At 47.5% G+C, this 57,671-nt stretch carries 44 protein-coding genes, 9 tRNA genes and 2 pseudogenes (1 of these 55 running past the window's edge); 26 read left to right on the top strand and 29 right to left on the bottom strand.

Features of this window, described 5'->3' with window-relative positions; genetic code table 11:
* Positions 1-406, top strand: the final stretch of a protein-coding gene (locus AKG09_RS05620) for a hypothetical protein (protein ID WP_054618485.1). The gene continues 683 nt to the left of window position 1, outside the view; 406 of the gene's 1,089 nt are visible here — the last part of the coding sequence; its start codon lies beyond the left edge, outside the window; the stop codon is at positions 404-406.
* Positions 407-516: 110 nt separating this feature from the next.
* Here AKG09_RS05620 and AKG09_RS05625 read toward each other — a convergent pair.
* From AKG09_RS05625 to cysE, 8 genes are all read right to left on the bottom strand, one after another.
* A tRNA-Asp gene (locus AKG09_RS05625) sits at positions 517-593 on the bottom strand.
* 12 nt (positions 594-605) lie between these two features.
* Positions 606-681: transfer RNA gene (locus AKG09_RS05630), tRNA-Val, on the bottom strand.
* 44 nt (positions 682-725) lie between these two features.
* Positions 726-802 (bottom strand) — tRNA-Asp (locus AKG09_RS05635).
* A gap of 12 nt (positions 803-814) precedes the next feature.
* Positions 815-890: transfer RNA gene (locus tag AKG09_RS05640), tRNA-Val, on the bottom strand.
* Positions 891-931: 41 nt separating this feature from the next.
* Positions 932-1,008 (bottom strand) — tRNA-Asp (locus tag AKG09_RS05645).
* Positions 1,009-1,020: 12 nt separating this feature from the next.
* Positions 1,021-1,096, bottom strand: a tRNA-Val gene (locus AKG09_RS05650).
* A gap of 67 nt (positions 1,097-1,163) precedes the next feature.
* On the bottom strand, positions 1,164-3,146 hold the full coding sequence (locus tag AKG09_RS05655) for a monovalent cation:proton antiporter family protein (RefSeq protein WP_054618486.1): 1,983 nt from the start codon (positions 3,144-3,146) through the stop codon (positions 1,164-1,166).
* Positions 3,147-3,352: 206 nt separating this feature from the next.
* Positions 3,353-4,144, bottom strand: a complete 792-nt coding sequence (gene cysE / locus AKG09_RS05660; RefSeq protein WP_054618487.1) for a serine O-acetyltransferase — start codon at positions 4,142-4,144, stop codon at positions 3,353-3,355.
* A gap of 154 nt (positions 4,145-4,298) precedes the next feature.
* Between cysE and dapE the strand changes: the two genes are divergently transcribed.
* The gene (gene dapE, locus AKG09_RS05665) at positions 4,299-5,432 is read left to right on the top strand and encodes a succinyl-diaminopimelate desuccinylase (RefSeq protein ID WP_054618488.1); all 1,134 of its coding nucleotides are present in this window, start codon (positions 4,299-4,301) and stop codon (positions 5,430-5,432) included.
* Between the two features lie 66 nt (positions 5,433-5,498).
* Here dapE and AKG09_RS05670 read toward each other — a convergent pair whose 3' ends face one another.
* The 3 genes from AKG09_RS05670 to ttcA all read right to left on the bottom strand — a co-directional run bounded on the left by AKG09_RS05670 (position 5,499) and on the right by ttcA (position 7,926).
* Positions 5,499-5,990 carry a DUF456 domain-containing protein gene (locus AKG09_RS05670; RefSeq protein WP_054618489.1) on the bottom strand — a complete coding sequence of 164 codons (492 nt, stop codon included), beginning with the start codon at positions 5,988-5,990 and terminating at the stop codon, positions 5,499-5,501.
* Between the two features lie 194 nt (positions 5,991-6,184).
* Entirely contained in the window at positions 6,185-6,802 is a 618-nt protein-coding gene (locus AKG09_RS05675; RefSeq protein ID WP_169311363.1) for an RDD family protein, read from the bottom strand.
* Between the two features lie 173 nt (positions 6,803-6,975).
* The gene (ttcA, locus tag AKG09_RS05680; RefSeq protein WP_054618490.1) at positions 6,976-7,926 is read right to left on the bottom strand and encodes a tRNA 2-thiocytidine(32) synthetase TtcA; all 951 of its coding nucleotides are present in this window, start codon (positions 7,924-7,926) and stop codon (positions 6,976-6,978) included.
* A 159-nt stretch (positions 7,927-8,085) separates the two neighbouring features.
* Here ttcA and AKG09_RS05685 point away from each other — a divergent pair, with 159 nt between their 5' ends.
* The 5 genes from AKG09_RS05685 to AKG09_RS05705 all read left to right on the top strand — a co-directional run bounded on the left by AKG09_RS05685 (position 8,086) and on the right by AKG09_RS05705 (position 17,082).
* Complete coding sequence (locus tag AKG09_RS05685) at positions 8,086-9,339, top strand: lipoprotein-releasing ABC transporter permease subunit (RefSeq protein WP_054618491.1); 1,254 nt, start codon at positions 8,086-8,088, stop codon at positions 9,337-9,339.
* On the top strand, positions 9,332-10,012 hold the full coding sequence (gene lolD / locus AKG09_RS05690; protein ID WP_054618492.1) for a lipoprotein-releasing ABC transporter ATP-binding protein LolD: 681 nt from the start codon (positions 9,332-9,334) through the stop codon (positions 10,010-10,012). The genes AKG09_RS05685 and lolD overlap by 8 nt, the downstream gene beginning before the upstream one ends.
* A 188-nt stretch (positions 10,013-10,200) precedes the next feature.
* Positions 10,201-13,032, top strand: a complete 2,832-nt coding sequence (gene uvrA, locus AKG09_RS05695; RefSeq protein ID WP_054618493.1) for an excinuclease ABC subunit UvrA — start codon at positions 10,201-10,203, stop codon at positions 13,030-13,032.
* Between the two features lie 61 nt (positions 13,033-13,093).
* On the top strand, positions 13,094-15,700 hold the full coding sequence (locus AKG09_RS05700) for a toll/interleukin-1 receptor domain-containing protein (protein ID WP_054618494.1): 2,607 nt from the start codon (positions 13,094-13,096) through the stop codon (positions 15,698-15,700).
* 530 nt (positions 15,701-16,230) lie between these two features.
* Positions 16,231-17,082 (top strand): hypothetical protein, encoded by an 852-nt coding sequence (locus tag AKG09_RS05705; protein ID WP_054618495.1) that lies wholly within the window; start codon positions 16,231-16,233, stop codon positions 17,080-17,082.
* A gap of 323 nt (positions 17,083-17,405) precedes the next feature.
* On the opposite strand, the gene AKG09_RS05710 is transcribed toward AKG09_RS05705, so the two are convergent.
* From AKG09_RS05710 to rfbD, 4 genes are all read right to left on the bottom strand, one after another.
* Positions 17,406-18,299: an ABC transporter permease subunit gene (locus tag AKG09_RS05710; RefSeq protein WP_054618496.1), complete on the bottom strand. Its 894-nt coding sequence runs from the start codon at positions 18,297-18,299 to the stop codon at positions 17,406-17,408.
* Positions 18,292-19,263 carry an ABC transporter permease subunit gene (locus AKG09_RS05715; protein WP_054618497.1) on the bottom strand — a complete coding sequence of 324 codons (972 nt, stop codon included), beginning with the start codon at positions 19,261-19,263 and terminating at the stop codon, positions 18,292-18,294. The genes AKG09_RS05710 and AKG09_RS05715 overlap by 8 nt, the downstream gene beginning before the upstream one ends.
* Before the next feature lie 10 nt (positions 19,264-19,273).
* The gene (locus AKG09_RS05720; RefSeq protein WP_174263009.1) at positions 19,274-20,398 is read right to left on the bottom strand and encodes an ABC transporter ATP-binding protein; all 1,125 of its coding nucleotides are present in this window, start codon (positions 20,396-20,398) and stop codon (positions 19,274-19,276) included.
* Positions 20,399-20,767: 369 nt separating this feature from the next.
* The gene (gene rfbD / locus AKG09_RS05725) at positions 20,768-21,643 is read right to left on the bottom strand and encodes a dTDP-4-dehydrorhamnose reductase (protein ID WP_054618498.1); all 876 of its coding nucleotides are present in this window, start codon (positions 21,641-21,643) and stop codon (positions 20,768-20,770) included.
* 146 nt (positions 21,644-21,789) lie between these two features.
* On the opposite strand from rfbD, the gene AKG09_RS05730 reads away from it, so the two are divergent.
* Together AKG09_RS05730 and AKG09_RS05740 are read left to right on the top strand one after the other, a co-directional pair.
* The gene (locus AKG09_RS05730) at positions 21,790-22,119 is read left to right on the top strand and encodes a YnfA family protein (protein ID WP_197272119.1); all 330 of its coding nucleotides are present in this window, start codon (positions 21,790-21,792) and stop codon (positions 22,117-22,119) included.
* Between the two features lie 245 nt (positions 22,120-22,364).
* Positions 22,365-23,681 (top strand): DUF445 domain-containing protein, encoded by a 1,317-nt coding sequence (locus AKG09_RS05740; RefSeq protein ID WP_054618500.1) that lies wholly within the window; start codon positions 22,365-22,367, stop codon positions 23,679-23,681.
* A gap of 161 nt (positions 23,682-23,842) precedes the next feature.
* On the opposite strand, the gene AKG09_RS05745 is transcribed toward AKG09_RS05740, so the two are convergent.
* The 4 genes from AKG09_RS05745 to hemA form a co-directional block, all read right to left on the bottom strand.
* Positions 23,843-25,030, bottom strand: a complete 1,188-nt coding sequence (locus AKG09_RS05745; protein ID WP_082391823.1) for an O-antigen polymerase — start codon at positions 25,028-25,030, stop codon at positions 23,843-23,845.
* A gap of 297 nt (positions 25,031-25,327) precedes the next feature.
* The gene (glnD, locus tag AKG09_RS05750; protein WP_054618502.1) at positions 25,328-27,886 is read right to left on the bottom strand and encodes a [protein-PII] uridylyltransferase; all 2,559 of its coding nucleotides are present in this window, start codon (positions 27,884-27,886) and stop codon (positions 25,328-25,330) included.
* A 132-nt stretch (positions 27,887-28,018) separates the two neighbouring features.
* Complete coding sequence (gene metF / locus AKG09_RS05755; protein ID WP_054618503.1) at positions 28,019-28,852, bottom strand: methylenetetrahydrofolate reductase [NAD(P)H]; 834 nt, start codon at positions 28,850-28,852, stop codon at positions 28,019-28,021.
* Positions 28,853-29,074: 222 nt separating this feature from the next.
* Positions 29,075-30,334, bottom strand: a complete 1,260-nt coding sequence (gene hemA / locus AKG09_RS05760) for a glutamyl-tRNA reductase (protein ID WP_054618504.1) — start codon at positions 30,332-30,334, stop codon at positions 29,075-29,077.
* A gap of 362 nt (positions 30,335-30,696) precedes the next feature.
* Between hemA and AKG09_RS05765 the strand changes: the two genes are divergently transcribed.
* The 12 genes from AKG09_RS05765 (at position 30,697) to AKG09_RS05820 (ending at position 40,061) form a co-directional block, all read left to right on the top strand.
* On the top strand, positions 30,697-31,149 hold the full coding sequence (locus tag AKG09_RS05765) for a hypothetical protein (RefSeq protein ID WP_054618505.1): 453 nt from the start codon (positions 30,697-30,699) through the stop codon (positions 31,147-31,149).
* A gap of 27 nt (positions 31,150-31,176) precedes the next feature.
* A complete protein-coding gene (gene pdxH / locus AKG09_RS05770; RefSeq protein WP_054618506.1) occupies positions 31,177-31,809 on the top strand; it encodes a pyridoxamine 5'-phosphate oxidase in 633 nt (210 codons plus the stop codon).
* 158 nt (positions 31,810-31,967) lie between these two features.
* Positions 31,968-32,714 (top strand): DNA repair protein RecO, encoded by a 747-nt coding sequence (gene recO / locus AKG09_RS05775; protein WP_054618541.1) that lies wholly within the window; start codon positions 31,968-31,970, stop codon positions 32,712-32,714.
* Between the two features lie 71 nt (positions 32,715-32,785).
* Positions 32,786-33,517 (top strand): pyridoxine 5'-phosphate synthase, encoded by a 732-nt coding sequence (gene pdxJ / locus AKG09_RS05780; RefSeq protein WP_054618507.1) that lies wholly within the window; start codon positions 32,786-32,788, stop codon positions 33,515-33,517.
* 40 nt (positions 33,518-33,557) lie between these two features.
* Positions 33,558-33,935: a holo-ACP synthase gene (acpS, locus tag AKG09_RS05785; protein WP_054618508.1), complete on the top strand. Its 378-nt coding sequence runs from the start codon at positions 33,558-33,560 to the stop codon at positions 33,933-33,935.
* Positions 33,936-33,956: 21 nt separating this feature from the next.
* On the top strand, positions 33,957-34,778 hold the full coding sequence (locus tag AKG09_RS05790; RefSeq protein WP_054618509.1) for an NUDIX domain-containing protein: 822 nt from the start codon (positions 33,957-33,959) through the stop codon (positions 34,776-34,778).
* Between the two features lie 10 nt (positions 34,779-34,788).
* Positions 34,789-35,220 carry a hypothetical protein gene (locus tag AKG09_RS05795; protein ID WP_054618510.1) on the top strand — a complete coding sequence of 144 codons (432 nt, stop codon included), beginning with the start codon at positions 34,789-34,791 and terminating at the stop codon, positions 35,218-35,220.
* 99 nt (positions 35,221-35,319) lie between these two features.
* Positions 35,320-35,610 carry an accessory factor UbiK family protein gene (locus AKG09_RS05800; RefSeq protein ID WP_054618511.1) on the top strand — a complete coding sequence of 97 codons (291 nt, stop codon included), beginning with the start codon at positions 35,320-35,322 and terminating at the stop codon, positions 35,608-35,610.
* 7 nt (positions 35,611-35,617) lie between these two features.
* A complete protein-coding gene (locus AKG09_RS05805) occupies positions 35,618-37,114 on the top strand; it encodes a YifB family Mg chelatase-like AAA ATPase (protein ID WP_054618512.1) in 1,497 nt (498 codons plus the stop codon).
* A gap of 140 nt (positions 37,115-37,254) precedes the next feature.
* Positions 37,255-38,241 carry an SPOR domain-containing protein gene (locus AKG09_RS05810; protein WP_054618513.1) on the top strand — a complete coding sequence of 329 codons (987 nt, stop codon included), beginning with the start codon at positions 37,255-37,257 and terminating at the stop codon, positions 38,239-38,241.
* Between the two features lie 17 nt (positions 38,242-38,258).
* Positions 38,259-38,957 carry a thiol:disulfide interchange protein DsbA/DsbL gene (locus AKG09_RS05815; RefSeq protein ID WP_054618514.1) on the top strand — a complete coding sequence of 233 codons (699 nt, stop codon included), beginning with the start codon at positions 38,259-38,261 and terminating at the stop codon, positions 38,955-38,957.
* 276 nt (positions 38,958-39,233) lie between these two features.
* On the top strand, positions 39,234-40,061 hold the full coding sequence (locus AKG09_RS05820) for an undecaprenyl-diphosphate phosphatase (protein WP_054618515.1): 828 nt from the start codon (positions 39,234-39,236) through the stop codon (positions 40,059-40,061).
* A gap of 79 nt (positions 40,062-40,140) precedes the next feature.
* Here the strand turns inward: AKG09_RS05820 and AKG09_RS05825 are convergent, their stop codons facing one another.
* The 4 genes from AKG09_RS05825 to lgt form a co-directional block, all read right to left on the bottom strand.
* The gene (locus tag AKG09_RS05825; protein WP_054618516.1) at positions 40,141-41,886 is read right to left on the bottom strand and encodes a potassium/proton antiporter; all 1,746 of its coding nucleotides are present in this window, start codon (positions 41,884-41,886) and stop codon (positions 40,141-40,143) included.
* Between the two features lie 66 nt (positions 41,887-41,952).
* Positions 41,953-43,998 (bottom strand): site-specific recombinase, encoded by a 2,046-nt coding sequence (locus AKG09_RS05830; RefSeq protein ID WP_054618517.1) that lies wholly within the window; start codon positions 43,996-43,998, stop codon positions 41,953-41,955.
* A gap of 134 nt (positions 43,999-44,132) precedes the next feature.
* Entirely contained in the window at positions 44,133-44,885 is a 753-nt protein-coding gene (gene rlmB, locus AKG09_RS05835; RefSeq protein WP_054618518.1) for a 23S rRNA (guanosine(2251)-2'-O)-methyltransferase RlmB, read from the bottom strand.
* Positions 44,886-44,957: 72 nt separating this feature from the next.
* Positions 44,958-45,812 (bottom strand): prolipoprotein diacylglyceryl transferase, encoded by an 855-nt coding sequence (lgt, locus tag AKG09_RS05840; protein WP_054618519.1) that lies wholly within the window; start codon positions 45,810-45,812, stop codon positions 44,958-44,960.
* A gap of 194 nt (positions 45,813-46,006) precedes the next feature.
* Between lgt and ilvD the strand changes: the two genes are divergently transcribed.
* The gene (gene ilvD / locus AKG09_RS05845; RefSeq protein WP_054618520.1) at positions 46,007-47,866 is read left to right on the top strand and encodes a dihydroxy-acid dehydratase; all 1,860 of its coding nucleotides are present in this window, start codon (positions 46,007-46,009) and stop codon (positions 47,864-47,866) included.
* A 293-nt stretch (positions 47,867-48,159) separates the two neighbouring features.
* Here ilvD and AKG09_RS05850 read toward each other — a convergent pair whose 3' ends face one another.
* Entirely contained in the window at positions 48,160-48,825 is a 666-nt protein-coding gene (locus AKG09_RS05850; protein WP_082391826.1) for a helix-turn-helix transcriptional regulator, read from the bottom strand.
* Between the two features lie 187 nt (positions 48,826-49,012).
* On the opposite strand from AKG09_RS05850, the gene AKG09_RS05855 reads away from it, so the two are divergent.
* Positions 49,013-49,882 carry a DMT family transporter gene (locus tag AKG09_RS05855; RefSeq protein ID WP_054618521.1) on the top strand — a complete coding sequence of 290 codons (870 nt, stop codon included), beginning with the start codon at positions 49,013-49,015 and terminating at the stop codon, positions 49,880-49,882.
* A gap of 66 nt (positions 49,883-49,948) precedes the next feature.
* Here the strand turns inward: AKG09_RS05855 and rnr are convergent, their stop codons facing one another.
* Positions 49,949-52,402, bottom strand: a complete 2,454-nt coding sequence (rnr, locus tag AKG09_RS05860; protein ID WP_082391829.1) for a ribonuclease R — start codon at positions 52,400-52,402, stop codon at positions 49,949-49,951.
* A 76-nt stretch (positions 52,403-52,478) separates the two neighbouring features.
* On the opposite strand from rnr, the gene AKG09_RS05865 reads away from it, so the two are divergent.
* The 3 genes from AKG09_RS05865 (at position 52,479) to AKG09_RS05875 (ending at position 52,875) form a co-directional block, all read left to right on the top strand.
* A tRNA-Leu gene (locus tag AKG09_RS05865) sits at positions 52,479-52,565 on the top strand.
* 34 nt (positions 52,566-52,599) lie between these two features.
* A tRNA-Leu gene (locus AKG09_RS05870) sits at positions 52,600-52,686 on the top strand.
* Positions 52,687-52,784: 98 nt separating this feature from the next.
* Positions 52,785-52,875: transfer RNA gene (locus AKG09_RS05875), tRNA-Ser, on the top strand.
* 699 nt (positions 52,876-53,574) lie between these two features.
* On the opposite strand, the gene AKG09_RS05880 is transcribed toward AKG09_RS05875, so the two are convergent.
* The 4 genes and pseudogenes from AKG09_RS05880 to AKG09_RS05895 form a co-directional block, all read right to left on the bottom strand.
* Positions 53,575-54,069 (bottom strand): hypothetical protein, encoded by a 495-nt coding sequence (locus tag AKG09_RS05880; RefSeq protein ID WP_054618523.1) that lies wholly within the window; start codon positions 54,067-54,069, stop codon positions 53,575-53,577.
* A 485-nt stretch (positions 54,070-54,554) separates the two neighbouring features.
* Positions 54,555-55,445: pseudogene (locus AKG09_RS05885) on the bottom strand (RHS repeat-associated core domain-containing protein); the annotation flags it as partial.
* Positions 55,446-55,475: 30 nt separating this feature from the next.
* The gene (locus AKG09_RS05890) at positions 55,476-55,838 is read right to left on the bottom strand and encodes a hypothetical protein (protein WP_054618524.1); all 363 of its coding nucleotides are present in this window, start codon (positions 55,836-55,838) and stop codon (positions 55,476-55,478) included.
* A gap of 26 nt (positions 55,839-55,864) precedes the next feature.
* A pseudogene (locus AKG09_RS05895) lies at positions 55,865-57,565 on the bottom strand (RHS repeat-associated core domain-containing protein); the annotation flags it as partial.
* Positions 57,566-57,671: the final 106 nt, after the last annotated feature.

Below are 57,671 nucleotides of genomic sequence, written 5' to 3' on the forward strand. Positions count from 1 at the left end.
GCTCAGTGATGAAACAGAACATCAGTTGGTTAAAAATATTTGGCCGCAGATTAAAGAAGCTTTGGATGAAGAGCGTCAAAAAGTATTTGTCGATTTAGAAAATGCTAAAGGCAACAACTTATTTGTTGGCGGATTGAATGAAATTTGGCAGGCTGCAGTAGACGGACGTGCCGAAGTGTTGGTTCTGGAAGAGGATTTGAAAATTCCTGCTAAAGTAAGTGGAGATGGTAGAACGCTAACACTTTTGGCGGAAGGTTTTGCTCAAACCGAACATACTTATGAAGATATTGTAGATGAGATTATCGAGAAAGTTTTAGCAAACGGCGGCCGTGTTAAGTTTGTGGATAATGATAGTTTGAAAGCAATCAATCCGATGCGCGGCATAGCGGTAATTACACGTTATTAATATGCTTTTTTCTTAGCAAAACAACCGCTTGTAGATTCTTAAGCGGTTGTTTTTATTTAAATCAAAAGAGCCAACGAAATAATTTGTTGGCTCTTTTGATTAAGATAAGTTGGCGGAGTGGACGGGGCTCGAACCCGCGACCCCCGGCGTGACAGGCCGGTATTCTAACCAACTGAACTACCACTCCGCGCGAAAAGCTTGGTGGGTGATGACGGAGTCGAACCGCCGACATTCTGCTTGTAAGGCAGACGCTCTACCAACTGAGCTAATCACCCTGAATTAATAAAAGCATTGCGTTAAACGCTTTAATGAATTGTATTGGCGGAGTGGACGGGGCTCGAACCCGCGACCCCCGGCGTGACAGGCCGGTATTCTAACCAACTGAACTACCACTCCGCGCGAAAAGCTTGGTGGGTGATGACGGAGTCGAACCGCCGACATTCTGCTTGTAAGGCAGACGCTCTACCAACTGAGCTAATCACCCTAAATAATAAAAGCGTTTGCGTAAACGCTTTGTTGTATTGTTGGCGGAGTGGACGGGGCTCGAACCCGCGACCCCCGGCGTGACAGGCCGGTATTCTAACCAACTGAACTACCACTCCGCGCGAAAAGCTTGGTGGGTGATGACGGAGTCGAACCGCCGACATTCTGCTTGTAAGGCAGACGCTCTACCAACTGAGCTAATCACCCTTGTGTTCGCTGTGAGAACGTGATTAAACCAAATTCTGGCTTTCTGCGCAAGTGCTTTTTGAGGAAATTATTCGCTTCCTTGTAACGACCAGTTTTCAAAAGAAATTATTTTTTCTTTTCTGCCGATGATAATCAGGATGTCGTTAGGTTCAAGTACGAAATCGGGAGTGAAATCACGGATTTGGCTGGTTTGACGGCGGACGGCAGCGAGCTTCACTTGTGTTTCGTTCAGGGGAAGCTCCCGGATGCTTTTACCGACGGCGTAAGCTTCCCGTGGCAGGGCGAAAGCGTATCGGTTTACGCTGTTGATTTCATTGTAAAAACTTTCTTCATCGTCGGAGCCGCTGATTAAGCCTTCTAAAATTTGGTAGCGGCTGCGTCTTACGTCGGAAATGATTTGATGCACGCGCTGGTAGGAGAGGCCGCTGTTGATCATGGCGAAAGAGGCTAGGGCGAGGCTGGCTTCGCGTGTGTCGGAGATAACTTCTTCTGCGCCTAAGTCGGTAAATTTGTCGATATAGTCATCGGTAACGGCGCGTACATGGACCGGCATGGTGGGATGCAGATGCATGATGCTGTCGAGAACGTGCTCCGTTTCGTGCATGTTGTTCAGCGTGATGATTACGGCTTGTGCACGGGAGAGGCCGGCTGCTTCAAGAATCTCTTTGCGTTTGGCATCGCCGAACGCAACGGGCTCGCCGATGCCGCGCGCTATTTGAACCCGCTCTGCGTCTAAATCCAAGGCATAGTAGGGGATATCTTGTGCAGCCAGTATTCTGCCGATGTTTTGGCCGCCGCGTCCGAAACCGATAAGTAGGATATGGTCGGATTTGCTCATGGTGTCAATCAGCATTTTTTGCAGATCGGCTGCTTGCAGATCCCAGCTCGGCTTAATCAGTTTGTTGATGGCCTTATCGCTGCCGTTGAGGATAAATGGTGCGGCGATCATGGAAAGCAGGATGGCGGCGGTGGCGGCCTGCTCCAAATTGTCGGAAATAAGAGCCAGATTGCCGCTTACGGCGAGAATAACGAAGCCGAACTCACCGCCTTGCGCCAGATATAGGGCTGCTTTCAGGCTTTCGGCGCCGGTGTGCTTCATGCGCCAGGCAATCAGGAAAACGATCAGGGCTTTCAGCGGAATAATAATGGCGAGCAAAATCATGACCAAAGGCCAGTTTTCCACCAAAACGTTGAGGTTGAGCTTCATGCCTACCGTGATGAAAAAGAAGCCGAGCAAAATGTCGCGAAACGGTCGGATATCGTCTTCCACTTGGAAGCGGTATTCGGTTTCCGAAAGCAGCATGCCGGCCACGAATGCGCCTAAGGCAAGTGAGAGGCCTTCCAGTTCGGTAAGGTAGGCGATGCCCAGTGTGACCAGTAAAACATTGATCATGAACAGTTCCGACGACTTGGCTTTTGCCACCAAGCGGAACCAGGGTGTCATCACGCGGCTGCCGATGATAAACAATACGCAAAGAGTGAGCACCATTTTGACTGCGGCAAGGGAAAGCTCCCACCAAAGGTTGCCGCTGTTGCCTCCGGCCAGGGCGGGCAGCAGAATCATCAGAGGCACCACGGCGATATCCTGCATCAGCAACACGCCCATCGCCATTTGGCCGTGTTGCTGGCCCAATTCGGTTTTTTCAGAAAGAATGCGGCTGACGATGGCGGTGGACGACATAACCAAAGCGCCGGCAACGGCAAAGGCCTGGGTAAACGGCGTGTTTTGGCTGATAATCAGAATGCCTAATACGGCGGCAAGGGTAATACCGATTTGCAGGCCGCCCAAGCCGAACACCAAGCGGCGCATGGAGTTCAGCTTGGAAAGTGAAAATTCCAAGCCGATGCTGAACATCAGGAATACGATACCGATTTCCCCCAAATAGTCGGTAGCGCTGCTTTGCGGGATGAGGTGCAGCACGCCCGGGCCGGCGATAAAGCCGACCAGCAGATAGCCCAGCATGGAGGGAATGTTGAAACGGCGGCAGGCAATAACCGCGATAACGGCAACAAGTAAGACGAGAACGACGGGTGCGAGTGAGAAATGCACGGAAAGACTCCACAGATAGCGGGTTTTGGAAAGACAGCGGCAAATGTTATTGTGAGTTGTTAGCCGATACCATTATGCCTGTCTGAACTTTTCAGACAGGCATAATTATACTATGGATAAACGGGGCAAACGCAGTTTGCCGGTTGTTTTATATGTGTTTCAGACAGGCATTTGCGTGTTGATAAGATGCCTGTCTGAAAGCGGATTCAAATCGAATAGAAAAACGCAATGTTTTGATCCATGTCGGCGGCCGGCATGTTTTTGGCTTTGCCCACCGCTCTGGCAGGCACGCCGACAACGGTGGTGTTCGGCTCCACGTCCGCCACCACAACGCTGCCCGCACCGATTTTGGCGCACTCTCCGATGAGGATGTTGCCGAGTACGGAAGCGTTGGCGCCTATCATGACACCGTCGCCCACTTTCGGGTGTCGGTCGCCGCTTTCTTTGCCCGAACCGCCGAGGGTTACGCCGTGCAAAATCGAAATATCGTTGCCCAAAACAGCGGTTTCTCCCACCACCACGCCCGTGCCGTGGTCAATCATGATGCCGCTGCCGAAGCGCGCTGCGGGGTGGATGTCGACGCCGAACACTTCCGATGAGCGGTTTTGCAGAAAATAGGCCAAAGTCTGGCGGCCGTTTTGCCACAGCCAGTGGTTGATGCGGTGTGCCTGAATGGCATGGAAGCCTTTGAAATAGAGCAGCGGCAGGCAATATTGGTCGCACGCGGGATCGCGCTCGTAATAGGCTTTTATGTCGTCCTGCATGGCTTTTGAAATGGAAGGGTCGTCTTCCAGGGCGCGCAGATAGATTTCAAACAAAGCGCGCGCGTCCATCGTGGTGCTGGAGAGTTTGCTGGACAAATGAAACGCCAATACGCGGTCGAGGCAGTTGTGCCGCAGCACGGTTAAATGCAGAAAGCTGGCCAGCATGGGCTCTTCGGCGGCGGCTCTTGCGGTTTCTTCTCTGATGGTGTCCCAAATAAATTTTTTGTTTTCCATTTTCAGACAGGCCTTTGTAGAATTTTCGGGTAAGGTGATTGTAACGGAATGAGTTTTTTTGACAAGTTTTGTGATTCGGCGTGAAGCGGCGGTATGCCTGTCTGAAACAAAGCTGATACAATCTCCAACTTCATTTCGACAACCGGAAACTGCGATGACTGAAACCGCTACTTTAGAATTGGCCAAAGCACTGATTGCCCAAGCATCCGTCACACCCGACGACAAAAACTGCCAAGCCATTTTGGCCGGGCGGCTTGAGGCAATGGGCTTTACGGTAGAAGCCATGAATTTTGGCGACACGAAAAATTTCTGGGCGCGCAAAGGCAGCGCAGCGCCGGTTGTGTGTTTTGCCGGGCATACCGATGTGGTGCCCCCGGGCCCTGAAGAAAAATGGGCGTCTCCGCCTTTTGTGCCGACAGAGCGGGAAGGCTGCCTGTATGGCCGGGGGGCTGCGGATATGAAAACCAGCATTGCGGCTTTTGTTACCGCGTGCGAGCGCTTTGTGGCGGCAAATCCGGAACACAAAGGCAGCATTGCTTTTTTGATTACTTCCGATGAAGAAGGCGATGCGTATGACGGCACGGTCAAAGTGGTTGAAGCGCTGCAAAAGCGCGGCGAGGGAATTGATTATTGCATTGTGGGCGAGCCGACAGCGGTAAACCGCGTGGGCGACACCATTAAAAACGGCCGCCGCGGTTCGCTCTCGGGCAACCTCACAGTTAAAGGCAAACAGGGGCACATCGCCTACCCGCATTTGGCGGTAAACCCCGTGCACACAGTGGCGCCCGCTTTGCTGGAGCTGACTGCTGAAGAGTGGGACAAAGGCAACGATTATTTCCCGCCGACCGGTTTTCAGATTTCCAATATCAACGGCGGCACGGGTGCAACCAATGTGATTCCGGGCGTGTTGAACATCAAATTCAATTTCCGCTTTTCCACCGAATCGACGGAGGCAGGCTTAAAAGAACGGGTGCATGCGATTTTGGATAAACACGGCGTGGATTACGATTTGGAATGGTCGTGCTCCGGCCAGCCTTTCCTTACCGAAGCCGGCCGGCTCACGCAGGTGGCTCAGGCCGCGGCAGCCGAAGTGTGCGGCATCCAAACCGAACTTTCCACCAGCGGCGGCACGTCCGACGGCCGTTTCATTAAAGCCGTTGCAAAAGAATTGATTGAATTGGGGCCTTCCAATGCCAGCATCCACCAGATTAACGAGCACGTGCTTTTAGAAGACATTCCCAAACTTTCCGCTGTTTACGAATACATGCTGGCCGAGTTGCTCAAATAAACACAATGCCTGTCTGAAAAAACGGTTTGCTTTCAGACAGGCATTGTTTTATGGGGTTTGAAAAGCTTAATTAAACAGGCTGACAATCCATACAGCAGCCAAAGTGATCACAATAGCGGCGGCACAGCCCACTTTTGCCACCACGCCGAGTATGAAACCGATAAATGTGCCGATGCTCACTTTTCCTGCCGACCACACATCTTTTCTGGCAATGATTTCACCCGTTGCCGCACCGATAATAGGGCCGATTAATAAGCCGGGAATGCTGAAAAATGCGCCGACCACACCGCCGATAAACGAGCCCCAGATGGCTTGTTTGCTGGCACCGGTAAATTTTGCGCCCAGCATACCGGCTACGTAATCGGTGGCGGTGCCGATGGCTGCGAACACACCTAAAGCAATCAAAGTATTGGTGCCGATAATCTGGTAATCGCCTGCATAAGCCAGTAGCCACGCGCCGCCAAACATCAAACCTAAGCCGGGAATGGCCGGATAAATCGTTCCGAGTAGGCCGATAACAAGGCAGATTAAGCCGCAAAGAATAAGGATAGTAGTCATGAGTATTCCGGATTTTAGGTGAACTGATAGTGCCTGTCTGAAACAAACAGGGTGTTAGGCTGTTGCGGATTGGATTATAAAAGGCTTGCTATGATGAGATAAGTCTAATTTTCGTGGTTTTACGAAAGAGTTAAATCAGGTCAGTTACGCGATAAACAATGCCTGTCTGAATGTTTTCAGACAGGCATTGTTGCTTAATCAGGCAATTTCACCACAACCGTATCGGCAACGTAATCCTGTAAAGTGCGGCGGTCGCGTTTTACATTAAAAAGCATAACCAAACAAATTAAATTAGGCAGCCAGCTGATGAGGTTGGAGAGCACTTCAAGTGCAGTTTCGGAAACCAACGCGCTGACAATCATCACAAGCAAAGCCACAATAATGCTCACAGCAATGTTGTAAACCACTTCACGCAGCAATACCGTGCCGAGAAAGCCGGCTTCATCACCGTTAGACTTAATCACTTTGATTTTAAGCAGGCGTTTCCCCAGAGACTGGCCGTGCTTGCTCATGATAACAATCTGCCAAATGCCGTAAACCAAATAAACTAAAATGCTCAACAAAAATACAGGGTGGGCAAATACGCTGCTCAAAGCAGAAAAAACAGCTTCCGGGTTATTCTCATTAATGCCTTTGAACTGTTCTGAGTTTTTGATAATCAGCACAACCATCGTTGCAAACAAAGGAATCAAGGCGATGATGGAAAACAGAATATTCAATGCGCAAGCGCCGATTCGCAAACCGGGCGGCGCGATTTTCACTTCAATTTGATTGTCTTCAGGAAGCGGGAGGCTGTTTAAATTATTCATCATAATCATCCTTATGGAAAACAGAGTGTGTCGGTATAACCGAAAACTGAACAGTCAACAGTAAGGCGGCGCTATGCAGATAATATAGGCAATACAGTGCCGCAGGATATTCAGTTTCGGCTGTTACAGTCGGTTGCTTCAAATTTGCCAACAACCGCAAACATACTTCATCAAACTTAACATTTAGGCTTGCTGGCCAATATATTAATCACTTTTCGGGTTTGCGTCGCCTCAATTTTGATGGCGTTACCGTATTCATCAGAATGCCTGTCTGAAAAGTGCTGCGGCATGGCTTCTTTATCGAAAGCCGTGTCACCACCGTGTTTCAAAACCTGCCCGCGCTCCAAACCGGCAAAATCAAACAAGGCCGTATCGGCCAGATGCGAGGGCACAACATTTTGCAGGGCGGAAAACATGGATTCGATGCGGCCCGGGAAGCGTTTGTCCCAATCTTGCAGCATTTCCTTAATCACCTGGCGTTGCAAATTGGGCTGTGAGCCGCATAGATTGCACGGAATAATCGGAAATTGTTTTAGCTCGGCATAGCGCGCTAAATCTTTTTCTTTCACATAAGCAAGCGGGCGGATAACGATGTGTTCGCCGTTGTCGCTCACCAGCTTGGGCGGCATGGCTTTAAGCTTGCCGCCGTAAAACATATTCAAAAACAGCGTTTCCAGAATATCGTCTCGGTGGTGGCCGAGCGCGATTTTGGTGCAGCCCAGCTCTTTGGCAACGCGGTAAAGCACACCGCGACGCAGGCGGCTGCAAAGCGAGCAGGTGGTTTTGCCTTCTTCAATCACACGCTTCACCACGGAATAAGTGTCTTCTTCGATAATCTTATAAGGTACACCGATGCTTTCGAGATATTGCGGCAACACGTGCTCGGGAAAGTCCGGTTGCTTTTGATCGAGGTTTACGGCAATCAGCTCGAAATCCACCGGCGCGCTGGCTTGAAGCTGGCGCAGAATATCCAGAAGGGCATAGCTGTCTTTCCCGCCAGAAAGGCAGACCATGATTTTGTCGCCGTGCTCAATCATATTGAAATCATTGATGGCATCGCCCACGGCATGGCGCAGGCGTTTGTTTAATTTATTGTTTTCAAGCTCGTGTTTGGGTTTTCTAGACATGGAAGCGTGTTTGAATTTCGTTTGAATCAAGAGCGGAATTATACCTGAATCGGCTTCCGAAGCGCAGATTTACTTCTTTCAGACAGGCTTAAACCGATTTAACCCGATTTACGGTACAATGCGCGTTTATTTTCAGCTGAAGGAAGGCGGCCTTTACAAATGGCTTCTTTAGAAACTTGGATTGGTTTGCGCTATCTGCGTGCGAAAAAACGCAACGGTTTCATGTCTTTTATTACCTTAATTTCCATTTTGGGTATCGCACTGGGTGTGGCGGCGCTGATTATCGTGCTCTCAGTAGTGGCAGGATTCCAAAAGGATATCCGCGGAGCGCTGCTGCATGTGGCGCCGCATGCGGAAATCGGCTATTTCGAAATGGGCGGTGGTGAAAAATGGCAGGATTTGCGCAAATATGTGCAAGGCAAGAAAGAAGTGCTGGCTACCGCGCCTTATATTGCCGATCAGGCTTTGCTGGCAAATTCGGGGGAAGTTCAAGGCGTGCAGCTGCGTGGCATCCTGCCCGATGAAGAAAAAAAAGTGGTCGATTATAGCGACAAAATGAAAGTGGGCCGCTTTGATGATTTACGCCCCGGAGAATTCGACATTATTTTGGGCGAAGGTTTGGCCGAAGCGCTCGGCGCAGAGCAGGGCGGGAAAGTAACCGTGATTACGCCCGAAGGAAATGTTACGCCTGCCGGCGTGGTGCCGCGTTTAAAGCAGTTTAACGTGGTAGGTATTGTCAAAACAGGCGTGTATGAATTGGATCATTCATTGGCGCTTACCCACCTGATTGATGCGCAAACGCTTTACCGTTTGGGTGAGGATAATGTAAACGGCTTGCGGCTGAAACTCGCCGATCCGCACAATGCGCCGGAATTTACCCAGAATCTGATTCCTGTGGCCGAGCAGCATAAAATATGGGTGCGCGACTGGACATTCTCCAACCGCAGCTATTTTGAAGCAGTTAAGTTTGAAAAGCTGATGCTGTTTATTATCTTAACGTTGATTATTGCCGTGGCTGCATTTAATTTGGTGTCGTCTTTGGTAATGGCGGTTACTGAAAAACAGGCCGATATTGCTATTTTGCGTACGCTGGGCTTGTCGCCCGGCAGCGTGATGAAGATTTTTATGGTGCAGGGTGCTTTTGCCGGATTTGTGGGCACTTTGGTCGGCGTTGTGGTTGGGGTGCTGGTTGGCGTGAACATGGGCAGAATCATTGCCGCCGTTGAAAACCTGATAGGTAAAAAATTGGTTAATCCGCAATTTTATTTTATCGACTATGTACCCAGCCACGTTGACATAAACGATGTGGTTATCATCGTTGCGATTTCCCTTTCTTTGTCATTTTTAGCCACACTCTACCCGAGCTGGCGCGCTGCGAAAACCCAACCTGCGGAGGCTTTGCGCTATGAATAATCTGGTTTTAAACTGCCAAAACATCAGCAAAAGCTATAACGACGGAGTGCTGAATGTGCAAGTGTTGAAAGGCTTGAGCTTGCAGGTTCGGGAGGGGCAGAGCGTCAGTATTATCGGCGCTTCGGGCAGCGGCAAATCGACTTTGCTGCATATCCTCGGCGGCCTTGATATGCCAAGCTCGGGAAAAGTTGAGCTGATGGGCAATGATTTGAATGCATTAAACCAAAAACAATTGGGTAATTTGCGCAACCAATATTTAGGCTTTGTTTATCAATTCCATCATCTGCTACCGGAATTTTCCGCACTCGAAAACGTGATGATGCCGCTTTTAATCGGCAAAAAGCCCAAAGCCGAAGCCGAAAGCCAAGCCGCAGCCATGTTGGAACGGGTAGGCTTAAAAGCGCGTATGCAACACCGCCCGAGCGAGCTTTCCGGCGGCGAACGCCAGCGTGCCGCTATCGCCCGCGCACTGGTTACACGCCCGAAATGCCTGCTTGCAGACGAACCTACCGGCAATCTCGACCGCAAAAATGCGCAAAACGTGCTGGATATGATGATTGATTTGAAACGTGAGCTCGGCACCAGTCTGGTGGTGGTTACACATGACGACGAGCTAGCCGGCCGCTTCGACCAAGTAATGATGATGCAGGAAGGCACGTTGATTCATAAATGATGCCTGTCTGAAAAAATGCCTGTCTGAATATTTTCAGACAGGCATTGTGTTTTTTGGCTTGAATTAGGCAACGCTGCAACCTGATAAATTTTTCGGCAAGCATCACTTTTGTTTTGCATATAAGGCTATCTCTTTCATAACGATACACGTTAAAATAAGCGGTTTCCCATATTTTTCAGACAGGCATCATGAGCAAGCAAGACAACGACACCATCCGCATCCGCGGCGCACGCACCCATAATCTGAAAAACGTCGATCTCGACATCCCCCGCCACAAGCTCGTGGTGGTAACGGGTTTGTCGGGCAGCGGCAAATCCTCGCTCGCGTTCGATACGCTCTATGCCGAAGGCCAGCGCCGTTATGTGGAAAGCCTTTCCGCCTATGCGCGCCAGTTTTTGCAGATGATGGATAAGCCCGACGTCGATTTGATCGAAGGCTTGTCGCCGGCGATTTCGATTGAACAAAAGTCCACCAGCCACAACCCGCGCTCCACCGTCGGCACCGTTACCGAAATCCACGACTATCTGCGCCTCTTGTATGCCCGCGTCGGCACGCCGCATTGCCCCGAGCACGATTTGCCCTTGAGCAGCCAAACCGTATCGCAAATGGTGGATCACGTTTTAAGCCTGCCTGAAGACACCCGCGTGATGATTCTCGCCCCCGCCGTGCGCGAACGCAAAGGCGAGTTTGTCGATTTCTTTGCCGACTTGCAGGCGCAAGGCTTTGCCCGCGTGCGTGTGGACGGCGAAGTCTATCAACTCGACGAAGTGCCCAAGCTCGAAAAAAACATCAAGCACAATATCGACGTGGTCATCGACCGCGTGAAAGTGAAAGCCTACATCAAACAGCGGCTGGCCGAAAGTTTTGAAACCGCCCTGCGCCACGGCGGCGAACGTGCGCTGGCAATGGAGATGGACAGCGGCGAAGAGCATTGGTTTTCCTCGCAATTCGCCTGCCCCGTGTGCTCATACAGCCTGCCCGAACTCGAACCGCGCCTGTTTTCTTTCAACAACCCCGTCGGCGCCTGCCCCACTTGCGACGGCTTGGGCAGCATGAATTTCTTCGACCCCGAACGCGTAGTCGCCCACCCCGAGCTTTCCCTTGCCGTCGGTGCGATTAAAGGCTGGGACAAACGCAACCAGTTCTATTTCCAAATGATTCAATCGCTGGCGCGGCATTATCAATTCGATGTCGATACCCCGTTTGAAGCGCTACCTGAAAACATCCGCAAAATCGTGCTGCACGGCTCCGGCAAAGAAGTGATTGATTTCACCTACCTTTCCGAACGCGGCACCACCTTCAACCGCAGCCACGCCTTTGAAGGCATCATCCCCAACCTCGAACGCCGCTACCGCGAAACCGATTCGCCCACTGTGCGCGAACAGCTCGCCGAATACCAAAGCCACCGCGCCTGCCCGAGCTGCGGCGGCGCACGTTTGCGCAAAGAAGCACGTTATGTTTATGTGGGCAAACAGCCGCTGCACGAAATTTCCGCATGGCCGCTCACCCAAACGCACCAATTCTTTGAAACCCTCGATTTAGAAGGCAACAAAAAACACATCGCCGAAAAAATCCTCAAAGAAATCACCGAGCGCTTGGGCTTTCTGATTAACGTCGGCCTTGATTATCTGAACCTCAGCCGCAGCGCCGAAACCCTTTCCGGCGGCGAAGCCCAGCGCATCCGCCTCGCCAGCCAAATCGGCAGCGGACTCACCGGCGTGATGTACGTGTTGGACGAACCCTCCATCGGCCTGCACCAGCGCGACAACGACCGTCTACTCGCCACCCTCAAACGCCTACGCGACCTCGGCAACAGCGTCATCGTGGTCGAACACGACGAAGATGCCATCCGCGAAGCCGATTTCGTTATCGACATGGGCCCCGGCGCGGGCGAACACGGCGGCAACGTTATCATCGCCGACACGCCCGACAAAGTTGCCGCCTGCACAAACTCCGTTACCGGCCAATACCTCAGCGGCAAAAAAGCCATCGCCGTGCCGTCTGAAAGAACGCCCGTCAACCCCGAAAAAATGCTCGTCCTCAAAGGCGCACGCGGCAACAACCTCAAAAACGTTACCCTCGAACTGCCTTTGGGTTTGATTACCTGCATCACCGGCGTATCCGGCAGCGGCAAATCCACCCTGATTAACGACACCCTCGCCAAAATCACCGCGCGCGAACTCAACCGCGCCCACGAAGAACCCGCGCCCTACGACGACATCACCGGCCTCGAACACCTCGACAAAGTCATCAACGTCGACCAATCCCCCATCGGCCGCACACCACGCTCCAACCCCGCCACCTACACCGGCCTCTTTACCCCCATCCGCGAACTCTTCGCCGGCGTACCCCTCGCCCGCGAACGCGGCTACAATGTCGGCCGCTTCTCGTTCAACGTCAAAGGCGGCCGCTGCGAAGCCTGCCAAGGCGACGGCGTGATTAAAGTAGAAATGCACTTCCTGCCCGACGTTTACGTGCCCTGTGAAGTGTGCCACGGCAAACGCTACAACCGCGAAACCCTTGAAGTGCAATACAAAGGCAAAAACATCAGCCAAGTGCTCGACATGACCGTAGAAGAAGCCCGCGAATTCTTCGACGCCGTACCCACCGTATCCCGCAAACTGCAAACCCTGATGGACGTAGGCCTAGGCTACATCCGCCTCGGCCAATCCGCCACCACCCTCTCCGGCGGCGAAGCCCAACGCGTCAAACTCGCCCTCGAACTCTCCAAACGCGACACCGGCCGCACCCTCTACATCCTAGACGAACCCACCACCGGCCTGCACTTCGCCGACATCGCCTTGCTGCTGGAAGTAATAGGCCGTCTGAAAGGCAAAGGCAACTCGATTGTGATTATTGAGCATAATCTGGATGTGATTAAAACGGCGGATTATATTGTGGACTTGGGGCCGGAAGGGGGCGATGGCGGGGGGAGGATTATTGCCAAAGGCTCGCCGGAAGAAGTGGTTAAGGTTGAGGGGAGTTATACAGGGAAATATTTGAAGAATATGTTGAAATGATTTTCAAACTGTCTAGATGTCTATAATTTTTTATTATCACTTTTTTATTGAAAGAATATTTATGTCAGTAAAAATTTTTATTAGTTATTCACATAAAGATGAAGATTTTAAAGATGAATTAATTGCCCACTTATCAAGCCTTAAGAGACAAAATAAAATTGATTTATGGCATGACAGGTGCATTACAGCAGGGACAGAATGGAAAGAGCAAATAGATTCCAATTTAGCTGATAGCGATATCGTGCTATTTTTAGTAAGCTCTGATTTTTTAGCTTCGGATTATTGTATGAATAAAGAAGCGCAGCAAGCCATGCAACAGCATGATTCTAATCAGTCTGTTTTAATTCCAATTATTATTCGTTCAGTTGATTGGCACGAAGAAAATATTTCTCGTTTTCAAGGCTTACCAAAAGATGGAAAAGCTGTTAATACATGGAGTGATAGGGATACAGCTTGGTTAAACGTAATTGAAGGAATTAAAAAAGTTTTGGGTGATACGCAAAAAAAGATTAACTTGCTCCCGCCGAATAAAATAATTCCGGAGAATAAAGGGGGCAATCCAGAATTTTTACAGAATCTCAATATTACTGATATTAAGTTATCTCACAGCAAATTAGAAGAAATTAAATTATCTGACATTTTCGTTTATCCCGATGTCGTAGAAATACTAAACGATGATGATGTACTTATTGCTCCAAAATCATCAGAGATGATTTTTAAAAAATTAGAGCATATTATATTTTTCGGTGAAGAACAGGTTGGAAAAACTTCTTTATTAAAAATAGCTTTTCTAGAATTATATACTCATAGCCCATTTATTCCACTATTACTATCCGCTCCTAATATTAAGCAAAGCAATACAGATGCTGTAATTAAAAAGGCCTTTTGTGAACAATATGAAAATTTAGAATTAGAAAAAATTTTAGAAGAGAATAAATTAGTAATATTAATTGATGATTTTGATAAATGCCAAATAAAGAACAATCAATCAAAAAACAACCTTATACGAGATTTGAAAAGGATTACAGATAAAATAATTGTTTCAGCAAATGAATCCTTTAGATATATTATCCCCGACATTTCTGAATTAAATAGTTTTCACGCATATGAAATTAAACTATTTGGCTATCAGAGACGTGAAGAATTAATAAAGAAATGGCTAGAATTGGGTGATAAAGACTCATTGACAGAAGAAGAGCTATTTAGTGATGTTAGTGAATTAACTAATAAATTTAAAACTATTATTAGCAATAACATTGTGCCTTCCAAGCCCATTTATTTAATAATTTTTTTACAAATGCAAGAGGCTGTAAATAATCAGAATGTTGAACTATCCTCTTATGGACATTATTATCAACAATTAATTTATCAATCTTTTGAAAATGCAAGAATTAGCAAAAATAAATACGATAAGTATATAAACATACTGTCGGAATTTGCATATTTTATTTTTCAGCAAAAAGAAGATAACTACTCTTCAACCGATATTAAATTACAAGATTTTTTTAAGTCATATGAACGTCGTTTTTTAGTCGAAGATTCACAAATAGAAATTATTGATAATCTAATAAAATGTTCTATCCTATCAAAAGAAAATGATAGTTTAAAATTTAAATACCCATATATATTCTACTTTTTTGTAGGTAAAAAAATTGCTGATGGTTTAGGTGATAGTGTACAAAATAAAGAAATTCAAAACTCTTTTGAATTATTGCTAGATTCATTACATTTGGAAAGTCATGCAAATATTTTAATATTTTTAACACATCATACAAAAAATCGATCTGTATTAAATCAAATTACTGAATACCTACAAAAACTATTTAAAGATCAAAGTCCAGCAAAATTAACTAGAGACGAAGTTAAATTTATGACGGACTTTATACAACAAATTCCTGATTTAGTTTTAGAACAGCGAAATGTTAGAGATGAACGAAATAGATATAATGAGAATTTAGATAAATCAGAAGCATACTATGCGAAATCTGATTTAGATAAGGAATTTGAAGAAGAAATGAAAAATAATGATTTGCTATCAAATATTAATAAATCATTTAAGGCAATAGAAATTGCAGGGCAAATTATTAAAAATAGACATGCCTCTATTGAAATTAGCGAACTAACAAATTTAGCACAACAAGGAATATTAACAGGATTAAGATTCTTACAATACTTTATTACTTTATCTGAACAATTCCAGAATGAGATTTTAGAAGTTATTCAACAAAATTTACGAGAACATCCATCTATCACGAACGAAGAAATAGAAAAGAATGCCGAAAATATTTACTTACAAGCAACATATGGTGTTATTTATGGCGTATTAAGAAAAATAGCCATGTCAATCGGCTCTAGAGAAGCATTATCTATCTATCAAAATACAGTTAATGATGCCGAAACAGATAAAGCAATACCTGCTAATTTACTTATATATCAATCTATACAATTATCATTTGGTAGTAAAAGTTTAAATATAAGTACTTTGCAAGATACATATAGTAAAATCAAAGACAATCCCGTATGCATTAGATTGTTAAAAGAATTAGTAATTCAGCATACATATATGTTTCCTGTGAATTACCAAACTAAACAAAAAATTGCATCTTTACTAAAGTTACCATTTAAAACTCAAGTTTTAATGGATAAACAAAAACGTGTAAAAGTGTAATTTTGAAATAAGCAAACCGTAGCCTGCATAAAACCTAAATCCCATGCGTAAGGTGTGTGCGGTACGTGCGGTACACACCCCGCGTTGTTCGGGCTTCTGTTCCAATGCCGTCTGAAATTTTCTTTTCAGACGGCATTGTTTTGAACATAAATAATGTGGCGTGATTTTAAAATCTTTGCAGCCGATATGAGCTATTCCATTCAAAACCGCGTGCGTGGCTGCGCCGCACATCCTACCGATAGTTTAACGTTTGCCATTCTTAAAGCGTAGAGCTTTTACCCAAAGCCACGCACGCGTTGCCTGTACCACGGCGATTCATATACTCAAGGCCGTCTGAAAACAAGCTACTCAGGTTTCTCTGAAACATCTTATCTCTCTCATTCCCCAGCACCTAGACCTAATGAAAACAATGATTTATATTGTTAATATAACATCAAAACAAAACAGCATTCCCAAATATCCACACACCCAAACTAAAAAATTTCTGTTGAATTGGCTTGAAGCAACCTTTAACTGTGAGGGAGAAGCAAATGGAGAACTATCTTCCGGAAAATGCGAAAACCGGTATCGTGCAGTCGATTAGAAATATACAGGTGGGGTCGGTCGATATTTTGGGGAACACGGTTGTGAATGTGCTGGCGATGCACAACGAGTATGTGATTTATGAAATCGACAGCCCGAATATTCAGAGCAGAATCAAGCTTTTTATCGACGGCCACACGGATGAATCTGAAAAAATCATACGGGATAGATTCAATAAGGTGAGGTGCGATTATATTCTCGCCAAAGCCATTCTTTCGCGCTCGATTGATTTTGAAACGAACAAGCAGCGCATTGCTCATGCGCTGGCGATGTGTTTGAACAATGATGATGAAGACAATGTCAATCTGTTCCCGCGCATGATTGCTGCGATTCATAACGAGCAGAATCTGATTTTGAAAAACAGGCTGCTTTATCTGATGCCGAATATTATTTCTATCTGTTTGTGCGTGTTGTTTAAAGTGGCTTCGGAGGTGTTTCCGTTTGAAAAAAACTATGCTTTTCTCACAAACTTTTTAGAGATTCTGCCGTTTATTTTCGCCATTCTGCTCGGCAATAGCACGGGGGTGTTGATTAATTCGAAAAACTTGAGTTTTCAGGAATTTGAAAGAAGGCATTGCTATTTTCTGATTGGTTTGGAGCGTTTGTTTCTGGCCTTCTTCACGGGTAGCATCACTTATATTCTGATTAAATCCAACCTTATCAGCTCGGTGATTTTGTCGGACGACAATCCGTGGTCTTTAATGCTGATTTTGATTATTGCGGGCTATTCTGAAAGTTTTATCCCGAGTATTTTAACGAAATCGGAATCCGTTATTCTTACTTCTGCATCTTCCAAATAAATGTTGCCAATGAATAGGTTGCCTGAAATATCCTATTCAGTAGGCTTTTTTCTATTTCTGATAGGAATGTATGCTTTAAAGCGTTTGTACGATTTTATATACATATTGTTTCGACTTGTTTATGCAATGCCTGTCTGAAAAAGCAATTTTCAGACAGGCATGTGTTGTATCAATTTATTACTTGGAAGCCTCTTTGTGCTTAGATCACTTAATTTTAATAACGGTGACGGCATGTTTGATTAACTATATACAAGGGGTAAATGAAAAACCGCAGGTTTATGTAATCATAATCCTGCGGTTCGGCTTGTATGGATGCAAGCGGTTTAATGATGAATGGCTTGTTCCACGGCGAGCTTTTCCTGACGTTCGGCTTCTGCGGTTTCCCGCTCGCGTTTGGTGGCTTGGCGCATCATGTACCAATTGATGATAATTACCAATGTGCCGACAATGGCAATCATGATGGTAGCCAATACGTTCATCTGAGGATCCAAACCACGTTTGATTTTAGAGAAAATCACTTGCGGTAGTGTGGATGAGCCGGGGCCGGAAAGGAAAGATGTGATAACCAAGTCGTCCAGAGAAAGCGTGATGCCGAGCAGGAAGCCGGATACGATTGCGGGGGCAATCAGGGGCAGGGTAATCACGAAGAAAATCTTCAAGGGGCGGGCGCCTAAATCCATTGCGGCTTCTTCCAGCGATTGATCAAGCTCCATCAGGCGGGAGCGGATAACCACGGTAATATATGCCATACACAAGGTGGCGTGACCGAGAAAAATGGTGAAAAATCCGCGGTCAAGCCATTCGGCAGAGTTGCCCGTGATGCTTTGTATCATGCCTTGCACTTGGATGATCAGCAAAAGCAGCGATAAGCCGGTAATGACATCAGGCATCACCATAGGAGCCGACACCATGCCGGCAAATAGGGTGCTGCCGCGAAAACGTTTGATACGTGCTAAGGAGTAGCCGGCCAAAGTGCCGAGAATTACGGCAACGAATGAGGAAACCACTGCGATACGTAAAGATAGCCACGCAGCTTCCAAAATTTCACTGTTATTGAGCAGGCGCGCATACCATTTGGTCGAGAACCCGCCCCACACGGTTACGAGGCGGGAATCGTTGAATGAGTAAATCACCAACACGATCAAAGGAATATAGAGGAAAGCCATGCCGATAAACAACATTATCTTGAGGAACCAAGACATTTTTTGATTAGCCATGTTTTCCTCCTTCTTCTAATTCGCGGTTTTCATAATGCTGGAACAAAGCAATGGGCACGACCAGCAGCAAGACCATAATCACGGCCAAAGCGGCGGCAAGCGGCCAGTTATTGGCATCAAAGAAGGTCATCCAAAGGGTTCTACCGATCATGAGGTTATCGGAGCTGCCAACCAAATCGGGAATCACGAATTCGCCTACACAAGGGATAAATACCAGCATGGAACCTGCGATAATGCCGGTTTTGGATAAAGGCAGGGTAATGGTAAAAAATGATTTAATCGGGCCTGCGCCTAAGTCGGAAGCGGCTTCCAGCAGGCGGCCGTCGAATTTCACCAGCTGAGTGTAGAGCGGCAGAATCATAAACGGCAGGTAGGCATAAACCATCACAAGGTTGAGCGAGAAAGTGTTGTAAAACATTTGCAAAGGCTCATCGATAATGCCGTATTTCATCAGTAAATTATTAATGATACCGTTTTGGCTCAATAACCCCATCCATGCATACACGCGTAATAGAAAAGAAGTCCAAAAAGGCAACATGATGGCCAGTAACAGGGTGTTGCGGTAAGCGGGTTTTGCACGGGCTATGCCATAAGCCATCGGATAGCCTAAAAGCAGACAGATAAGGGTGGTGGTAGCAGCCGTTTTTATCGACAGCCAATAGCTGCGCAGATACATATTATTGCCTGTAGCATCGCCCAGGCCGAACATCTGTTTGAGCGTGTCGGTAAAGTTGGCAAAAATTTCCTGATAGTTGTAATACACGAGATGCAGGGTTTGTTTGCCTGTTTCTTCATCGACTATGAATAGATCGCTGTATGGTGGAATTTTCAGCTCTTGTTCGGCAAAGCTGATTTTCAGCACGATGAAAAACGGAATCAGGAAAAGCACCAGCAGCCATATGTAAGGTATGCCGATGACAATGCCGCGCCCTGGGCGTAGGCGGCGTTTGATGTTGATAGACATGGGCGTTTCCTCAGCGGGTTAATGGGGTGGGTTGGTTTTCGGGCCAATCCAAATAAACTTCTTCATCCCAAGTAGGCGGCGTGATATTGCGCACATACCAATAAGGCGCAGGAACCTGGCTTTTAATAATGCGGCCGTTTTCCATTTGCACATGGTAGATGGCGAAGCTGCCGAGGTAGGCAATGTCTTTTACAATGCCTTTCGCCCAGTTGTGGCTGTCGCGATGGGCTGGCTTTTCTTTATGTAAATCAATATCTTCTGGTCGGATACTGATCCAGATGGTTTGCCCTTCTTTACCTTCAAATTTTTGATCGGTGTAGATTTTGCTTGGCAATTCGGGGCAGTTAATTAAGGCATGGTGCTCGTTTATGCTGTCGACGGTGCCTTCAAAAATATTGGTTTCACCAATAAATTCAGCGGTAAAGCGGCTGTTGGGGAAGTCATAAATATTGCTGGGGGTGTCGACTTGTTTGAGCTGGCCGTCGGACATAATGGCAACGCGGGTAGCCATGGTCATGGCTTCTTCTTGATCGTGTGTAACCATAATGCAGGTTACGCCCACGGTTTCGAGCGTATCCACAAGCTCAAGTTGGGTTTGCTGGCGTAATTTTTTATCCAAGGCACCCAATGGTTCGTCAAGCAGGAGGATTTTCGGGCGTTTGGCAAGGCTGCGGGCTAATGCTACGCGCTGCTGCTGGCCGCCTGAAAGTTGATGTGGTTTGCGTTTGGCAAATTTGGTCATTTGAACCAGGCGCAGCATTTGCTCCACGCGCTCGGCGATTTCGCCTTTGGGCATTTTGTCTTGCTTGAGGCCGAAAGCGATGTTTTGCTCCACAGTCATATGCGGGAAAAGTGCATAGCTTTGGAACATCATGTTGATAGGGCGGTCGTAAGGAGCGAGCTTGGTAATATCCTGTCCGTCAAGAATGATGCTGCCTTCGGAAGGGGTTTCCATGCCGGCAAGCATGCGAAGAAGAGTTGATTTGCCGGAACCCGAACTGCCCAGCAAAGCAAAGATTTCATGTTTGTCGATATTAAGGTCGATGTGATCGACAGCGTAATTGTCACCAAATTTCTTAACCAAGCCTTTGATTTGCAGATAGGGTTGGTTGGCAGACGCAGTGGTCATGGCAATACTCCGGTAAAACGAGTACCGCAAAGCGGAATTTCGCAAGGGTGAAAATAAAGCTGTTTGATTGCTCTCCGTGGGAACCTTCAAGCGTTCGGGCAGCGCGAGAATGATTTTTTCAAAATCTGTAATTATATTTTGTTGTGGTAGGGCGGGGCAATCAAAAATTGATTTTTTCAGTGAAATAATCGGTTTAATCTTGATTGAGTGTTTTTTCCGATAGGGATTGTTGTATTTATGTTTGGTCGGGCTTATAGCGGTATAGGCACAAGGTTGTTTATAGGTTAATGAAACAGCTACGGTATGAACACAATGCCTGTCTGAAAAATGTTTTCAGACAGGCATTGTGTTTTGCCGGCTTTAGGAAGCGGTTTATTAGGATTGCTCTTCAGCCAACAATACCGGCACGATTTTGTTTAACGCGGCTTGCCAGTCGGATACGTTTAGGCCGAGTGACTTGATTTTATCGCAGTTCATTACGCTGTAAGCCGGGCGGGAAGCCGGGGTGGGGTATTCGCTGGTAGCGATGCCATTAGTGGTGGGCACTCGGAAATCGCGGCCGCTTTGCGAGGCGGTTTGGAAAGTGGCGCGTGCAAAATCGCACCAGCTCACGGATTTGTCGCCGCAATAATGGTAGAGGCCGATGGGGAAATTTTGCAGCTTCAGGGCGTTGATAATGGCTTGTGCCAGATCACCTGCGTAGGTGGGGTTGCCGATTTGGTCGTCCACCACGCCTAAGGTGTCGCGGTCTTTGGCGAGACGCAGCATGGTTTTGACGAAGTTGTTGCCGTATTCGGAAAACACCCATGCGGTGCGGATAACCATGCTGTTGGGATTGGCGGATAGGGCAAGCAATTCCCCCGCAAGCTTGGATTTGCCGTAGATGCCGACAGGATCCGGCGCATCGGTTTCCGTGTAAGGTGTTTTGGCATTGCCGGGAAAAACGTAATCGGTGGATACATGTACGAATTTTGCGCCCACAGCTTGCGCGGCGGCGGCCAGATTGTGGGTGCCGGTGGCGTTGATGGCGAAGGCTTTGTCGCGTTCGCTTTCGGCTTTATCCACTGCGGTGTAGGCAGCTGCGTTGACTACGGCATCGGGTTGGAAATTTTTTACCATGTTCATCACACCGGCAGCATCGGTGATGTCGAGTGTTTTGGAATCGGTGGCGATTAATTCCCAGTCTTCCGGCAGGCGGTCTTTAAAGCAGCGGCCGAGCTGGCCTTTGGCTCCGGTGAGCAGAATTCTCATTTGTTGTATCCTTCTTTTGTGTAATCGTTAGTAATTTGGGCGACTATTGTATAGCCTATTGGAAAAATAATACAGTAACAAGTTTGGTTTTGTGGCATATGGAGCGATAAAATGTTTGCAGGAAATGCCTGTCTGAAAAGGTGGATATGAATAGTGTGAAAATGTTGTTGCTGTTTGGCATAACGGCGGTGATGGAAATTTTAGGCTGCTGGCTGCCTTATCTGTGGTTGCGGCAAAATGGTTCTCCATGGCTGTTGTTGCCTGCTGCGGTTTGCCTTGCAGTGTTTTCTTGGTTACTGACGTTACATCCTGAAGCGAGCGGGCGAGTTTATGCTGCTTACGGCGGAGTGTATGTGAGTACGGCTTTAGTGTGGCTTTGGCTGGTTGATGGTGTACGTCCGCAGCTTACGGATTGGTTGGGTGTGGTTTTATGCTTGATTGGTATGTTGGTAATTATGTTGGGTTCGGGCAGGTAGGGATTAGGTTAAAATTGCTTAATTTTTAGGCAAATTTTAAATAGTGATATGTTTCAAATGTTAAAGCAGTTTATCCACATATTGTGCACATGGCTGCCAACATTTACTGTATATAGCCTGTATGCCTGTCTGAAAAAGCTGCAAAAGGTTTATTTGAAAATATATCAAGGGGTTGAACAAATCTTTTTTGCGACCATGTATAAAATAATCAACATTGATTGGGATAAATATTAAGGAATACCGCCATGCAAACTCTATCTGCCGAAGTGCGCACTGCCAATGCCCGGGCGCGTTTGCGTAAAAACCGTATGTTTGCAACCGGCTTGCTGGTTTTGGCATGTGTGTTGTTTGTTGTTGCCACGATTTTTGTGGGCCGTTATCCGGCATTGGGTTATCTGAAAGCATTTGCCGAAGCGGCGATGGTGGGTGCGCTGGCGGATTGGTTTGCGGTTACCGCGCTGTTCCGCCATCCGCTTGGTTTACCGATTCCGCATACGGCGATTCTGCCAAAAAACCAGCACCGTATTGCAGAGGAGCTGGGGCGTTTTATCGAACATAATTTTTTACAGGATAAACCGATTGCGCTCCGTGTGTATCAGGCCGAGCCAAGTGAAAAACTGCTTTATTGGCTGAGTAAAAACCGCAAACAATGGTTACCCAATCTGGCTGCGCAGATTCCAGCTTTACTGAAAACAGCCAAGCCGGAGCAGGTAGCGCGCTTTGGCAGCCAGATGCTGATGCAGCAATACAGCGGGGACAAAATCGGCAAAACGCTGGCCGATATATTGACTTCCGTCAAGCGGCAGGGGCTTGACGATGTGTTGCTTTGCGCTTTGATGAAACAGGTGCGCCGTTGGTTGAAACATCCCGAAACACGTATGATGCTGGAGCAGAGTTTGAACGAGTGGGCGGTAAAAATCGAACGCGATGCGCCGAATACTTGGGACAAAATCAAAGCCTCGCTTAAAGGCACGCTGCTGGAAAAAGTGGACGGCTGGATTTCGGAAAAAGCCTTGGATTGGGCCGATGGCTATTTGGCCGCAGCATTGGAGAACCCGCAGCACAGGCTGCGTCGGTCTGCTTCGGAGCAGATTGACCGTATCGCGCACGCGTTAAGGCATTCGCGCCTGTGGCACCGACGGTTGGAGGCAACCAAACGCGAGTTGGCGGCCTCGTCTGCTTTGCAGGAGGCGGTAACGAGTTTGTGGCTGGGTTTGCAACAATGGTCGCAGGATGATGTGAAAAAAGCGGATTCGCTGGTTCGGGCGCAGATGGAAAAGTTGTTGGAGCATATGCTGCGGCAGGCGGCGGAATATCCTCAGTTTATGCGGCGGATGGATGTGCGCGTTTCGCTGATAGTGCGTGATTTGGTAAACAACTATAAAGACCGTGTTGCGGCTTTTGTAACTGACAAAGTGAAGAGCTGGGACAGCGCACAGATGGTGGAAAAACTGGAATTAAGCGTGGGCAAGGATTTGCAGTTTATCCGCATCAACGGCACGCTGGTCGGCGGTTTGGTGGGGCTGGTAATTTATTGCGTGTCGGAGTGGGTGTTGAAGTAGTTTTGAAATTATTCAGGGGGGTTTATGATGAATCAACTTAATAAACGTATGCTTGTCATACTCTAGTTTTAAGTCATGAGTATGATGGCACGATAGTTTAACCATAATTTTAATCTCGCTTATAAAATGCCTGTCTGAAAAGTTTCAGACAGGCATTATGGTTAAGTCCTTTTTCTGCTAATCAGCAGCAAGCAGCCTAAAAACATTTGAATCCAAGTGGAAATCAGAGTCATGTATTGATCTTGCAGCATTTGGGTTAGTAGGGGGTAAAGCGAGATGGCGTAAATAATCATGCAAAAATCGTTGGTTTTACGCGCTTGTTTATACAGTATCCAATGTATCGGCAAAAAAATCAGCGGAATAAAAAAGCCGAACACATAGAAGTCACGCACATACACTTCATAAACCGTGTAGAGGTTGGTTGGTGCGGGTGTGAATTGATAGCCTTTTACAATGGGCCCGGGCGGATCAGTCAAACCGAATGCAGAGAGTATGCTTAAAATAAAACGCAATGAATAATCGCCGAAAGCCAGTGTTCTTAATTCATCCGTAATCATGGAAAGGGCTACGAAAGGCGCAATGAAATAACTGTGCGCACTTTCAATGAAGCTGGCGGCATTCTCACTAAAAGAAGCGTCGGGGGATGCGCCTTTAGAGGTTAAAGCGGCTACTAAAAAGAACATACCCAATAAAACAGAGCCCAAAACAGCCAGAGCTTTCAGTCTAATTTTACCCATCACGGCCAAGGGTGTAACCGTAAAAATAAAGATCATTAGGAAGAATGTGCGTCCGGTGGTGAGATAAGCATAAATCAGGGCGAGCAACACGGCTAATATTGCCTGCCATTTGTTGAGCTCTTTTTTTGCGGCGTAATACACGCCTACTGAAGCGCTCAAAAATGCCAGCGTATATAGATAGCCCAGTTTACCCATGTCTTTGCCTTCATTATTGAACACATAACGCAAGCGGGTGTAGCCCGAGCTGGTGAAAATACTTTCTCCTGCATAATCGACAACCATCTGATAAAACGTTGGTAATGCGGCAATCAATGCCAGCTGTATAATCGTAAATATTTTTTTATTCAATTGGTATTGAGGGGCATTCGGCATAAAGCCCGGTTTGAATGGCCGTGTACAAACCATCATGAATAAAGCAATCAGCTGTACACATATTTGAAGGAATAAATATTCTTCTGAAATCGGTCGATAAGTGTGTTGAAAAAAAGCATAAGCCACAAAAATAGCCGACCAAACGCCGAAGTAGAGGGTAAACGGATTAAACGGTCCTAGCCTGAAATATTTAGATAGGAAAAATCCGCTTAAAGAGATGAGGGTTAAAATAACCAACATAGAATATCAAATATGTTTGTCAGGATTGAAAGTAAGTAAAAAATGCTTATCCATTATAATGCATTTGTTATTAATTTGTAATTTAAATTACGGATTTAAATGAAATTATTTTATATAAATTTACTTTTCAAGATATAGTTAGCACCATAATATTTATTTTGATTTTATATAAGGCAATATATCTTGTTGCCACATATTCCAAGGATAAATGCCTGTCTGAATCTTTCAGACAGGCATTATTTTAGAATTACACAGGAAAATCAGCCGAATGCTAAAGCACAATCGTTTTAAAAATACTCAAATGCTTAGCTGCTCAAGAAGCCGCTGTTTTAATAGTAGCTGCTGTTTCGGGTTGGCGAGTTGAGGGCTATATAGCAGAAAGCTGTCTTCCACACGTTCGTCTAAAGTATTGATTTTAGCGTAACGCAGGCTGATATCCAGTTCGGCAAACACTTCTGTGATGTCAGCCAGCAGGAAAGGGCGGTTGACTGCAATAATCTCCAGCGTAAACCAGCCGGGATAGTCTTCTTCTTCGGAGAGAAACAGGTTGGGCGCAATCGGTTGATGTCGGGCGCGGCGGCTTTTTACGCCGCCTGATAAATTATTGGTGCGGAATTTGCCTTGTATAAAGCAGTTTAGTTCTTTTTCCAGCGATGTGCGGATGCGCGGGTAGTCGTGCGGGCTGTAATGATTGGGAAACTGAACAACGAATGTATCCAGGATATAGTTGTGTTCGGTTACGAAAGCGCGCGCTGCCACAATATCCAAGCCGGAATGGCTGAAAATGCGGCACAAGCGGGTAAACAGGCGGTCGGCGTTGGGCATATACACCATCACTTGCAAAGTAGCGGCATCTTGCAGATTGCGTATGGCAATTTGTGATTCTTCCAAATGCTCGATCAGAATCGGCAGATGCCAGAGGATTTCCTGCTCTTCATGCCGCACAAAATAAGCAGGGCCGAGCGCTTGCCACAAGCGGCGCTGCTGCTTAGCATCATAACCGGCTTGAGTGAGCGATTCGGTGGCACTGTTTTGGCGGATGCTGGTAATGGCTTTGCGGTTTTTTTCCACACCGGCCAGGCGCTGTGCTGTTGAGTGGAACAGATTTTCCAGCAAACTGGCTTTCCATGAATTCCAGATTTTCGGGTTGGTGCCGCGGATATCAACTACGGTAAGCAGATAAAGAGCGGTTAGCCGCTCTTGCGTTTTAACCCGGTCGCAGAAACGGGTAATCACATCAATATCATAAATGTCTTCTTTTTGAGCTACGGTGGACATCAACAGATGGTCTTCAACCAACCAAGTTAGCAGGTCGCTTTCTTCTTGGGTGAGGAAATGGTCTTGGGCAAATTTTGCCGCATCTTTGGTGCCTTCTACCGCATGGTCGCCACCCCGGCCTTTGGCAATGTCATGAAACATGGCGGCCAGATAAAGCACATGTTTTTTTTCAAACGAATACATCAGCCCGGAAGCGAAAGGCAATTCATGGACATGGGCGTCTATAGCCAGGCGGCGCATATTGCGCAGCACCATCAGGATGTGGTCGTCAACAGGGTAGATGTGGAATAAGTCGTGTTGCAGTAGGCCGGTGATTTTTTCCCAGGCAGGCAGGTATTGGCCGAGCACGCCGTAAAGATTGAGAAAACGCATGGTGCGGGTCAGACCGTTACCGGTTTTGAAAAAGCCGATAAAGCGCTCGCGGTTGACGGGATTTAGGTAAAAATCTTTATTGATATTGCGGGTCGCTGCCCACCATTGGCGCAAGGTTTGGGGCGCGATGGTTTTCAAATCGTTGCGATTCTGGATGATTTCGATGATTTTGAAAATATGGGTAGGGTCGTTGCGGAACAGATTTTTGTCTTTTACCGCAATCTGGTTGTCGACTTGATAATATTCGTCGTCGATATGGTGTATATGGCGGGGCAATACTGAATATACGCGGCCCCGCAACATGGGGATGATGATGCCGTTCAGCTGTTTGACGGTCTTTGTGGCACGATAAAGCCGGTGCATCAGTTTTTCACTTTTTATGCGGTTATTGTCATTTTGAAAACCCATGTCGGTGGCGATTTTATTTTGCAAATCAAAAATCAACCTGTCTTCTTCACGGCCCGCGGCCAAATGCAGCTCGATTCGGATGCGTGCCAGCTGCTTGTGGCTGTTGGAAAGCAAACCGGCTTCCATACGCGTGAGTACGCGGTTATGCACCAATGAATGTGCTGATGTTGATAAACCCTGCGCTTTGGCCAGCCACATCATGGTGTGGATATCGCGCAGGCCGCCGGGGCAGGTTTTGATATTCGGTTCAAGCAGTGCGCCTGAGCCTTTTTGCTTGTCGTGGCGCTGTTGCATTTCCACTAATTTACCTTCGATAAATAGAGCGGCATTGCGTTGCAGGTTGAGTTTTTGAAGCATGGTATTAGCAGTGTTTTGGTCGCCGCAGATAAAGCGTGCTTCGAGAAATGCTGTTTCGCCGCTAAGGTCGTCTTCAATACTGCGGCACAATTCATCTATGCTGCCGACTTTGGCTGCGGGCGTAAGCTGCATATCCCATAGGGTTTGAATCAACGCGGCGGCGGCTTCTCGATGCGCTTCGGTCAGTGCTGTGTCTGAAACCACGGCCAAATCCAAATCGGAATAGGGGTACATTTCCCGCCTGCCGAAACCGCCTGTTGCCAGCAAGCATATGCCGCTATCGTCAAATAATTCCTGCCACAATGAGGAAAGCATGTTGTCCAAGGCTTGGGTGTATTGCTCGAAAAACACATTGGGCTGCCGCTTGAACAAATAGGCAGCGATGGCTTGTTCTTTTTTTAGGCTTAATTCTTTTGCAAGGGTTGGGGCAGAGTTAGGCATGGCGGTTTCACTCAGTTGGTTTCAGACAGGCATTTTGATTCCGAATTATATAGCGCTATTGTTTCATTATGCATAATACGATGCCTGTCTGAAAAATATTCAGACAGGCATCGTGTATATAAACATAGAATTTTAATAACCTAAGCGCTGGCAAATGGTGGATACCAATCCGGCTTGGTTGAGCGTGTAAAAATGCAGACCCGGTGCACCTTCGCGTAGCAGGCGCTCGCACATTTCGGTAACCACATCCAGCGCCAGCGATTTAATGGCAGCCGTATCGTCGGCATAAGATTGCAGCTTCAAGCGCAGCCAGCGGGGGATTTCCGCGCCGCAAGTATCGGAGAAGCGGGTCAGTTTGGAGAAGCTGGCAATCGGCATGATGCCGGGAATAATCGGAATATCCACCCCGCGGCCTTGCACATCGTCGACGAAGCGGAAATAGGCATCGGTATTGTAAAAATATTGGGTAATGGCCGAATCGGCGCCGGCTTTGACTTTGCGTACAAAATTATTCAGATCGTCTTCTGCGCTGCGGGCTTGCGGGTGAAATTCGGGATAAGCAGCCACTTCAATATGGAAATGGTCGCCGAACTCGTTTTTAATCAATGAAACCAATTCGTTGGCGTAAAACAAGCCATCCATACCCGCACCCATACCGGAAGGAATATCGCCGCGCAGTGCAACGATATGGCGTATACCCAGCTCTTTATATTCATTCAACAAATCAACTACTTCCTGCGGTTGCATACCAATGCAGGGCAAATGCGGTGCGGCAGCAATGCCTTCACTTAAAATATCCTGAATGGTTTGCATCGTGCCTTCTCTGGTGGAGCCGCCTGCGCCGGAGGTGCAGCTGAAAAAATCCGGCGCGTATTGGCTGAGCTGTTTGCGTGTAATTACCTGCTTGGCACGGCCTTCGGGTGTGCGGGTAGGAAAGAATTCGAAACTGAGTTTGGGCAGCGACATGCTTGAAGCTCCGTAAAATTTTTAGATGATGCTTAGGTTATGTGCTTGATTGTGCGAGTGCAAGCGGTAAAAGCTGTTTTTCTTGTGAAAAATATTCTTTTAGATATGAATTTAATTATTGCTCACATATTATTCTTGAAAAATCATATGCTTGTTTAAATGAAGCAATGCCTGTCTGAAAACGGGTTGATAAGTTTTCAGACAGGCATTGCTTTTATGTGATCATGATTTATCAGAATTGTGCAGGCGGTAAATCCGGGCAACCGCTTCCGATAATTCATTATTATGGCTGCTGGCTTTGGAAAGCGTTTGCGTGGGAGAATGCAGCAACTTATTGGTAAGCTGCACGGATAATCGTTCAAGTACTTCTTCCGGTGATGTGCCTTTAGCCAACTGCTTCATGGCGTTTTCCAACACATAACGGCGGGCGCGTTCGCCTTCGTCCCGCAATGCCCGAATCAGCGGCACGTTTTGCCGGCTGCGCTGCCAATCGATAAATTCAGCTACTTTTTGCTCTACCATAGCCTCGGCTTCCGCTGCCGCACGCTGGCGGGATTCTTTACCGGTTTCAATGATTCCGGTCATATCGTCAACGGTGTACAGATAAATATCATCCAGCTCGTTCACTTGCTCTTCAATATCCCGGGGCACTGCCAAATCCAGCATAAACACAGGCATGTGTTGCCGCTCTTTCAAGGCTTTTTCCACCATGCCTTTGCCGATAATAGGCAACTGGCTGGCCGTAGAAGAAACCACCACGTCATAATCGGACAAAACGGCAGGCAAATCACTCAATAAACAAGGCTCGGCATTGACGCTTAATTTGTCGCACAATTCTTGCGCTCTAGGCAAGGTGCGGTTAACAACAGTAATAAGGTTAGGCTTTTTAGCGGCGAAATAAGTAGCCACCAATTCGATCATTTCACCCGCACCGACGAATAGAACGTTTAAATCGCTTACGGAAGGGAAAATCTGTTCGGCCATTTTCACTGATGCAGCCGCCATAGAAACGGAATTTTCGCCTACTGCGGTAGAGGAGCGGATTTCTTTGGCTACGGAAAATGTTTTTTGAAATAAGGCGTTCAACCAAGTGCTGACGGCAGATTGCTCTTGAGCAACCCGCACGGCATCTTTGAGCTGCCCCAGAATCTGCGGTTCGCCCAATACCATGCTGTCCAAGCCGCAGGCTACGCGGAATGCGTGTTGTATGGTTTCGCTGCACCCGTAGGTATAAAGATAAGGGCGGATTTCTTCAACCGCCAAGCCTTGATAGTTCGCCAGCCACTGCACAACGGCTTCCGTATCACCCACGCAATACAATTCGGTTCGATTGCAGGTAGATAAAATCACTGCTTCCTGCGCGGCACGGCTGCTTACCAAATTGCCTACGGCTTCAGGCAATACCGCAGCGGCAAACGCAAGTTTTTCGCGTATGCTCAAAGGAGCGGTTTGATGGTTCAGACCTACGGCAGTCAGTTGCATGGCGGGATTTTCAGCTTGGGAGAATGTGGAATAAATAAACGCGCTATTGTATCAAAAAAATGGATATAAGTATGCGGGGTTTAAGTAATAGAGGAGAAATTTGATTGTCTGTTTATGCTCCTGGCTGTATGAATTTCCAAGTGATTATCCGGCTTCGGCTGCTTTGCATTGCATGTTGATTGAACGCAGATTGCCGATGAATAGGCTGATAGGCAAGGTTGCTTGGTAAACAATACTTAAAGTTAGTGCTTTTTTATTTTTTTATGATATAAGTATAAAAGCAATTGGGTTAATAAATTATTTTTTAGGAATGGAGCGCTTTATGTTACACAAACAGCGCTTTGCACAGGAAACTGATAAACATGAGTAAATACCCTCATATTATTTTGGCATTGCTGATCGGCTGTGTGTTCGGCTTAATCGCTTCGCAACTGTTTTTCGCGCCTTCGCGCACATCCGAGCCTTTATTTGACGCGCCGGATGCGCCGGTAGCCGACTTCAAAACATGGCAAAACAATAATTGGAAATTCAAGCTTTCCAGCAACAATGATGAAAGTACGGCAGAGGTGGCCGTGTTGGAAAATCAGGTTCTTCCGTTTAAAATTATGGTTAACGGCGCCACTTCGCCTAAGTTTTTCCAAATGGATATCTCAGGCGTGCCGCACGAACCTTATGGCACGATTACTTTGGTTGGTGATGAGGAAAAAGGGTTTATCAAAGAGGTGGAGCTTTGGTCCGCACAAAAAATTTACCGCCTCAAACGCACCAAGGCAGGTGGCAGCTGGACAATGCAGGAAGTGAGCCTGAAAAAATAAATGCCTGTCTGAAAAAGGAACAACATCGTGGATTTGCATGACATACGAGAAGAGTACAGTAAAAAGGAATTGTCGGAACAAGAATGCGACGCCAGCCCGATTATCCAGTTTGAACAATGGCTTGGCGAAGCAATGAAAGCGGCGGTCAACGAACCGACTGCGGTTAATGTGGCCACCGTAAGGGAAGACGGCAGGCCTTCCAACAGAATGGTGTTGTTGAAAGAAGTGAATCCCAAAGGTTTTGTATTTTTTACTAATTATCAAAGCCAGAAAGGGCGTGCGATTGCGGCCAATCCGTTTGCTGCGATGACTTTTTTCTGGCCCGAATTGGAGCGGCAGGTGCGCATCGAAGGGTGCGTGGAAAAGTTGAGCGATAAAGATTCAGACGAGTATTTCGATTCCCGGCCTTATACCAGCCGTATTGGTGCTTGGGCCAGCGAACAAAGCAGCGTATTGGAAAGCAAAGCCGTATTGGTGGCGAAAGCGGCAGCCGTAGGTGTAAAGCATCCGTTCCACGTGCCGCGCCCGCCGTATTGGGGCGGCTATCTGGTGATTCCCGATGCCGTGGAATTTTGGCAAGGCCGCCCGAGCCGCCTGCATGACCGCATACGTTACCGTTTGGAAAATAATGTGTGGATTAAAGAGCGTTTGTCACCTTGATATTTGCGTATTCAAATCAGTTTAAAGCCGGAGGATTGCCCATCTCCGGCTTTGTTGTTTTGTGGATCGAAAAATATTTCTGATTTAAGCCGTAGAGCATCCGAATTTAATATGAAGCTTGGGGTATAATTCGCGCAATTATGCCGACACTGCAAACTATGCCTGACAAATCCCACCGCATCAATCACCAACCGGCTTTCCTGTTGACTGCTACCCCGTGGCGGGAAAGCAGCTTGTGGCTGGAGGTGTTCAGCCGCGATTACGGCCGTGTGGCGCTGCTGGCGCGTAGTGCGCGCAAACGGCAGAGTGAATTGCGTGGCGTGTTGGTGCCTTTTGTGCCGATGAGTGCATCGTGGTATGGCAGCGGCGAATTGAAAACGCTGCACCGCGCCGAATGGCTCGGCGGTTGGGCTTTGCCGCAAGGTAGGGCGCTGTTTAGCGGGTTGTATGCTAATGAATTGATGTTGAAACTGACTGCGCGCGAAGATCCGCATCCAAAGCTTTATGATGCGTTGTTTGGCTTGATGAAGGCAGTGGCCGGGCAGCCGAATCATGTGGCAGCTTTGCGCTGCTTTGAGTGGTCTCTGCTGACCGAGCTGGGTTTTGCGCCGGATTTGCAGCATGATGAAGCCGGTTGCGCGATTGATGCGGAGCGCGATTACTGGCTGCGGCCGGAGCATGCGGCCTTACCGCTTGATGGCGCCGATAATGTGCATATAAGCGAAGCGCAGGGTGTGGTTGTCAAAGGCAACAGCTTGATTCAACTGCGCAAAGGTGAGTTTGATAGTGGAGACAGTTTGCAGCAGGCTTTGAAACTTACCCGTATGCTGATTGATTTCCGCTTGCCGGAAGGTGTGAAATCAAGACAGGTTTTGCAGCAGATGCAGGCTTTTGAGTTTGAATGAACAAAATGCCTGTCTGAAAAAATAAAGCGGCACGTTGGAATTGCCGCTTTAGTGAAAGAAAGGAAAAATCCATGCTCTTAGGTGTGAATATTGACCATGTGGCCACCCTGCGCAATGCGCGCGGCACAACTTATCCCAGCCCGCTGGAGGCTGCTTTACTGGCCGAAACGCATGGTGCCGACTTGATAACCCTGCATTTGCGCGAAGACCGCCGTCATATTAAAGACGCTGATGTGTTTGCAATTAGAAGTGCCATCCGCACACGCATGAATCTGGAAATGGCGCTTACCGAAGAAATGTTGGAAAACGCCTTAAACGTGATGCCGCAAGACGTGTGTATTGTGCCCGAACGGCGTGAAGAAGTAACCACAGAAGGCGGGCTGGATGTGTTGGCACAGCAGAAAAAAATTGCCGAATACACGGAAACCTTAACCCGAGCCGGTATCCGGGTTTCACTGTTTATCGACGCTGATGAAGCGCAGATTCAAGCGGCAAAAGATGTGGGTGCTCCGGTAGTGGAATTGCACACGGGCGCTTATGCCGAAGCCCGCACGCACGAAGCGCAGCATAAAGAATGCTCGCGCATTGAAATCGGCGCTCATTTTGCCAGCGAGTTGGGTTTGGTGGTAAACGCAGGGCACGGGCTGACCATACACAATGTTACGCCCATCGCCCAAATTCTTGCCATCCGAGAGCTGAATATCGGCCATTCGCTGATTTCGCAAGCCGTATTTTTGGGTTTGCCGGAAGCCATCCGTCAAATGAAAAAAGTGATGTTTGAAGCTCGCGCTTTACCTTATTAATGTTTTTCAGACAGGCCTGTCTGAAAAGAAGGAGATGCCCATGATTTATGGAATCGGTATGGATATTATTGCCCTTAACCGCATTGAGCGGCTTTATAAAAAATACGGTCAGGCTTTTGCCGAACGCTTACTGAGCCAGGTGGAGCTGCCTGAGTTTGAACAGGCCGGCAAACCTATCAGTTTTCTGGCTAAACGCTTCGCTGCCAAAGAAGCCTTTTCCAAAGCAGTGGGAACCGGCATCCGCGGCATCGTTTCGTTTCCGCGTATCACTGTCGGTCACAATCATTTGGGGCGACCGGAAATTTTATGCGATGCGGATTTGCAGTCTTGGCTGGATGAGCAGGGCATCAAGCAAGTGCATCTGAGCATAAGCGATGAAAAAGATGTAGTGCAGGCTTTTGCTGTAGCGGAAAAATAAAAGAGCAAGCCGATTTAAACTATGTTGAAAGAAAACAATATATTGCAAGATTCCCGTCCATTGTTGCGCGTGGTTGCCGGCGTTGTATTAAACGAGCAAGGCGATTACTTGCTGGCTTCGCGTCCGGAAGGCAAACCTTATGCGGGATATTGGGAATTTGCCGGCGGTAAAGTCGAGCCGCAGGAAAGCGAGCTGGATGCGCTGAAACGCGAGTTTGAAGAGGAGTTGGGCATTCATATCCATCATGCAACGCCGTGGTTAACCAAAATCCATATGTATGAACACGCGCATGTTCATTTGCGTTTTTTCCGCGTTAAAGCGGGTGATTGGTCGGGCACTTTGCAGGCCAAAGAAGGGCAGAGTTGGTCTTGGCAGAAAGCGGGCGATTTTACCGTGTCGCCCATGTTGCCGGCTAACGGGCCGGTGCTGGCCGCATTGGCCGTGCCGACCGAGCTGACAGGCAGTGTTGACACAGGCTTTACCGGCGAAAACCGCATGGGTGCTTATCGTGTTGTGCCGTTTGCCATGCTGGAGCCGACACACAAACATTGCTTGATTAGCGCGGAAGCACTGAAAAACTATGGCAGGAGGCCGCAGGTAGAGAGTTTGTGGGTGTTAGTTGAGGATGCCGAACAGTTCGCCGAAGCGTTTGATGCCGATGTGGTGGTATGGCGAGCGGCTTGTGAGGAATCTGCCAGGCAAGTTTTGCAAATATTGAAAGATGGCGTAGGCGTGCCGTTGGTGGTGTTGGCAGAAGAATGCCTGTCTGAAAAATACCGTTCAGCTTGGCTGGAAGCCGGCGCACACGCGGTGGTAGCAGATCGGCAAACCGGACTGGCATAGGGAAAGCAAGATGGATAAAAATAAAAAATGGATCATGATTGGCGCTTTATTGCTGGTATTTGCCGCAATAAAACTCGGCACGCTTTATATTTGGAACAAGCAGCAGCCGCAAGCGCAAAATGTATCGGCAGATTGCGATGTGAGAAAAGGCTGCGTTTTGCCGAACGGGGCAATCATCAAATTCAGTGAGCCGCTGAGCGCCAAAGCCCCTTTTAATATTGAAATGGATAATGTGCCGCAAGATGTGCAAAATGTTTATCTCAGCTTCAGCATGAGCAATATGGATATGGGGTTTAACCGCTATGATTTGAAAAAACAAGCCGATGGAGCGTGGCGTGCAGAGAACGTGCGGCTGCCTTTGTGTACCGACAACCGGCATGATTATTTGGCCGATATCCACATCAACGGCAAAGTTTTTCAAGCAGGTTTTACCGCTGAGTAAATGTTATGCCCATGCCTGTCTGAAAACAGCTGTGTGTTTTCAGACAGGCATTTCTTCTATACAATCCAAAATGAAACCATGCTATGAAAGGAAACCGCTATGATTGGTCAGAAACTGTTTGAAGAAGTGAGCGCCAAAGTGAGTGAAACCATTGCCAACAGCCCGGCAAAAGACGTTGAAAAAAACGTAAAAGCCATGCTCGGCAGCGCGTTTAACCGCATGGATTTGATTACTCGTGAAGAATTTGATATTCAACAACAAGTGCTGATTAAAACCCGCACCAAGCTGGCGGAGCTGGAGGAGCGTGTGGCCAAACTTGAAGCCGCAATCTCAGCCGCAGAAGCCCCTGCAGAAATTGCCCGGCAAACCGATACATCATCTGAAGGATAAGCCGTTCATGTCTTTGGCGGTAATTTACAGCCGTGCATTAAGCGGCATGGATGCCCCTTTGGTCGAAGTGGAAGCCCATTTGGCCAATGGTTTGCCGCAATTTAACATCGTCGGCTTGCCGGATACTGAAGTAAAAGAAAGCCGAGATAGGGTGCGCGCAGCCATTTTGCAAAGCGGCTTCGATTTTCCCGCTGCAAAAATTACCGTTAATCTGGCGCCTGCCGATTTGCCAAAAGAATCGGGCAGATTCGATTTGCCGATTGCGTTGGGTGTATTGGCGGCTTCCGGCCAGATTTTGCAAGACAAACTGGCGCAATACGAATTCGCGGGCGAGTTGGCTTTATCCGGTGCCCTGCGTCCTGTCCGCGGCGCTTTGGCGATGGCTTGGCAAGGTGCGCAATCGGGCCGCTCTTTCGTGCTGCCCGCTCAAAATGCTGCGCAAGCTGCCGTTATGGACAGCATTGCCGTGTTCGGTGCGGAAAACTTAGCCCAAGTAGCGGCGCACCTTAACGGCATCGAACCTTTAAGCCAAGCTATGGCTCCGGATCGGCAAAGCCTGTCTGAAAATATAAATATGCCGGATATGCGCGATGTTAAAGGCCAACATACCGCCAGATTGGCTTTGGAAATAGCGGCAGCGGGTGGCCACAGTATTCTAATGGTCGGCCCACCCGGAACGGGTAAATCAATGTTGGCGCAACGCCTGCCCGGTATTCTACCGCCGCTAACAGATGACGAATTGATTTCGGTTTGGACTTTGCGCTCACTATTGCCGCAACATCTGCAAAACCTCAGCACGACCCGCCCTTTCAGATCACCCCATCACAGCGCCAGCGCCGTTGCACTGGTTGGCGGCGGTTCAGACCCGCGCCCGGGTGAAATTTCCTTAGCGCATCAGGGCGTTTTATTTTTGGATGAGTTGCCGGAGTTTGACCGCAAAGTGCTCGAAGTATTGCGCGAACCTTTGGAGAGCGGAGAAATCCATATTTCACGTGCTGCCCGGCAAGCTACTTATCCGGCCAAATTCCAATTGGTCGCCGCCATGAACCCATGCCCTTGCGGCTATTTCGGCCACCCAGTCAAACCCTGCCGCTGCACGCCTGACAGCATACAGCGTTATCGGGATAAAATTTCAGGCCCGCTGCTCGACCGGATTGATCTGACCATAGAAGTGCCGAGCATCCCTGCCGGAGAGTTAACGCAGGCGCAAGCAGGGGAAAGCAGTGAGCATATCTTGCAGCGGGTTATGGCTGCACGAAGCAAGCAGTTGAACCGTCAAGGCAAAACCAATGCCCAATTAAGCGTTAGCGAGTTGGACGAAAAAGCGATGATCAGCGAAGAGGCAAAAAAAGCTTTGGGTGATTTGATAGAAAAGCTTTCTTTGTCGGCACGTAGTTTTCATAGAATTATGCGTGTCGCGCGTACCTTAGCTGATTTGAATGATGATGAAACGGTTAACAGGCAGCATGTATTGCGCGCCGTCAGCTTCCGCAGAGCTTTATAATTGAAAAATATTATGTAAGCTAAGGTAAAACGGGTTAGGCAGCCGCCCTGATATTTTGTTAGAATAAACGGCTAAGTTTGTTGAAGGCTATCAGCCGCTTTCGGCTTTTAGAGAACCAGAGAATCTTAAAGGTATCGTAAATGAATGCGAAAAAACAATATGGAAAAGGTTTATCCGGCTTTTTTGTCGGCCTGCTTTTGGCCACAGCAGTGATTGCCGGTGTGCTGTATTTCCTGAATAAAAACGGCCAGTCTTCGGTAAAAGAACTGCCGAAAGTTGAAGATAAAGTGCCCGAACCCGAGATTCTCGTGCCCGGTTCAAGCCCAAGCGCTTCTGCAACAAAAGCCGATTCCGCTTCTCAAACGCAAGCTGATGTAGTGCCTCCAGCCGCCTCGGAAGCAAAAGTAACAATCGAACCGACAACTAAAGAAGCTCCGACAGTAACCGAGCCGACAGAAGCAGACAAAACAACTGTTGTGCCGCCAACTGCCGGCAGCGGAATAGTGGAAGAGCCGGTAACTCATCCGTCTGTTGTCGTTGTTCCGACCAAGCCAAAAATGTCGGCCGAGCAGGAAAAAGCGGCGAAAGAAGCACAAAAACAAGCCCAGATCAAAAAACAGGCAGAAGCTAAAAAAGCAGAAGCCGAGCGCGCTAAAAAACAGGCTCAAGCCAAACCTAAAACCGAGCCTAAAGTGCAGCCTACTCCTGAGCAAATTCTGAATAGCGGCAACTTGGAAAAAGCCCGCAAAGAAGCGCAAGCCGAAGCACGCAAAAAAGCTGAAGCCGATGCAGACAGACAACGTGCTGAAGATGCATTGAGCGGTCGTTCAGGTTCTGAAAAACAAAACAGCAAATCATCTGCCCAGCCGAAACAGCAAAGTAGTTCTGCCAAAGGCGGCGGCAAAGTGATCATTCAAGCCGGCTCATATAATGATCAGCAGGCCGCCGAAGTTCAGCGCGGAAAACTGGCTGCGGCGGGCGTATCTGCCAGCGTTGTGCAGGCAGAGGTAAACGGTAAAACGGTTTATCGAGTTCAGACAGGCGTTTTGAGTGCTGAGGAAGCGTCAACGGCGCAGAAGAAATTGAAACAGCGCGGTATCAATAATTTTGCCCGCTCTGTGAAATAAATTTAAGGATATTGTTCATGAAAGTGAAAAAAATCATATTGGCTATAGGCTTAGGGGTTGCTTTGGCTGCGAATGCTTCTGCGGCGGTGGTTGAAGGACAGGATTATAAGGTTTTGGAAAAACCGATTCCGCAAACACAAGCAGATAAAATTGAGGTTTTGGAATTTTTCGGTTACTTCTGTGTGCATTGTTATCATTTTGATCCTATTTTGTTAAAACAAGCTAAGACTTGGCCAAGCGATACTTATCTGCGTACAGAACATGTGGTTTGGCAGCCTGAAATGCTGGGCTTTGCCAAAGTAGCTGCAGCTGTGAATCAGTCCGGTTTGAAATATCAGGCAAATTCGGCCGTGTTTAAAGCGATTTATGAACAAAAAATCAATTTGGCTGATTCGGTAACTTTCAAAAAATGGGCGGCCGAGCAAAATTCTTTCGATGCAAAAAAACTGATTGCTGCTTATGATTCGCCTGCGAATAAAGCTGCAGCCGAAAAAATGGCTAAGCTCACAGAGGAATTCAAAATTGAAGGCACTCCCATCGTGATTGTTGGCGGTAAATACGAAGTGAAATTCCACGGTGATTGGCATGCAGGCGTGAAAACGATTGAGGAGCTTGTTGACAAAGTGCGTAAAGAGCGCGGTATGAAAGCACCTCAAAAAGTCGAAAGCAAACTGAAAAGTAAAGGTGCTTTTTTCGCTAAAACGGCTAACCAGTAAACAAATCATCTGATGGGTGAGGAAACGCAACCCGTCCTTTCAGGCAGTCTTTACGGCTGCCTGTCTTCATTATCAAGCCGATAGATTGGTTTGTGATATAAATCCCGTTTTTTAGATATAACTTTAAGTAGCCGGATATAAAAATATTCGATTATTTTATAGCAATAGAGAATTAGGGATGGTGTTATAGAGTCTCGTCTCTTTAATACGTTGCTGTCGTTATTTAATTAGATTAAATCATTAAAAAGGATAAAAGGCTGACTGCCGTTTATAGATATGGATATTGTATTGTTATTTAAGGCCCTGATTCTGGGGATTATTGAAGGTTTAACTGAATTTCTGCCGATTTCCAGCACGGGGCATTTAATTGTGTTCGGCAATTTGATGGATTTTAAAAGTAACGGTAAAGTATTTGAGATTGCGATTCAGCTAGGTGCCGTGTTGGCAGTGATTTTCGAATACCGTATCCGTTTTAAGCATGTGGTTAATTATGTGGGTAAGGACAGGGCGGTTAATCGTTTTGTGGTCAATCTGATTATTGCCTTTATTCCTGCTGCAGTTGTTGGCTTTTTATTCAGTAAACAAATCAAGGCGGTATTATTTAATCCGATTAGTGTGGCAACTATGCTTGTATTGGGCGGATTCTTTATTTTGTGGGTTGAGAAACGTGCCAAAAGCCATCAGCCCAAAGTGACCAGTGTAGATGATATGTCGCCTAAAGATGCCTTGATAGTAGGCTTGGCGCAGATTTGTGCTTTGGTGCCGGGAACTTCGCGCTCAGGGAGCACGATTATGGGCGGGATGCTTTGGGGATTGGATAGAAAAGTGGCTACGGAATTTTCATTTTTCCTGGCTGTGCCGGTTATGATTATGGCCACAACTTATGACATTTTGAAAAACTATAAATTATTCAGTTTGCAGGATATTGGTTTAATTGTTGTTGGTTTTGTGGCTGCATTTGTTGCCGGTTTATTGGCTGTGAAAGCTCTGCTGAAATTTGTGAGTGCGAAAAACTACATACCTTTTGCATATTATCGAATCATATTCGGCGGCTTGATTTTGCTGACTTGGCAAATGGGTTGGGTTCAGTGGACACTAGATTAATTTCTTATAATTGAATTGAACATGCCTGTCTGAAAATGTTTTAATTTCATTTTCAGACAGGCATGTTTAATTATTATTTTCAATGTGTTATATCAGTTTGTTGTTTGGGTATTTTCAAACCGAAAGTTTTAATATAGCTTTGCTCGTCCAACTCTTTGACAGTAATGCAAAAATTATCAATCATGATGCGGTCGCCGGCTACGGGTATGTCGCCGAAACGTGCTCTGAACAGGTCAACGAGGCTGAGATAGGCCTCATTTTCTTTCACCGTAAAACCATAAACTTGTGCTAAGTCGCCCACTTTTACTTCCGGATTGAGAATAAATTCGCCATAAAATTGCTGTTCCGTTGTGTGATCGTTCAAATCTGCAAACTGTTCGGCGAAGGCATCGCCTTTTTCTTCAGGCAGGATATACCATGCAGTATCGTTTTCCTGCATTTGCGTGTTCATGCCTACCTGAACAGGCTTGCCGTTGCGGATAAGTGCAAACAGGCGGCTGTCTGCAAACTCTTCGGGGCGCGTCATCACATAAGGGTGGCTGTTTTCTGCTTCCGAACCGGCGGCTACTTTAAACGATTGCAAACCAACGGAAAGATTGCGGGCGAGCCAGATTTCGCGGTAAGAAAGTGGCTCAGGTTTCGGTGGCAGCACCACTTGCAGCTTGTTGGCCAAATAAGGAATGGTCGTGCCTTGTATCAGCAAAGAAAGAATCACAACCGCAAAGGCCACATCGAATAACAGCCGGGAATTGGGCACGCCCATCATTAAAGGCATAATCGCAAGCGTAATTGGCACGGCACCGCGCAAGCCTACCCAGCTGATATAGGCGAGCTCCTTTTTGCTGTAATGAAACCATTTAATTGATGAGTATACGGCCAGCGGGCGTGCAATCAGCATTAAGAAACCTGCAATTACCAAAGCATCCATACCGTGTTCCAACATGCGGGAAGGCGTTACCAGCAGGCCGAGCACTAAGAACATCGCGGCTTGTGCCAGCCATGCCAAGCCATCCATTACGTTTAGAACGTGTTCAACCGAGCTATTGCGCGAGTTACCAATTAAGACGCCAGCCAGATAAACTGCTAAAAAACCGCTGCCGCCGCTAAGATTGGTTATCGAAAACACCAAAAGGCCGCCCGAAGCAATCAAGATGGCATACAAACCTTCGGCCAACCGGATTTGGCCCAATATGAAGGCCAAAGTTTTGCCGGCCAGCCAACCGAACAACAGCCCCAAGCCGAGTTGCAAAACAAACATTTGCACAATAGAAAGAAAGCCTGTGGCTTCAGGCTGCATAATCAGATTAATCAATACACTGACCAATAGTATCGCCATAGGATCGTTGATACCGCTTTCCAACTCCAAGGTAGCCTGAATACGGGCGTTTAGCCGTACGCCGCTGTTGCGAAGTAGGGAAAATACGGCAGCCGCATCGGTAGAGCCGACAATAGCGGCCATCAGGATGCCGAGTTTCCAGTCGATGCCCATATAAAAAGTGGCAAAAATGCCAAGCAAACCCACCCCGGCCAACACGCCCCAGCTTGCGAGAATGGATGCGGGTTTTAGGGCGATGCGAAAAGTTTCGAATTTGGTGCGTAAACCGCCGTCCAGCAGAATAATTGCCAATGCCAGTTGTCCGACGAAAGTGGCGCCGGTGAAGCTGTCGAATTTGATACCGCCTATACCGTCTTCCCCCGCCAGCATACCGACACCGAGAAAGGCCAATAACAAAGGCATACCGACCCGCGCAGAAATGCGGCTGACGATAACGCTGACAAACAATAAAAGTGCGGTAACGAGGAAGAAAATATTAAGCGTGTCCATTGATAGCTCTTGATGAGATATTATTGTCTATGCCTGTCTGAATTATTTTCAGACAGGCATAATTTTTTATGTGTTGTCTTTATCTTTTGTTTGCCCTGAAGCCTGGCGCGTTTCTTTAATTACTTGGCCGGCAGCTTGGACCGGGAACAGCAGGCTGAGCGGGTTGGTGCGGATTTGCATAATCACGCTGTTGAAAAGCTTGCGGAAGCTATCAATATGTGCATCACGCGAGCGTAGAGCCACCCAAAGCGTCAAGGTAAAGCTTACCCATAAATTAACTATGCCGATTAAGAAAATGCATATCAGGTAAAAGCCAAACATAATCGGATTGGTCAGATCGCTTGCGGCGGCATAAGCAATGTTTGCAGATGAGAATGCCACATGGCGGATATCCAGCGGCAGACCGAGGAGGTAGCCGATATAGCTGGTGCTGCCGAGCATCACGCCGAAAATAAAATTACCCATAATCGCGCCGTAATTATGATGCACATAATTGGCTAAATAGGCGCGCCATTTAGCCGGCAGGATTTTAACGAGAAGAGGGTGCTGATTGAGACGCTGGCGCAGATGCAGGTAGTCGGCGCGGTTATCAAAGAAGCCTGAAATAATGCCGGCGCAAAACAGCCACACGCCGGCGATGCCGGCATAAATCAGAGAAGGTTCGCTTAAAGGCAGTACCGATTTAAATTGCTTCTGTACGGTTTCAGCATCCAAAATCGGCATGCCTGTCTGAAAATAATAAACGGCAGTAATCAACATCGCCAGTAGCATGGCCACGCTCACATTGCCAAACACGGCCACACCTTGCGAACGGATAACGTCTATCGACAATTTGGCCAGTTTTTGGTCAACAGCTTTACCCGAGTCGTTCCGCTCCACTTGCTCTGCAATGCTGGAGGCCGTCATTGCGGGCTGTTTGGTAGCAACCGTGCAATGAATCATATGGATAAACACGAAGCCTAAACCATAATCGAGGCTGGAGAAGATGGCATATTGCAGCTTGCTCAGCCCCATCATGCCGAGTTTGAGTTTCAAAAGGGCCATAAAAGCAATAACCGCGCCGCCGCCTGCTGCTGCGCGCAGCATGCCGAAATATTCGCTGCGCGAGCTGGTAATGTATTTTTCGCCGCGGTAGCTGGTATTTTGGCTGATGCTTTTTGCCAGCATTTTCACACTGCGCCGCCAAAGCAGGGAGGTACTTTTTTGTTCGGCAGCAGAATAAGCCATGGTTTGTAAAAGCTCAATCAGATGCCGCCGGCGCGAAGGGTTGTCGGTAGCAGTTTGGATGGTTAGCAACATGGTTAGCCGGTTGAGCGATTGTTCGAGGCGCTCTAATAGGTGCGACACGGCAATTGAAGAGCCTGTGCCGGCGCACACGCCTTTTTTACGCAGTCTTTCGATATGTGAACGGGATTGTTCAAGCATCACTTGCAGGTGCGCATCATCAAATATTTCTGTTTTTTCATGCTGATAATGATCAATCAACAAAGTGACTTCGCGCTTGAGCGCGATAAAGGAAGAGTCCACTTCCAGAAGTTTGGGATCAAGCCGCATTAAATCCGGATCTAGCTCTTCGGCGGCAATCCAGATAGAAAGCATTTCAAGCGCATGAAGATTGGCATGTTGGAAATTGCGTCGGGTTGCCTGCAGAATGTTTTCCGGTGTGTGGGCCGCCAGCAAATCGTAAAGGCGCAGCCATTGGCGCGGCGGGATAGCGCCCAGCCATTCTATGTCGCTGCTGCGGTAGAAAAGCTTTTCAAACATGTTTTTAATGCTGCGCGGATCGTGGGGCGGCGGGCTGAAGCGGTCGTAAATGCGTTTGCCCAATTCTTTGCCGAAGCCTTTGCGCGAGAAAATCCCGAGTGAAACGAGTGCGGGATAGATATGGGTGTTGTTGAGCCAGCGGTAGAATTGGATGCCTATTTCTCTTGCTGTTTCGGGATGGTCGGAGAGTGTTTGCAGCAATAAGTCCATGCGTGCAGCCGCGTCTTTACTGCCTCCTTTGCGCAGCCATTGTGTAACGCTGGTGAGGACGCTGCCGATGTTGTTGAGCCGGACAAGCTCTTGTAACCAATCGGGGATGTTTTTTTTAGGTAATATGGTTTGGTACATTAATTCAGGTCAATGTGTTGTGTGAGGTGTAAGGATAACAAAAAAATAGGGTTCGGTCTTAGGCTATTGATATTTTGAGGAATGCCTGTCTGAAAAGCAGATTCAGACAGGCATTGTTTTTTGACGGTAAAAGCTTAAGCCTGTTCCGATTGCAAGGTGCGGCGGCGGCGAGTTTCGCTCAGTACCATACCGGTACTGACCGATACATTCATGCTTTCAACGGTGCCGAACATGGGAATCGACACCAGCATATCGCAATGTTCGCGCGTGAGGCGGCGCATTCCTTCGCCTTCGTTACCCATTACCCAAGCCACGCTTTCGGGCAGGTCGCAATGGTATAAATCCGAATCGCCTTCCATATCGGTGCCGATAATCCAAATACCGTATTCTTTCAGCTCGCGTAAGGTGCGGGCAAGGTTGGTTACGGTGATGTAAGGCACGGTTTCAGCCGCGCCACAGGCTACTTTGCTTACCGTGGCATTCAGGCCGGCGCTGCGGTCTTTTGGCGCGATCACGGCGTGTACGCCCATGGCGTCGGCCGTACGCAGGCAGGCGCCGAGGTTATGCGGGTCGGTTATGCCGTCAAGCACCAGCAAAAGCGGCGGTTCGCTCAAGTTTTCCAACACATCTTCCAAATGCACATGGTTTTTCGAAGCGTCGATAAATCCGACCACGCCTTGATGGCGCATGCCTTTGCTAAGCTTGTTTAGCCGATCTGCATCGGCAAAATGCACGCGCACTTTTTCGTCGGCAGCTTTTTGCAGCACTTCGCGCGTGCGCGCATCGTTTTTACCTTCCTGAATATAAATTTCCGTGATGCTTTTGGGGTTTTGCCACAAGCGGGCATTAATGGCATGAAAGCCGTAAATCAATCTTTGATTAGACATGAATATTTCCTGATGTTTTCAGACAGGCATACTAAATATTAATGCCTGTCTGAAAAATATAGATTGGCGGAATCAGCCGCCGTTTTTCTTGCTGCCAAACCAGAAAAAGCCGATTACGCCCAACACAATCATCGGCAAGCTCAACCATTGGCCCATAGACAAACCCAAAGTCAGCAAGCCCAAATGGTCGTCCGGTTGGCGCGCATACTCGGCAATAAAGCGAAATAAACCGTAACCCGCCAGAAACACCATGGAAACTTGGCCGGTAGGGCGCGGTTTACGGGAAAAAATCCACACGATCACAAATAAAGCCAGCCCCTCAAGTGCAAATTGATAAAGCTGCGAAGGATGGCGCGGCAACATGCCGAATTGTTGGAGCCAGGCCATGTATTCCGGATTATTGACAGCCAGTTGCGCATCTTCATAAGCGGCTTGGGGAAAACCCATTGCCCAAAATGCGGCAGGGTCGGTAACGCGGCCCCATAATTCGCCGTTGATAAAATTACCGATGCGGCCGGAAGCGAGCCCCAGCGGCACGAGTGGCGCGATAAAATCGGTAACCTGCCAAAAGCCCAGATTTCTGCGTTTGGCAAACAACCACATCGCCACTAGCACACCTAAAAATCCACCGTGGAAAGACATACCGCCTTCCCAGATTTTGAAAATCGAAACCGGATCGCTGATGTATTCGGAAAATTTGTAAAACAGCACATAGCCCAAGCGCCCGCCCAGAATCACGCCGAACACACCGTAAGTTAACAAATCATCCAGCATTTCTTTGGTAAAAACCGTGTGCCCTTGTTTGATGCGCAGGCGGCCGAGCAGCATAAACAGAATGAATGCCAAAACATAGCTGAGCGCATACCAGCGGATGACTATAAATTCAAAATCTATTGCAGCGGCATTAAATTGAGGGTGGATAATCATAATAAAATCGTGCTTTGCTCATAATATTTTCAGGCAGGCATTATACTGGAAATGCGTGATGCCTGTCTGAAAGCTTGCAACACACATTTATTAACGCTTGACTGCGTTTGGTATAAAATAAGCGCAATTTTTTACCGATTTACAAAAGCAGCCACCGGCGGCTCATACTAAAACTTTTACGAAGGACACCAACCATGCCAGCTTACCGCTCCAAAACCTCCACCCACGGCCGCAATATGGCCGGCGCCCGCGCGCTGTGGCGTGCCACCGGCGTGGCCGACGAAGACTTCGGCAAACCGATTATCGCCATTGCCAACTCGTTTACCCAATTTGTACCCGGCCATGTGCATTTGCACAATATGGGCCAGCTCGTGGCGCGCGAAATCGAAAAAGCAGGCGGTTTGGCAAAAGAATTCAACACCATTGCGGTGGACGACGGCATTGCCATGGGTCACAGCGGTATGCTGTATAGCCTGCCCAGCCGCGATTTGATTGCCGATTCGGTGGAATACATGGTGAACGCGCATTGTGCTGACGCGCTGGTGTGCATTTCCAACTGTGACAAAATCACCCCCGGCATGCTGATGGCCGCCATGCGTTTGAATATTCCCACCGTGTTCGTTTCAGGCGGCCCCATGGAAGCGGGCAAAGTGATCGGCGTTGCCAATATTACCGACACCCGCAAACTGGATTTGGTCGATGCCATGGTGGATGCCGCCGACGATAACGTGAGCGACGAAGAAGTGGCGGCGGTGGAACGTTCCGCCTGCCCGACCTGCGGTTCCTGCTCCGGCATGTTTACCGCCAACTCGATGAACTGTCTCACCGAAGCATTAGGCTTGTCGCTGCCGGGCAACGGCTCGCTGCTGGCCACGCACGCAGGCCGTAAAGAGCTGTTTTTGGAAGCAGGCCGTCTGATTGTGGAAATCACCAAACGTTATTATGAGCAAGACGATGAAAGCGTGTTGCCGCGCAGCATCGCCAGCAAAGCCGCGTTTGAAAACGCCATGAGTTTGGACGTAGCAATGGGCGGTTCCACCAACACCGTGCTGCACCTGTTGGCCGCCGCCAGCGAAGCGCAGGTGGATTTCAAAATGGCCGACATCGACCGCATCAGCCGCCAAGTGCCGTGCTTGTGCAAAGTCGCACCCGCCACACAGAAATACCACATGGAAGACGTGCACCGCGCGGGCGGCGTGATGGGCATTTTGGCCGAACTTGACCGCGCAGGCTGCCTGAAAACCGACGTTTCCACGGTTCACGAAAAAACCTTGAAAGACGCGCTGGAGAAATGGGACGTGATGAACCCTGCCAACGAAGCCGCACACGCCCGCTACAAAGCTGCGCCGGGCGGCGTGCGTACCACCGAAGCGTTTTCACAAAACAGGCTGTGGCCTTCGCTCGACCTCGACCGCGAAAACGGCTGCATCCGCAGCAAAGTACACGCTTATTCGCAAGACGGCGGCTTGGCTGTGCTGTTCGGCAATATCGCCGAGCGCGGCTGCGTGGTGAAAACCGCCGGCGTGGACGATAGCATTCTCAGATTTACCGGCCGCGCGCGCGTGTTTGAAAGCCAAGATTCTGCCGTGGCAGGCATTTTGGATAACCAAATCGTCGCCGGCGATATTGTGATTATCCGTTACGAAGGCCCGAAAGGCGGCCCGGGCATGCAGGAAATGCTGTATCCGACTTCTTACCTGAAATCCAAGGGCTTGGGTAAAGAATGCGCCTTGCTCACCGATGGCCGTTTTTCAGGCGGCACTTCCGGCTTGAGCATCGGCCACGTTTCGCCCGAAGCGGCGGAGGGTGGTGCTATCGGTTTGGTGAAAGAGGGCGACACCATCGAAATCGACATCCCCAACCGCAGCATCCGCTTGGTTGTTTCCGATGAAGAGCTGGCCGAGCGCCGCAGCGAAATGGAAGCGCGCGGCGCCAAAGCGTGGAAACCCGACAACCGTGACCGCCACGTTTCCGCCGCCTTGCGCGCTTACGCGGCCATGACGACTTCCGCCGATACCGGCGCGGTGCGTGATGTGAGCCAAGTAGAATGCTGATTAATATTTGAGGCAATTGGAAGCGGTTTCTAATTGCCTCAAAATTTTTGTAGCCTTTGATATGGCTAAATATAAAATCACACTCTACGTAACTGGTTCAAAAGGCAATGGAGATAGAGGCCGGTTTGTGTAGCAAGTAAACTTAACTTTTGCTACGGCCTTGCTGCTCCTTGCCATACTACCTTGTACTGTCTTCGTATTCGTCGCTTTGTATATAGTTTCTAAACACAATGCCTGTCTGAAAACCGTTTTCAGACAGGCATTGTGTTTAATTAATATTTTATCAGGGAATGTTAAATCACCTGCTTCTTAAGCCCATTCACATACCGCTGTCCCGATTCCGTCAATTGTAAGAAACGGGTTTCATGTGACGGTTGGTAAACGTAGCCCCTGGCTACAAATGCGGCGAGCAGTTCATGCCCGAGCCAACCGGCCAAATGGAAGGATTTTTCTGTCCAGTCCATACAGGCGGCGGTGTGGGGCGGATATTCACGGGTGTCTATATCCAAATTGGCCAGCCACTTTAATCCTTTATCTGTGAGGTTGAAGCGTTCGCGTTCTTTGTCTAGTTCGATGAAACCGGCATCGCTGAGGGCTCGGCTGATTTCTATGGCAATTTTGCCTGCCATATGGCCGTAGCATACGCGTAGAGTATGGCTATTATGCGTGGTTGAACGTTGTTCTTGGGGCGCCAGCATGGCTAATTGCTGCAAAGCTTCCATAATGTGTGGATTGCTAATTCGATATAAGCGGCTTCTGCCTTGCTGCTTCATGCTGATTAACCCGCCGTGGAGCAGCTTGCTTAAATGTACGCTGGCGGTCTGCGCGGTAATGCCCGCTGCAGTTGCTAATTCGGTTGCACTTAATTCTTCGCGGCCGATTAAAGCGTCCAGCATCAGGGCGCGGCTGGGGTGGCCGATGAGGTGGGCGGTGTGGGTGAAATGATGGGCAAGCGACATGATTTTCCCTTTTTTCAGACAGGCATTTGGATTATAAGTTGTTTTGTAAACCTGATCATCGGCAGGCGGTGATTGGGTTATTTTTATTTTAAAGAGATTTGCCGTTTCTTATTTCGTTAAACAACGAAATAAGGGGCGAATAGCTTATGTTAATTTGCCTTGACCATTTCATAATAAGGGATATGTTATGCGTTTGGTCTTCGGTATTGTGTTTAGTTTGTTGTGGTCGTCTGCCTTTATTGCGGGTAAATATTGTTTGGAATATCTGCCTCCGCTGGATGTGTTGAGTTTGCGTTTCTTGCTGGCGGCCGCGTTGCTTTTTGCCGTTTGTTGGTGGGTAAAACGCAGCGGGCAGGGCGATGGTAGTTGGGCGGACAAGCGCTTATGGCTGCACGGCATGGTTTTGGGCATATTGAATTATGTGCTGTATCTTGGTTTTTCTTATACCGGCCTGCAAACAGTCTCTCCTGAGCTGGTGGTGCTTGTGGTGTCGACCATGCCTTTTGTCACAACGTTTGTAGTGTCTTGTGTGAAACGGAAATGGTTTTGGTTGCAATGGTGGGCGATTAGTTTAGGTTTTTGGGGCGTGTATATTGTGTTGTCGGTAAAAATGCCGGAAACCGGCTGGAGCATCGGTATTGTGTGGACCATACTTGGTATGTTGGCACTGGCGGGCGGCACGCTGTTTTATCAATTTACAGCTTCGCGCCACCAAGTTTTGCCGCTTACCGGTATTCAAAATTTATTTGGCGGGCTGATTCTGCTGCCTTTTTCCAACCCGACGCAATGGCCTGCTGCGATGGCAGAGCCGGTGTTTGCATTATCGCTTTGGTATCAGGTGGTTGTGGTATCCGGCGTGGCAATGGTGATGTGGTTTCAGCTGGTGCGCTGGTTTGGTTCGGACAATGCTTCTGCTTTCCATCTGCTCAACCCGATTTTCGCCGCTGTGTTGGCTTGGTGGTTTTTCAATGCGGATTTGGGTGTGGCCGATGTTGCGGGTACAGTGCTGGTGGTGTTGGCATTGGGTATGCTCAATCGAATCAGGCGCAAAGTGTGATCGAAAAGGAATGCCTGTCTGAAAAAAGTTTTCAGACAGGCATTGATTGGTTTAAAACCGCTGATTTTATTTCCGGCTGCGGCTTTTTTTGCGTTTACCGCTTTCTGTTTTGACAGCTTTGGTTTTGGCTTTTGCAGGCGACTCTGCAACCAGCGTGATTCTACCGTCTACCAGTTTCAGCGATTTGGCAGACCTGCCGGATTTCGCCGATTTGCCAGAAGCGCGGGTAGGAGATTTTTCTTTGTCGGTTTTGCGTGTGTTACGCGCTTTTGCTGATTTGGCTGCTGGTTTGTCTATATCTTTAGTGGTTTTTCTGCTCCGTTTCTTACTTTTTTCACCGCCTTTGATTAAGGTTAAATCAATTCTGCTGTTATCCAAATCCGCACGTGCTACTTTCACGGTAACTCGGTCGCCCATAGAGAAGCGTACGCCGCTGCGTTCGCCTTCGATTGCCATAATTTCGGGGCGGTAATTGAAGTAATCTTCGCCCAAATCGCTGATGTGGATTAAGCCTTCGATATGAATATCATCTAAAGTAACAAATACACCGAAGTTTGCCATGCCGGAAATCCTGCCTTCAAATACTTCGCCTACTTTATCGCGCATGTAATAAGTTTTGAGCCAGTTTTCAACATCGCGGCTGGCATCATCGGCACGGCGCTCGGTAAACGAAGTGTGCACGCCCATTGCCTGCCACGGCTCGTGCGGCTTATACATCTCACCCTGCAACACGGCTTTGATGGCGCGGTGTACAGTTAAATCAGGATAACGGCGGATGGGCGAAGTGAAATGGGCGTAGTGATCATAAGCCAAACCGAAATGGCCTTCATTGCTATGTTCATACATCGCCTGCTGCATGGAACGCAACATCATTACTTGCAGCAATTCCTGATCAGGCCTGTCTGAAATCTGTTCGGCCAGCTTGGCATAATCTTTAGGCGCGGGTTTGTCTCCGCCCCCCAAGCTCAAGCCGAGTAAACTGAGTTGCTCGCGCAGCGCGGTCAGCTTTTCAGGTGTAGGGCCCAAATGGTTGCGGAATAGAGCGCCATGTTTGTTTTTCAACAAAAAGTCCGCCGCGCACACGTTGGCCGCCAGCATACATTCTTCAATCAGCTTATGCGCATCATTCCGCACCACCGGCACGATGCGCTCGATTTTGCCGTTATCATCAAAAAGCATTTGCGTTTCAATGTTTTCAAACTCCATCGCGCCGCGCTGTTGGCGTTTCTTTTGCAAAATACCGAATAGTTTGTATAAGGTGTCCAGCTCTTTTTTATGAGGATTGCTTTCGCTGCTTTCCAGCCATTGCCAAACTTGGGTATAAGTCAGGCGGGCGTGAGAGCGCATTACGGCAGGATAAAACTTATATTCTTTCACATTGCCCAAATAGGAAATATGCATATCGCATACCATGCATAAGCGATCAACATCAGGGTTCAGCGAACAAATGCCATTGGAAAGCTTTTCCGGCAGCATAGGAATGACGCGTCGGGGAAAGTAAACGCTGGTGCCGCGCTGGTAAGCATCTTTATCCAAATCATCAGCGGGTTTCACATAATGGCTCACATCGGCAATAGCCACTATCAACCGATAATTCCGCCCCTGCTTTTCTGCGTACACAGCATCATCGAAATCCCTTGCGGTTTCTCCATCTATGGTTACCAAGGGTAAATCGCGCAAATCTACGCGGCCTTTCATATCTTTTTGAGATACGGTAGAAGAAATTTTTTCGGCAGCTTTCAGACAGGCATCACTAAACTGATGCGGCAAATGATGTTTGCGCACAGCAATTTCAATTTCCATACCGCTATCTGCATAGTCGCCCAATATTTCAGTTAAAGCGCCCACAGCAGGATGAGGCCCTTCAGGATAGCTCTCAATTGCTACCATCACCACTTGGCCCGATTCCGGTTTCAGCGCAGCCACAGATTCCGGCTCGAGCAAAATTGGCTGGCTCAGCCGCTTATCCGCCGGCACCAATACACCTACACCGCGATCCAGATAAAAGCGGCCGACCACATCTTTATTGGCTCGTTCCAGAATCTCCAGAACCTGCCCCTCCCGCCTGCCGCGACGATCCACTCCACCGGGACGCACCATCACAATATCGCCGTGCATCAGCCCGCGCATCTGTTTTTCATATAAAACAAAATCGCCTTGTTTGTTGTCAACTAAAGGCACGGCGAAGCCGAAACCGTCTTTATGCGCCTCAATACGGCATTTAACCAAAGCCAGTTTGTCTGCCACACACACTGCGCCGCGACGGTTAATCAATACTTGCCCGTCACGCGCCATCGCTTTGATTCTGCGTTCGAAAAATTCATATTCATCGGCCGTAATCGATAATTTTTCGGCCAACGCTGCAATTTTCAGTGGAACACCTTCTTGTTCCAATAAATCGATAACCCATTCTCTGCTGGGTAACGGATGTTCATAACGTTGTTTTTCACGATCCAAATAAGGATCTTTTTCTCTTAAATTTAGAGATTTAATATTTTTCTTCATTTTTCTAATTGACATTTTTTTTTAAGGTTTTATAATCTTGAGCTTCGTTTCGTGCGTTAGCACTTTAACGTAAATCATAAATTAAAGCAAAGCCCAGGTGGCGGAATTGGTAGACGCGCTAGCTTCAGGTGCTAGTATCTTCACGGGTGTGGAAGTTCGAGTCTTCTCCTGGGCACCAGCCAAAATTTGCTTTGATTATAATTTAATTTCAAGCCCAGGTGGCGGAATTGGTAGACGCGCTAGCTTCAGGTGCTAGTATCTTCACAGGTGTGGAAGTTCGAGTCTTCTCCTGGGCACCAGATTAAAAACAGCCTGACTAAAATTTGGTTGGGTTGTTTGTTTTTCAGACAAGCATTCTTGCCAAACATCTGAAAAAACAATACAATTTAATTTCCACAGAGAGGTGGATGAGTGGTTGAAGTCGCACGCCTGGAAAGCGTGTATACGTGAATAGCGTATCGAGGGTTCGAATCCCTTCCTCTCTGCCAGATTTTATTGTAACCTGATTTATTAACATAACGAATTTCAGGTTATATCCATTTTATATACCATATTGTGTGCCTGAATAATAAAGCTGGTGAGTAATCACCAGCTTTATTATCTTTGTCTTGCGTGCAAATATTCATTCGTCAAAAAGAGTATCCACTGATTTAGGTCGTAATAACGGAAAAATTGTAATGCACCCCGGTTTTCCTGTCGCAACACTGGTTCCGTAACCCAAACGGCTGGTACGCCCTTCCCGTTACATTAGTCTCTTTGGTTAATTTGCCTCTAAGTGTCATAGTTCTCAAACCATATCAGTTTGTCGTCTTTGTCGGTCATCTCACGCGGTATGCCGGCCGATTTGGTCGCAGTGGAAATAATTGATTTCTTGTTTGTCTTCAATGTCTGTGTCGGTGTAGCTGCGAATTTGCGCCAGCGGTTCGTAGCTGTCTGCATCGGTATAGATATAGGTGTAGAGGCCGTCTGAAATTTGTTCTTGTAGCAGATGGCTGCCGTCCCACAGGAAGGCAATTTCACTGTTTTAATTTAAAATATCTTTGCAGCTTTGTATTTTCAGACAGGCATAGGCCTGTCTGAACGTTCTGAAAACGGGGACCGACAGTTTTTTCAAACGGTTTTGGATAGACGACATATGCGGTTACGCGAAAATGGAGCGGATAACCGTACCTATAAGGCTAAAATTGTTATATACATTCGGCAATTGTTCTTTCCACAAATTCCCATTTACCGTTTTGTTTTTTTAATGTTACTTCATAAGTAGGCTTTTTTGTTGAAGGAACACCATCATATATAACTACCTCGTCAACCACATCCCCATCAAAGCCAACCCAAACTCTATTTGTATTACATAATATTTGCCCTTTCTTATCTTTATCAGAAATTAACACTCCCTCAATATGTCCAGCATCGTTGTCTTTAACTAACATAGCAAATGGATTTTGACTGTTGGTTATCAGTAAATTGGAACCTGTTTTATATTGTTCCAGTGTTTCGGATACTGCAACCTGCCAGTTTTTATAATTCAAGTGGCTGTCCAAATAAATCCCCCGCTCATCTACAGCAGCCTCCTTATTGCTTGATAAAATATCCGCCGTGAAATTTTTTGGGGCCGCAGATACAAAATTAAAAAACAACACTGTTGCCAAAATAGACAGTATGCTGGTGAAAATATATTTCATGATTCAATATCCCTAATATAATAATTAAGCGTTTACAAACATCCATTTTTCTTTAAAATTTCATAAGCCTTTTCCTTGTCTCCTCCTAAACGTAAATTTATGTCTGCTTCAGCTACACGACGATCTTTCCCTTCTCTTCGACATTTATTAAGACCATACCAAAGATAAATCTGCTTCATTCCGTTAGCGTAATTTGGGGCGTTAGGTACATCCGTCGCGAGATGGATGCCTACCGCCAGAGGCATTCCCGTTACCGCAGATACGCCGTTCGGACTGGCTTTGGCCGTTAACTCCGGAGTTGTAATAGAAGCCATATTAGAAACAGTACCGGGGGTTTGGCTGATGGCTCCATTAATGGCATCATTTTTTATCGCCCCACTTTTCCAGCGATCTGTTATCACTTTATTGAGTACTTCTACTTTTGCACAACTTGTAGTTTTACAGCCTCCAAATAAACCTTCATTAGGTCTATCATCAAACGGACTCAATCCTAATACATCAGTCCAGCGTTGGGCATTAGGAACAAAATGATATAAGTTTTCTCCGCCTATCAACCCAATCGGATCCTGATTAACAAACCTACCGCAGTCCGATTCGTAATAGCGGAAGAAGTTGTAATGTAAGCCCGTCTCTTGGTCGAAATACTGGTTTTGCAATCTGAACGGCTGATGGGCGTTTGTAATGTTTGTTTCAGATTTGAGTTTCCCCCAACCTGCATAATCCCCAAACCACAACAAATTACCGTTCTTATCGGTCATCTCTCTTGGTATGCCGATTTGGTCGCAGTGGAAATAATGGATACTTTGTTCGGTTTCTTCTTCGTTTGTCCAATTGCAGACTTGCGCCAGTGGCTCGTAAGAATCTTGGTCGGTGTAGATGTAAGTATATAGGCCGTCTGAATTTTGTTCCTGTAACAAGTGGCTGCCATCCCAAAGGAAAGTAATTTCACTGTCTAAAATATCTTTGCCGTTCTCTGTTTTCAGACAAGCATGGTCTGTTGAATGCCTGTCTGAAACTTCGTTAGCGTTTTCTTTCAGACGGCCTTTGCTTATCCGCCGACCCAACGCGTCGTAGGTATAAACCCATGTCTCTTTACTGCCGTCTTTCTTAAAGATTTCCACCTTAACCAATTGGTCGTGCAAATCATAGAAATAGTTCTGCACTTCGCCGTTTGGCAGTTCGCGGTGGATCAGGTTGCCGAGGTCGTCGTAATAATAGCTGATGCCGTTGTAGTGTTTCAGGCGGTTGTCGGTAACGGAGTTGAGGCCGTCTGAAACGGTTTGGTCGTTGGTCGACAGGATATTGTGCGCGGGGTCGAAGGCGAACCGCTCGTTGCCCGCTCGGGTGATTCTGCCCAGTTTGTCGTAGCCGTAGTTGCGTTTGAAGGTGATTCCATCTGTATGACACTAAGGATTACTTTTAACTTCTATATTTGGCTTTTGGAAAGTGTACTCTAGCCAAGCTTCGGATTTCGAGCTGTACCCTTTAAATACTAAATTATTGTTTTCTATAAAAAATTCTTGTATTAATTCAAAAGGTTCTATTTCATTTTCTAAAATATTTTTTATCAATGGCTTTTCAAAAGGTGATTTAGATATAAAGTGTTTTCCACTAAACTTAGACCAATCTTTAATTTTAATTGCAATGTTAGAAATGTATTGCCTCAAAGATTTTGAGTAAGCTTCTGAAAAATAATAAACTATTTCATTTTTATTAATGATTACTTTAGTTATAGGACAATCGCTAATACTTAAATCATGTATATTCATTTCATTGCCTTTAAATATTTCAACAACTAATTGGGTAGGATGGGAATGTGAGCATCGGGAGATGTTCTATCCACAATATTTCCTTTAATATCTAGAGAGTTTCCTTGTCTATCATATAAATGTGCATGATCATTTGGAGTTTTATCATCAGGAGGATCTAGCCTAACAGCACATTTTCCTGTATCCGTATAATTCCATTGCATAAATCTTCCATCAGGTGAGCCACCTCTCCATGAAATATTTTCTGATTTTGATAAAACATCTGCAATTTGTTGGCGATTCATACTAGATAGATTTAAACCAACTAAAGGATTTAAACCTAAAGGGTCAATCCAAACCTGCCTATTAGGTGCAAAATGATAAAGATTATTTCCTCCAAGCAGTCCAATCGGATCCTGATTAACAAACCGCCCAACATCAGGATCGTAATACCGGAAGAAATTGTAATGCAGCCCTGTTTCACGGTCGCAATACTGGTTTTGGAGTCGGAACGGCTGGTGCGCCCTTCCCGTTACGTTGGTCTCTTTAACCAGTTTGCCCCAAGCGTCGTATTCGCCGAACCAAAGCAGTTTACCGTCTTTATCGGTCATTTCTCTCGGTATGCCGATTTGGTCGCAATGGAAATAATTGATTTCCTGTCTGCTTTCACATTCCGTGTTTGTATAGTTGTGAATTTGGGCTAGGGGTTCGTAACTGTCTTGGTCTGTATAGATGTAAGTATAGAGGCCGTCTGAATTGTGTTCCTGGAACAGGCGGCTGCCGTCCCACAGGAATGTGATTTCACTGTCTAGAATATCTTTGCCGTTTTCAGCTTTCAGACGGCCTTTGCTGACTCTTCTGTCCAACGCATCGTATTCAAATACCCAAACTTCTTTGTCCCACTCTCCTGTTTCGGCGTTCTTCTTAAACGTTTCCACTTTAACCAAACGGTCGAACAAATCGTAATACAGATTTTGGGTGCTGCCGTCCGAATGTTCTTTGTGGATGGTGTTGCCGAAGTCGTCGTAGAAGAATTTTATACCGTTGTAAGCCGCAATGCGGTTGTCTTTTACCTGCTCTCCGTATTCGTTAATCAGGTTGTAGGCGGGGTCGAAGACAAAGGTTTGGTTTTGCACTTTCAGGGGCTGGCCGAGCTTATCGTACTCGAAGTGCGTCGTACCCGTACGCAGGTCGCTGCTGTGGAGCAGGTTGCCGGTTTTGTCGTAGCCGTAGCTGCGTTTGACGGCGGTTTGGACGGGGGTGCGGGCGGGTATGTAACCCGCCCCTACGGCTGCTTTGCCGCTTTCAGACAGGCTGTTGAGTTGTGCGATTTGGGCTTTCAGACGGCCTACCGGATCCAATTCGTAGCGGCTGGTTAAGGCTCCTTGTGTCCTTTGGATTTCGCGGTGCAGCTTATCGCGTTCGATGTCCGTAATGACTTCGCCGTCGAGGTTGATTTGGTGCAGGTGGCCGCTGCCGTAATACAGATAGTTGATTTGTCTGCCGTCGGGCAATACGGTGGTGGTGCGGTTGCCGTTGAAGTCGTAATGGTAGCGGATGCTCTCGGTAACCGGCTGGAACAGCATATCGTATTGCGGGTCGCGCCAGTCGGTAGCTATCAGGCCGTTTTGCTCGTTTTCTTCTTGGGTCGGTACCTTCCAGTGGTGCTGGCCGATGAGCTGACCGTTGGGGTTGTAGTCGAAGCAGGTGATGCTGTGTGCATTGGCGGCATTTGCGGCGGTGTGGTCGGAGGCGGCCAACAGAAGTCAGGCACGTTAAAAATCACGCGGAACTTGCTGCTCTTGCGGGCGATTTTGTTGACGGCCATGGTGGGGTTTCGTGTGGATTAAGGTT

The organism is Neisseria sp. 83E34, from assembly GCF_001308015.1.
Lineage (GTDB): Bacteria > Pseudomonadota > Gammaproteobacteria > Burkholderiales > Neisseriaceae > Neisseria.

Bases quoted from the DNA above. Each gene is read 5' to 3' on its own strand.
- lolD (WP_054618492.1), top strand. From the start codon at position 9,332: ATGAATAATCTGGTTTTAAACTGCCAAAACATCAGCAAAAGCTATAAC.
- rlmB (WP_054618518.1), bottom strand. From the start codon at position 44,885: ATGTCTAATCAAAGATTGATTTACGGCTTTCATGCCATTAATGCCCGC.
- metF (WP_054618503.1), bottom strand. From the start codon at position 28,852: ATGTCGCTGCCCAAACTCAGTTTCGAATTCTTTCCTACCCGCACACCC.
- AKG09_RS05855 (WP_054618521.1), top strand. From the start codon at position 49,013: ATGCGTTTGGTCTTCGGTATTGTGTTTAGTTTGTTGTGGTCGTCTGCC.
- ttcA (WP_054618490.1), bottom strand. From the start codon at position 7,926: ATGTCTAGAAAACCCAAACACGAGCTTGAAAACAATAAATTAAACAAA.
- AKG09_RS05795 (WP_054618510.1), top strand. From the start codon at position 34,789: ATGGATAAAAATAAAAAATGGATCATGATTGGCGCTTTATTGCTGGTA.
- AKG09_RS05765 (WP_054618505.1), top strand. From the start codon at position 30,697: ATGAGTAAATACCCTCATATTATTTTGGCATTGCTGATCGGCTGTGTG.
- AKG09_RS05790 (WP_054618509.1), top strand. From the start codon at position 33,957: ATGTTGAAAGAAAACAATATATTGCAAGATTCCCGTCCATTGTTGCGC.
- AKG09_RS05730 (WP_197272119.1), top strand. From the start codon at position 21,790: ATGAATAGTGTGAAAATGTTGTTGCTGTTTGGCATAACGGCGGTGATG.
- AKG09_RS05740 (WP_054618500.1), top strand. From the start codon at position 22,365: ATGCAAACTCTATCTGCCGAAGTGCGCACTGCCAATGCCCGGGCGCGT.
- cysE (WP_054618487.1), bottom strand. From the start codon at position 4,144: ATGGAAAACAAAAAATTTATTTGGGACACCATCAGAGAAGAAACCGCA.
- AKG09_RS05675 (WP_169311363.1), bottom strand. From the start codon at position 6,802: ATGATGAATAATTTAAACAGCCTCCCGCTTCCTGAAGACAATCAAATT.
- dapE (WP_054618488.1), top strand. From the start codon at position 4,299: ATGACTGAAACCGCTACTTTAGAATTGGCCAAAGCACTGATTGCCCAA.
- AKG09_RS05850 (WP_082391826.1), bottom strand. From the start codon at position 48,825: ATGTCGCTTGCCCATCATTTCACCCACACCGCCCACCTCATCGGCCAC.
- uvrA (WP_054618493.1), top strand. From the start codon at position 10,201: ATGAGCAAGCAAGACAACGACACCATCCGCATCCGCGGCGCACGCACC.
- acpS (WP_054618508.1), top strand. From the start codon at position 33,558: ATGATTTATGGAATCGGTATGGATATTATTGCCCTTAACCGCATTGAG.
- AKG09_RS05810 (WP_054618513.1), top strand. From the start codon at position 37,255: ATGAATGCGAAAAAACAATATGGAAAAGGTTTATCCGGCTTTTTTGTC.
- AKG09_RS05820 (WP_054618515.1), top strand. From the start codon at position 39,234: ATGGATATTGTATTGTTATTTAAGGCCCTGATTCTGGGGATTATTGAA.
- AKG09_RS05800 (WP_054618511.1), top strand. From the start codon at position 35,320: ATGATTGGTCAGAAACTGTTTGAAGAAGTGAGCGCCAAAGTGAGTGAA.
- ilvD (WP_054618520.1), top strand. From the start codon at position 46,007: ATGCCAGCTTACCGCTCCAAAACCTCCACCCACGGCCGCAATATGGCC.
- AKG09_RS05830 (WP_054618517.1), bottom strand. From the start codon at position 43,998: ATGTACCAAACCATATTACCTAAAAAAAACATCCCCGATTGGTTACAA.
- AKG09_RS05890 (WP_054618524.1), bottom strand. From the start codon at position 55,838: ATGAATATACATGATTTAAGTATTAGCGATTGTCCTATAACTAAAGTA.
- pdxJ (WP_054618507.1), top strand. From the start codon at position 32,786: ATGCTCTTAGGTGTGAATATTGACCATGTGGCCACCCTGCGCAATGCG.
- AKG09_RS05745 (WP_082391823.1), bottom strand. From the start codon at position 25,030: ATGTTGGTTATTTTAACCCTCATCTCTTTAAGCGGATTTTTCCTATCT.
- rnr (WP_082391829.1), bottom strand. From the start codon at position 52,402: ATGTCAATTAGAAAAATGAAGAAAAATATTAAATCTCTAAATTTAAGA.
- AKG09_RS05685 (WP_054618491.1), top strand. From the start codon at position 8,086: ATGGCTTCTTTAGAAACTTGGATTGGTTTGCGCTATCTGCGTGCGAAA.
- lgt (WP_054618519.1), bottom strand. From the start codon at position 45,812: ATGATTATCCACCCTCAATTTAATGCCGCTGCAATAGATTTTGAATTT.
- recO (WP_054618541.1), top strand. From the start codon at position 31,968: ATGCCTGACAAATCCCACCGCATCAATCACCAACCGGCTTTCCTGTTG.
- hemA (WP_054618504.1), bottom strand. From the start codon at position 30,334: ATGCAACTGACTGCCGTAGGTCTGAACCATCAAACCGCTCCTTTGAGC.
- AKG09_RS05700 (WP_054618494.1), top strand. From the start codon at position 13,094: ATGTCAGTAAAAATTTTTATTAGTTATTCACATAAAGATGAAGATTTT.
- AKG09_RS05815 (WP_054618514.1), top strand. From the start codon at position 38,259: ATGAAAGTGAAAAAAATCATATTGGCTATAGGCTTAGGGGTTGCTTTG.
- AKG09_RS05710 (WP_054618496.1), bottom strand. From the start codon at position 18,299: ATGGCTAATCAAAAAATGTCTTGGTTCCTCAAGATAATGTTGTTTATC.
- AKG09_RS05880 (WP_054618523.1), bottom strand. From the start codon at position 54,069: ATGAAATATATTTTCACCAGCATACTGTCTATTTTGGCAACAGTGTTG.
- AKG09_RS05805 (WP_054618512.1), top strand. From the start codon at position 35,618: ATGTCTTTGGCGGTAATTTACAGCCGTGCATTAAGCGGCATGGATGCC.
- glnD (WP_054618502.1), bottom strand. From the start codon at position 27,886: ATGCCTAACTCTGCCCCAACCCTTGCAAAAGAATTAAGCCTAAAAAAA.
- AKG09_RS05825 (WP_054618516.1), bottom strand. From the start codon at position 41,886: ATGGACACGCTTAATATTTTCTTCCTCGTTACCGCACTTTTATTGTTT.
- AKG09_RS05705 (WP_054618495.1), top strand. From the start codon at position 16,231: ATGGAGAACTATCTTCCGGAAAATGCGAAAACCGGTATCGTGCAGTCG.
- rfbD (WP_054618498.1), bottom strand. From the start codon at position 21,643: ATGAGAATTCTGCTCACCGGAGCCAAAGGCCAGCTCGGCCGCTGCTTT.
- AKG09_RS05715 (WP_054618497.1), bottom strand. From the start codon at position 19,263: ATGTCTATCAACATCAAACGCCGCCTACGCCCAGGGCGCGGCATTGTC.
- AKG09_RS05670 (WP_054618489.1), bottom strand. From the start codon at position 5,990: ATGACTACTATCCTTATTCTTTGCGGCTTAATCTGCCTTGTTATCGGC.